The 57,032-nt window shown below is 56.6% G+C and carries 58 protein-coding genes (2 of these 58 only partly in view); 32 read left to right on the top strand and 26 right to left on the bottom strand.

What is annotated here, in order from left to right; all coding sequences use genetic code 11:
• A protein-coding gene (locus METMA_RS0107010) for a gamma-glutamylcyclotransferase family protein (protein ID WP_020158363.1) crosses the window boundary here: on the bottom strand, nt 1-109 show its start. Its footprint begins 422 nt before the window's first position; only the first 109 of its 531 coding nucleotides appear in the window; it begins with the start codon at nt 107-109; its stop codon lies beyond the left edge, outside the window.
• Nucleotides 110-385: 276 nt separating this feature from the next.
• Between METMA_RS0107010 and ribA the strand changes: the two genes are divergently transcribed.
• From ribA to METMA_RS0106965, 8 genes are all read left to right on the top strand, one after another.
• Nucleotides 386-1,003 (top strand): GTP cyclohydrolase II, encoded by a 618-nt coding sequence (gene ribA / locus METMA_RS24160; RefSeq protein ID WP_020158362.1) that lies wholly within the window; start codon nt 386-388, stop codon nt 1,001-1,003.
• A gap of 895 nt (nt 1,004-1,898) precedes the next feature.
• The gene (locus METMA_RS0106995; protein WP_020665889.1) at nt 1,899-2,552 is read left to right on the top strand and encodes a hypothetical protein; all 654 of its coding nucleotides are present in this window, start codon (nt 1,899-1,901) and stop codon (nt 2,550-2,552) included.
• A 64-nt stretch (nt 2,553-2,616) separates the two neighbouring features.
• Nucleotides 2,617-3,837, top strand: coding sequence for a beta strand repeat-containing protein (locus METMA_RS0106990; protein ID WP_020665888.1), 1,221 nt, complete (start codon nt 2,617-2,619; stop codon nt 3,835-3,837).
• Between the two features lie 229 nt (nt 3,838-4,066).
• A complete protein-coding gene (locus tag METMA_RS25715) occupies nt 4,067-4,354 on the top strand; it encodes a hypothetical protein (RefSeq protein ID WP_161786435.1) in 288 nt (95 codons plus the stop codon).
• Nucleotides 4,351-4,716, top strand: coding sequence for a CsgE family curli-type amyloid fiber assembly protein (locus METMA_RS25710; RefSeq protein WP_020158359.1), 366 nt, complete (start codon nt 4,351-4,353; stop codon nt 4,714-4,716). The genes METMA_RS25715 and METMA_RS25710 overlap by 4 nt, the downstream gene beginning before the upstream one ends.
• Nucleotides 4,717-4,718: 2 nt before the next feature.
• Complete coding sequence (locus METMA_RS24145) at nt 4,719-5,174, top strand: curli assembly protein CsgF (protein ID WP_020158358.1); 456 nt, start codon at nt 4,719-4,721, stop codon at nt 5,172-5,174.
• Nucleotides 5,171-6,124, top strand: coding sequence for a CsgG/HfaB family protein (locus tag METMA_RS24140; protein WP_020158357.1), 954 nt, complete (start codon nt 5,171-5,173; stop codon nt 6,122-6,124). Before METMA_RS24145 ends, METMA_RS24140 begins: the two co-directional genes overlap by 4 nt.
• Before the next feature lie 39 nt (nt 6,125-6,163).
• Complete coding sequence (locus METMA_RS0106965) at nt 6,164-6,352, top strand: hypothetical protein (protein ID WP_020158356.1); 189 nt, start codon at nt 6,164-6,166, stop codon at nt 6,350-6,352.
• Nucleotides 6,353-6,429: 77 nt separating this feature from the next.
• On the opposite strand, the gene METMA_RS0106960 is transcribed toward METMA_RS0106965, so the two are convergent.
• Nucleotides 6,430-7,650: a M20 aminoacylase family protein gene (locus tag METMA_RS0106960; RefSeq protein WP_020158355.1), complete on the bottom strand. Its 1,221-nt coding sequence runs from the start codon at nt 7,648-7,650 to the stop codon at nt 6,430-6,432.
• Nucleotides 7,647-8,231, bottom strand: a complete 585-nt coding sequence (locus METMA_RS0106955; protein WP_152565098.1) for a DUF4405 domain-containing protein — start codon at nt 8,229-8,231, stop codon at nt 7,647-7,649. The genes METMA_RS0106960 and METMA_RS0106955 overlap by 4 nt, the downstream gene beginning before the upstream one ends.
• An 80-nt stretch (nt 8,232-8,311) precedes the next feature.
• Here METMA_RS0106955 and METMA_RS0106950 point away from each other — a divergent pair, with 80 nt between their 5' ends.
• From METMA_RS0106950 to METMA_RS0106920, 7 genes are all read left to right on the top strand, one after another.
• The gene (locus tag METMA_RS0106950; RefSeq protein WP_020158353.1) at nt 8,312-9,754 is read left to right on the top strand and encodes an ATP-binding protein; all 1,443 of its coding nucleotides are present in this window, start codon (nt 8,312-8,314) and stop codon (nt 9,752-9,754) included.
• On the top strand, nt 9,751-10,437 hold the full coding sequence (locus METMA_RS0106945; RefSeq protein ID WP_020158352.1) for a response regulator: 687 nt from the start codon (nt 9,751-9,753) through the stop codon (nt 10,435-10,437). Before METMA_RS0106950 ends, METMA_RS0106945 begins: the two co-directional genes overlap by 4 nt.
• Nucleotides 10,438-10,555: 118 nt before the next feature.
• Complete coding sequence (locus METMA_RS0106940) at nt 10,556-10,912, top strand: Spy/CpxP family protein refolding chaperone (protein WP_036251517.1); 357 nt, start codon at nt 10,556-10,558, stop codon at nt 10,910-10,912.
• Nucleotides 10,913-11,112: 200 nt separating this feature from the next.
• Complete coding sequence (locus METMA_RS0106935) at nt 11,113-12,240, top strand: cytochrome-c peroxidase (protein WP_036251520.1); 1,128 nt, start codon at nt 11,113-11,115, stop codon at nt 12,238-12,240.
• Nucleotides 12,241-12,252: 12 nt separating this feature from the next.
• Complete coding sequence (locus tag METMA_RS0106930) at nt 12,253-13,329, top strand: metallophosphoesterase family protein (protein ID WP_020158349.1); 1,077 nt, start codon at nt 12,253-12,255, stop codon at nt 13,327-13,329.
• Between the two features lie 20 nt (nt 13,330-13,349).
• A complete protein-coding gene (locus tag METMA_RS0106925) occupies nt 13,350-13,769 on the top strand; it encodes a c-type cytochrome (RefSeq protein WP_020158348.1) in 420 nt (139 codons plus the stop codon).
• A gap of 150 nt (nt 13,770-13,919) precedes the next feature.
• Nucleotides 13,920-14,282: a SirB2 family protein gene (locus METMA_RS0106920; RefSeq protein WP_020158347.1), complete on the top strand. Its 363-nt coding sequence runs from the start codon at nt 13,920-13,922 to the stop codon at nt 14,280-14,282.
• A gap of 566 nt (nt 14,283-14,848) precedes the next feature.
• On the opposite strand, the gene METMA_RS0106915 is transcribed toward METMA_RS0106920, so the two are convergent.
• From METMA_RS0106915 to METMA_RS0106885, 7 genes are all read right to left on the bottom strand, one after another.
• Complete coding sequence (locus METMA_RS0106915; protein ID WP_027147104.1) at nt 14,849-15,673, bottom strand: nucleoside phosphorylase-I family protein; 825 nt, start codon at nt 15,671-15,673, stop codon at nt 14,849-14,851.
• Nucleotides 15,674-15,743: 70 nt separating this feature from the next.
• Nucleotides 15,744-18,401, bottom strand: a complete 2,658-nt coding sequence (locus METMA_RS0106910; RefSeq protein ID WP_027147103.1) for a UPF0182 family protein — start codon at nt 18,399-18,401, stop codon at nt 15,744-15,746.
• Between the two features lie 126 nt (nt 18,402-18,527).
• Entirely contained in the window at nt 18,528-19,040 is a 513-nt protein-coding gene (locus METMA_RS0106905; RefSeq protein WP_020158344.1) for a PaaI family thioesterase, read from the bottom strand.
• 57 nt (nt 19,041-19,097) lie between these two features.
• On the bottom strand, nt 19,098-21,749 hold the full coding sequence (pepN, locus tag METMA_RS0106900) for an aminopeptidase N (protein ID WP_020158343.1): 2,652 nt from the start codon (nt 21,747-21,749) through the stop codon (nt 19,098-19,100).
• Nucleotides 21,750-21,780: 31 nt separating this feature from the next.
• Complete coding sequence (locus METMA_RS0106895) at nt 21,781-22,155, bottom strand: DUF423 domain-containing protein (RefSeq protein WP_020158342.1); 375 nt, start codon at nt 22,153-22,155, stop codon at nt 21,781-21,783.
• 1 nt (nt 22,156) lies between these two features.
• A complete protein-coding gene (moaB, locus tag METMA_RS0106890) occupies nt 22,157-22,678 on the bottom strand; it encodes a molybdenum cofactor biosynthesis protein B (RefSeq protein ID WP_020158341.1) in 522 nt (173 codons plus the stop codon).
• A 119-nt stretch (nt 22,679-22,797) separates the two neighbouring features.
• The gene (locus METMA_RS0106885) at nt 22,798-24,162 is read right to left on the bottom strand and encodes a DegQ family serine endoprotease (RefSeq protein ID WP_020158340.1); all 1,365 of its coding nucleotides are present in this window, start codon (nt 24,160-24,162) and stop codon (nt 22,798-22,800) included.
• A 247-nt stretch (nt 24,163-24,409) separates the two neighbouring features.
• Here METMA_RS0106885 and METMA_RS0106880 point away from each other — a divergent pair, with 247 nt between their 5' ends.
• Nucleotides 24,410-25,780: a cyclic nucleotide-binding domain-containing protein gene (locus tag METMA_RS0106880; protein WP_036296772.1), complete on the top strand. Its 1,371-nt coding sequence runs from the start codon at nt 24,410-24,412 to the stop codon at nt 25,778-25,780.
• Between the two features lie 95 nt (nt 25,781-25,875).
• Here METMA_RS0106880 and rpmG read toward each other — a convergent pair whose 3' ends face one another.
• Together rpmG and rpmB are read right to left on the bottom strand one after the other, a co-directional pair.
• Complete coding sequence (gene rpmG / locus METMA_RS0106875; RefSeq protein WP_020158338.1) at nt 25,876-26,031, bottom strand: 50S ribosomal protein L33; 156 nt, start codon at nt 26,029-26,031, stop codon at nt 25,876-25,878.
• Nucleotides 26,032-26,042: 11 nt separating this feature from the next.
• Nucleotides 26,043-26,279 carry a 50S ribosomal protein L28 gene (rpmB, locus tag METMA_RS24135; RefSeq protein ID WP_036251535.1) on the bottom strand — a complete coding sequence of 79 codons (237 nt, stop codon included), beginning with the start codon at nt 26,277-26,279 and terminating at the stop codon, nt 26,043-26,045.
• A gap of 144 nt (nt 26,280-26,423) precedes the next feature.
• Between rpmB and gshB the strand changes: the two genes are divergently transcribed.
• The 8 genes from gshB to METMA_RS0106835 are packed head-to-tail and all read left to right on the top strand — an operon-like array spanning nt 26,424 to nt 32,845.
• The gene (gene gshB, locus METMA_RS0106870; RefSeq protein ID WP_020158337.1) at nt 26,424-27,374 is read left to right on the top strand and encodes a glutathione synthase; all 951 of its coding nucleotides are present in this window, start codon (nt 26,424-26,426) and stop codon (nt 27,372-27,374) included.
• Nucleotides 27,371-28,252, top strand: coding sequence for an energy transducer TonB (locus METMA_RS0106865; protein WP_020158336.1), 882 nt, complete (start codon nt 27,371-27,373; stop codon nt 28,250-28,252). Before gshB ends, METMA_RS0106865 begins: the two co-directional genes overlap by 4 nt.
• A 40-nt stretch (nt 28,253-28,292) precedes the next feature.
• Nucleotides 28,293-28,856, top strand: a complete 564-nt coding sequence (locus METMA_RS0106860) for a YqgE/AlgH family protein (RefSeq protein WP_020158335.1) — start codon at nt 28,293-28,295, stop codon at nt 28,854-28,856.
• A 13-nt stretch (nt 28,857-28,869) separates the two neighbouring features.
• Entirely contained in the window at nt 28,870-29,310 is a 441-nt protein-coding gene (gene ruvX, locus METMA_RS0106855) for a Holliday junction resolvase RuvX (protein ID WP_369798218.1), read from the top strand.
• Complete coding sequence (gene pyrR, locus METMA_RS0106850; RefSeq protein WP_020158333.1) at nt 29,307-29,825, top strand: bifunctional pyr operon transcriptional regulator/uracil phosphoribosyltransferase PyrR; 519 nt, start codon at nt 29,307-29,309, stop codon at nt 29,823-29,825. The genes ruvX and pyrR overlap by 4 nt, the downstream gene beginning before the upstream one ends.
• Nucleotides 29,826-29,830: 5 nt before the next feature.
• Nucleotides 29,831-30,796 carry an aspartate carbamoyltransferase catalytic subunit gene (locus METMA_RS0106845; protein WP_020158332.1) on the top strand — a complete coding sequence of 322 codons (966 nt, stop codon included), beginning with the start codon at nt 29,831-29,833 and terminating at the stop codon, nt 30,794-30,796.
• A complete protein-coding gene (locus tag METMA_RS0106840; protein WP_020158331.1) occupies nt 30,793-32,112 on the top strand; it encodes a dihydroorotase in 1,320 nt (439 codons plus the stop codon). The genes METMA_RS0106845 and METMA_RS0106840 overlap by 4 nt, the downstream gene beginning before the upstream one ends.
• A 4-nt stretch (nt 32,113-32,116) precedes the next feature.
• Nucleotides 32,117-32,845, top strand: coding sequence for an LOG family protein (locus METMA_RS0106835; protein WP_020158330.1), 729 nt, complete (start codon nt 32,117-32,119; stop codon nt 32,843-32,845).
• 115 nt (nt 32,846-32,960) lie between these two features.
• On the opposite strand, the gene METMA_RS0106830 is transcribed toward METMA_RS0106835, so the two are convergent.
• From METMA_RS0106830 to hemL, 4 genes are read right to left on the bottom strand one after another with little or no spacing between them, the layout of a single operon-like run.
• Nucleotides 32,961-34,283, bottom strand: coding sequence for a DNA recombination protein RmuC (locus METMA_RS0106830; protein WP_020158329.1), 1,323 nt, complete (start codon nt 34,281-34,283; stop codon nt 32,961-32,963).
• A 3-nt stretch (nt 34,284-34,286) separates the two neighbouring features.
• A complete protein-coding gene (locus METMA_RS0106825) occupies nt 34,287-34,625 on the bottom strand; it encodes a nucleotidyltransferase domain-containing protein (protein ID WP_020158328.1) in 339 nt (112 codons plus the stop codon).
• Nucleotides 34,622-35,020: a nucleotidyltransferase substrate binding protein gene (locus tag METMA_RS0106820; protein ID WP_020158327.1), complete on the bottom strand. Its 399-nt coding sequence runs from the start codon at nt 35,018-35,020 to the stop codon at nt 34,622-34,624. The genes METMA_RS0106825 and METMA_RS0106820 overlap by 4 nt, the downstream gene beginning before the upstream one ends.
• A gap of 19 nt (nt 35,021-35,039) precedes the next feature.
• A complete protein-coding gene (gene hemL, locus METMA_RS0106815; RefSeq protein WP_020158326.1) occupies nt 35,040-36,320 on the bottom strand; it encodes a glutamate-1-semialdehyde 2,1-aminomutase in 1,281 nt (426 codons plus the stop codon).
• A 183-nt stretch (nt 36,321-36,503) separates the two neighbouring features.
• On the opposite strand from hemL, the gene METMA_RS24130 reads away from it, so the two are divergent.
• Both METMA_RS24130 and METMA_RS0106805 read left to right on the top strand, forming a co-directional pair.
• Nucleotides 36,504-37,397, top strand: a complete 894-nt coding sequence (locus METMA_RS24130; RefSeq protein ID WP_020158325.1) for a lytic transglycosylase domain-containing protein — start codon at nt 36,504-36,506, stop codon at nt 37,395-37,397.
• A 151-nt stretch (nt 37,398-37,548) separates the two neighbouring features.
• Nucleotides 37,549-37,962: a CopD family protein gene (locus METMA_RS0106805; RefSeq protein WP_027147101.1), complete on the top strand. Its 414-nt coding sequence runs from the start codon at nt 37,549-37,551 to the stop codon at nt 37,960-37,962.
• A gap of 45 nt (nt 37,963-38,007) precedes the next feature.
• Here METMA_RS0106805 and METMA_RS0106800 read toward each other — a convergent pair whose 3' ends face one another.
• Nucleotides 38,008-38,460, bottom strand: coding sequence for a DUF2231 domain-containing protein (locus METMA_RS0106800; RefSeq protein ID WP_027147100.1), 453 nt, complete (start codon nt 38,458-38,460; stop codon nt 38,008-38,010).
• 63 nt (nt 38,461-38,523) lie between these two features.
• Between METMA_RS0106800 and coxB (METMA_RS0106795) the strand changes: the two genes are divergently transcribed.
• The 6 genes from coxB (METMA_RS0106795) to METMA_RS24125 all read left to right on the top strand — a co-directional run bounded on the left by coxB (METMA_RS0106795) (nt 38,524) and on the right by METMA_RS24125 (nt 44,812).
• Complete coding sequence (coxB, locus tag METMA_RS0106795; RefSeq protein ID WP_027147099.1) at nt 38,524-39,198, top strand: cytochrome c oxidase subunit II; 675 nt, start codon at nt 38,524-38,526, stop codon at nt 39,196-39,198.
• Complete coding sequence (gene ctaD, locus METMA_RS0106790; RefSeq protein ID WP_020158321.1) at nt 39,191-41,707, top strand: cytochrome c oxidase subunit I; 2,517 nt, start codon at nt 39,191-39,193, stop codon at nt 41,705-41,707. The genes coxB (METMA_RS0106795) and ctaD (METMA_RS0106790) overlap by 8 nt, the downstream gene beginning before the upstream one ends.
• A complete protein-coding gene (locus METMA_RS0106785; protein ID WP_020158320.1) occupies nt 41,707-42,057 on the top strand; it encodes a hypothetical protein in 351 nt (116 codons plus the stop codon). Before ctaD (METMA_RS0106790) ends, METMA_RS0106785 begins: the two co-directional genes overlap by 1 nt.
• A gap of 72 nt (nt 42,058-42,129) precedes the next feature.
• Nucleotides 42,130-42,318 carry a hypothetical protein gene (locus METMA_RS0106780; RefSeq protein ID WP_156830463.1) on the top strand — a complete coding sequence of 63 codons (189 nt, stop codon included), beginning with the start codon at nt 42,130-42,132 and terminating at the stop codon, nt 42,316-42,318.
• A 93-nt stretch (nt 42,319-42,411) separates the two neighbouring features.
• Nucleotides 42,412-42,765, top strand: coding sequence for a BON domain-containing protein (locus tag METMA_RS0106775; protein ID WP_020158318.1), 354 nt, complete (start codon nt 42,412-42,414; stop codon nt 42,763-42,765).
• Nucleotides 42,766-42,823: 58 nt separating this feature from the next.
• Nucleotides 42,824-44,812: a glycoside hydrolase family 15 protein gene (locus METMA_RS24125; protein ID WP_020158317.1), complete on the top strand. Its 1,989-nt coding sequence runs from the start codon at nt 42,824-42,826 to the stop codon at nt 44,810-44,812.
• Nucleotides 44,813-44,895: 83 nt separating this feature from the next.
• Here the strand turns inward: METMA_RS24125 and METMA_RS0106765 are convergent, their stop codons facing one another.
• The 9 genes from METMA_RS0106765 to METMA_RS0106725 all read right to left on the bottom strand — a co-directional run.
• Entirely contained in the window at nt 44,896-45,279 is a 384-nt protein-coding gene (locus METMA_RS0106765; protein ID WP_020158316.1) for a hypothetical protein, read from the bottom strand.
• The gene (ctaD, locus tag METMA_RS0106760; RefSeq protein WP_020158315.1) at nt 45,276-47,816 is read right to left on the bottom strand and encodes a cytochrome c oxidase subunit I; all 2,541 of its coding nucleotides are present in this window, start codon (nt 47,814-47,816) and stop codon (nt 45,276-45,278) included. The genes METMA_RS0106765 and ctaD (METMA_RS0106760) overlap by 4 nt, the downstream gene beginning before the upstream one ends.
• Nucleotides 47,816-48,880, bottom strand: coding sequence for a sodium:calcium antiporter (locus tag METMA_RS0106755; RefSeq protein WP_020158314.1), 1,065 nt, complete (start codon nt 48,878-48,880; stop codon nt 47,816-47,818). The genes ctaD (METMA_RS0106760) and METMA_RS0106755 overlap by 1 nt, the downstream gene beginning before the upstream one ends.
• Nucleotides 48,881-48,885: 5 nt before the next feature.
• Complete coding sequence (gene coxB, locus METMA_RS0106750; RefSeq protein WP_020158313.1) at nt 48,886-49,875, bottom strand: cytochrome c oxidase subunit II; 990 nt, start codon at nt 49,873-49,875, stop codon at nt 48,886-48,888.
• Complete coding sequence (locus tag METMA_RS0106745) at nt 49,872-51,017, bottom strand: c-type cytochrome (protein WP_020158312.1); 1,146 nt, start codon at nt 51,015-51,017, stop codon at nt 49,872-49,874. The genes coxB (METMA_RS0106750) and METMA_RS0106745 overlap by 4 nt, the downstream gene beginning before the upstream one ends.
• A complete protein-coding gene (locus METMA_RS0106740) occupies nt 51,014-51,277 on the bottom strand; it encodes a hypothetical protein (RefSeq protein ID WP_020158311.1) in 264 nt (87 codons plus the stop codon). The genes METMA_RS0106745 and METMA_RS0106740 overlap by 4 nt, the downstream gene beginning before the upstream one ends.
• A gap of 210 nt (nt 51,278-51,487) precedes the next feature.
• Nucleotides 51,488-55,234 (bottom strand): FAD-linked oxidase C-terminal domain-containing protein, encoded by a 3,747-nt coding sequence (locus tag METMA_RS24120; protein ID WP_084254093.1) that lies wholly within the window; start codon nt 55,232-55,234, stop codon nt 51,488-51,490.
• An 8-nt stretch (nt 55,235-55,242) separates the two neighbouring features.
• Entirely contained in the window at nt 55,243-57,006 is a 1,764-nt protein-coding gene (locus METMA_RS0106730; protein WP_020158310.1) for a thiamine pyrophosphate-requiring protein, read from the bottom strand.
• On the bottom strand, nt 56,996-57,032 hold the end of the coding sequence (locus METMA_RS0106725) for a hypothetical protein (RefSeq protein ID WP_020158309.1). The gene runs 185 nt beyond the window's last position; the window shows 37 of its 222 coding nt (coding positions 186-222); its start codon lies off the right edge, out of view; its stop codon occupies nt 56,996-56,998. The genes METMA_RS0106730 and METMA_RS0106725 overlap by 11 nt, the downstream gene beginning before the upstream one ends.

Raw genomic sequence — 57,032 nt, 5'->3', positions numbered from 1 at the left:
ATCCGCGCGTTTTTACCGGCATGATATTACGTGCCTCGGGCACGGTTCGGGTTAATGAGTTTTGGTTGATTAAACTGCCGTAAGCGAATATTTTATAAGTCCTGGACATGATGCGGAGCTGATCGGGTAGACGCTATTAAGGGTAGCACAAGCTGTGGCGTAATGAAAAAGGCGCCGGCCTTTTTGCGGCAAGGCAATTTAAGTATTAGATATTTATGATGTTCTAATTTTAAAATAGGGGCGTCAAACCGGTGACATGGCCGAAGCTCATCAGGGAGCCGAGTTCGGCGGATAAAAAACAGGGCGGGACAGTCGGCAAAACTTTTTCGCTCAATAGCAGATGAATTGGGTAAAATACAGCCTATTATTCAGATTAGTCATATACGTGAAATTACAACTAGACAACTTAGTACAAACCCGTATCCCGACCCGTCACGGCGAGTTTATTCTGCATTATTACAGTAATAACATCGATAACAAAGAGCATGTCGCTCTCATTAAAGGCAATGTCGCGGATAAAGAAAATGTGCCGGTGCGCATTCATTCCGAGTGTTTTACTGGCGATGTCCTAGGCTCAAGGCGTTGCGATTGCGGCGAGCAGCTCGATATGGCGCTGCAACTGATTAATGAAGCCGGTTTCGGTATTCTGATTTATCTGCGTCAGGAAGGCCGTGGCATTGGCTTGCTGAAAAAACTGCAGGCCTATAACCTGCAGGATCAGGGGATGGATACCGTGGATGCCAATATCCACCTGGGTCATCTGGCCGATGAACGGGAATACAGCATCGCGGCATTAATGTTGCAGAGCCTGAAAGTAAAATCGATCGAATTGATTACCAATAATCCTAATAAAATTACTGAACTTAAGAAGCTTGGTATCAACGTTGCCGGCCGTATTCCGATTGAAGCCGTCGCGCATGATGACAATTTGGAATATTTAAAAACCAAAGTGAAAAAAATGGCGCACATGCTATCGATGTCGAAAAAGGATGAGCAGAAGTAATAATTGATATTGCGCGGACAATTGATTCAGGCACCTGAGGATTCGGCTAAAAATAACCTCCGGTAACCCTTCAGGTAAAGCCCGTCCCCGTGGGAGCGATGCCCACATCGCGACTTGCCAGGCGATTTTCAATTGCGATGTATACCCAAAGGGCATAAGCATCGCTCCCTTATTGTTACCCGTATTTAAAACAATGCCATGATTCAATGCCGAATCCTGAACGGGCGGCTTTGAAAGGCCGGATTAGGCAAAAACCGGACGGCCAGGGTGAGCAACGCCCATGCCCGGCTCGGTAGACGGCATGACAAACTATCAAAAACCAGCTCGGTTTTAACAATATCGGTTAAGGTCGTGTCACGCCGAATCATATTAATAATGACATTTACTGTATTTATTCGGATGAATCCAAGGAATGGAGGCGAACCTCTATTTCAATGAATATGGAAAATCGACATTCGGATAAACGACCCGAAAACAAATCGCATCATTGACTATTAAAACGGGCTTCCTGATAAAGCCCGTTTTAGCGTCGATGAAATTGAAATCATCCCTTCTTGAGCTTACGTCTGTGCTCAGTTGACACCAAAAACCCCTTCGTACTATTGCAAAGCGATCAATCGAGACTTAACAGCTTTAATCCATAAAAAAATCCGCTGTGCTCTGTTTTGAAATATTCATACTCCATCACAGATTCCCCTATAAGTTTTTGGTTAAATCTCAGCACCGGCAAGAGTAGTGCCTCCAGCCTAAATTCAACAGCGCATACTGTCATTGCGTTTTTTGCCGCCTAATCTGGGCGTTAGTTTTGTACTGTGCTTTGCAGAGCCAAACAAGATGGCGGATGAATCTGGACAGGTATTTCTTGCACAATTCTATGGATATAAAAGGGCATTAAATGATTAAGCGTCTGATACAAAACCGACGAACGGCAATATTAGCGGCTGCTTTTTTAACCTTACCCAACCACGCCTATAGCGATGCCGATGTCGGCAATCTGGCTTCGATAGAACAGGTCGGGCATGCCTATCAAGCCGACATCAGCCAATCCGGCGACGGCAATGTCGCCCGCATTCGGCAGGTAGCCGCAAATGCCGAGCTTAATGCGGTTTCAAGCGACGTCAATGGGGTCGCCGAAATCCTGCAGACAGGGTATCAGCATAATGCTGAAATCAATGACTTCGGTGAACGCAATGCCATAACGATTCAGCAGTGGCAAAGCGGCAATAATGCCCTGGTTAATCTATACGGTCAGGACAATCGGGTTGACATTGGCCAGGATGGCGAAGCCCAGAGCATTGCGGCTTCGATCTCTGGCAGCAGCAATCTGATCAGTGCCTATCAGAGCGGTTTCAATAATCTTGCCATGATCGATATTATCGGAGACAGGAACGAGGTCGTGCAATTACAGCAAGGCCAGTGGAACAGCGCCGGCATTATGATTGATGGCGATGAAAATACCGTGATCCACCAACAGTTGGGCGACGGCATGAGTTTTAATCTGGAGATTAGAGGTAACGGCAACAACATGACCGTTACACAGGGACTGTGAGGGGAAGCGCACTGAAATATGGCGTATTTGGCAAATTTTTTAACAGTACACTTAAGGAATAATTATGAAAAAAACACTATTGACTACGGCAATTACGGTGATTCTTTATGGGGTTGCGGGTGCGTCACTGGCGGGGAACAGCGCGACGACCTCCCAGACCGGTTCCTTTAATGATCTGACGGTGACTCAAACAGGCGACTTAAATACCACCAATGCCAGTCAGTACGGCGGTAACAATATCGGCACCATCACGCAGTCCAATGAAGGAAACAGCGCGACATTAAATCAAGGTAATGCAGGAAACGCCGTCGGCATGGGCAACGATAGTCTGGCGACTATCGACCAAATCGGGGCCTATAATACGGCATCGGTCGAACAAGGCGAATCCGATGAGGCATCGGTGCTGCAAACTGGAAACGACAATCAGGCTTCCATAGACCAAGCCATAGATGTTTTCAGTGAAGGCAATGTTGCAACCATTGACCAGTCCGGTAATAACAATACGGCAATCGTCGAACAAGACGTGCAAAACGTGGCTTCGATCAATCAGTCCGGCAATAATAATACCGCGACAATCGATCAGAATAATAACGGCACGAATGCCTTCGTGGAACAAAACACGGCGAGCATCGATCAGTCAGGCAATGATAATATTGCCAGTGTCATTCAATCAGGCGACAGCAATCTGGCAACCGTTAACCAGCTAGGCGATTCCAGCGTAGCGACGGTTGATCAATCAGGCAACGGCAATGTTGTCTCCATCGAGCAAGGTCATTCCGATCAGGCAACCGTACTGCAGTCCGGAAACAATAATACAGCCACAGTTGATCAACGGATCGACTCGCTCAGCGGTGAAAATAAAGTGGCCAGCATTGATCAATCGGGCGATAACAATACGGCAACCGTCGAGCAGGATCTGCAGAATACCGCATCGATCGATCAGTCCGGCAACAACAATACCGCCATAATCGATCAAAATAATATCGGTGATAATGTCTTTGTGGAACAAAACACAGCGGCCGTAAATCAGTCTGGCGATTATAATTTAGCGACGGTAACCCAATCCGGTAATCTTAACTCAGCAACCGTTGATCAGTCAGGCGACGGCACACTGGCGTTGAACACGGTGACCATTGACCAGACCGCCATCGGTGATGTCGCTTTCGCCATGCAAGCCGGAGGCGAGGGCAATATGATCGAGATCATGCAAAATGCCGGCGGCGATTTTGCCAGCGCCGCGCAAAACGGCTCATTTAACTCAGTGACGATTTTGCAGAATCCTTAATAAATACTTCTACGTCCAACAGGTGACATTTAAGCCAGCGGAAAAGGTTATGGGCCTTTTCCGCTTTTTTGCTAAGTTGTCTTTGGACTGGAAAAGGTTAGACAAGACTCATCATGCGCAATGATCAATGCACTGGAAAGCCAGCTATCGTTTATTTAATGCTGGGTTTTTTTATCCGCCAGTCCATGCCGATACGTGCGCGTCCGTAATAAAAACCCGGGAGATATCCATGATGCGGCCATCCCATCCCAGTAACAAACAGACTATCGTGCAGCATGGCAAACGCAACGAGAAGGTGATTGAACAAACCGGCATCGATAACGAACTGACTGTGATTCAGGTCGGCGAGGATAATCATGCCGGTCTTCAGCAAGCAGGCGAGCAAAATAATACGACAGTGGAACAGTCCGGTGATTGCAATGACAGCTCCGTATCACAGAAAGGCAGCAATAATCAGGCGACGGTCCGGCAAAATGGCGGCAACAATCGTGTTGTGATACGTCAGGGTGAGCGGTGAAATATTACGTCTTCAGTGTCTTATTGTTAATGCTGTCGCCAGCCGTAGCTGTCGAGCCGCAGTTTGAAATCGGCGGCCTGGTTGTCGATCAAACCTTGTCGCGTGTCGGTCATTTATTTTACGAGGAATTGATGAATGGCTGGGAAGTACCCGATTATGCCGGGACCATTACCGTGCGCGAGCGCCCTGATATTTTCGCCGGCAATATCATCTGGATAGAAATCAATGACAATATTGTGTTTCAGGATCGTATCGGCACCCGCACGAGCGGAATTGAAGAAAAGGCCCGGGCGGCGCGGGCTTCATTGGAATTGTATATTCGGCAGCATAAGGATGCGTTGCGTGGATTGGAGATTTACTAATTATGCGAATATGGATTTATCCCTTGTTACTGACTGTGTTTACAACTCCGTTGTCAGCCACCGAACTGGTTCACCGCTTTGTAAACCCCAATTTTGGCGGCAGCCCCCTGAACGGCCCTTTTTTACTGAATCAGGCGGCGGAACAGAACAAACACAAAGATCCCGCTGTCGCCAGCAAGACAGCGGCGGCACAAAAATCCGAGATCGAGCGTTTTAAAGAAAATTTGCAGCGCGCCATTCTCAATCAGGTTTCACGCGCCACGACGGAAAATCTGTTTGATGAGAACGGTAATATCCAATTGGGTTCCGACCTTAATTTTGACCTGGATGGTGATGGCCAAAGCGATTTTGCGGTAATCGTTGATGACCAATTGGTCAACGGCAGCGTCAGCATCAGCATTTCTGACGGTATTTCCGATACCGTATTGACTGTTCCCTATATTACTACCATGCCATGATTCCTGTTTTTCACCGACTGTTGTGCGGCTTACTGGCCGCGACAGCGCTATCTTCATGCTCCAGTATTTTTCAGCCGGTCAGTTCCGGCAAGGCGACTACCGATTATCGCTCGGGCCTTTCGGATATGCTGCGCTCGTTGCCGCCGCCGGAGGAGCCGGTCGTCGTCGCGGTGTATAAATTTCGCGACCAGACCGGCCAGTACAAAAGCAGCGAAAACCTCGTGCAGTATTCCACGGCGGTGACGCAGGGCGCTACTTCCATGTTGATACGCGCCTTGATGGAAGCCGGTAATGGCAAGTGGTTTACCGTGCTGGAAAGGGAAGGCCTGACTGACCTGATGAATGAGCGCAAAATTATCCATCAAACCCGGGAAATGTATACCAATGGCAACAATAAGGCCGAATCGCGCGGCCCGAGCCTGCCGCCGCTGCTGTACGCGCCTATCCTGCTGGAGGGCGGTATTGTCGCCTATGAGACCAACTTATTGACCGGCGGCGTCGGCGCGCATTATTTCGGCCTGGGCGGTTCTACAGAATTCAGGCGCGATACGGTGACCAGCATGCTGAGAGCCGTTTCTGTAAAAAACGGTTCGGTACTGAGCCATGTCGACGCCAGAAAAACCGTGTTCTCCATGCAACTGGATTCCGGCTTGTTTCGCTATGTGGCTTTCAAGCGACTGCTGGAGGTCGAGGCGGGCGTAACCAGCAACGAGCCGCCGCAAATGGCGGTCATGGAAACCATAGAGGCTTGCGTTTATGCGCTGGTAATGGAAGGGCTGATCAACAAATTATGGCGTTTCAAGGACCCGCATCTGGTCAAGCCGCTAATCGAGGACTATTTGAAGCAGCGCGACACGGAAATGCTCGCGGAATTTGACAAGCAAGGCCGTGTCATCAGCATGACGCCTAAAAACATCGAACTGCCTGAGTCCGTTTCACAAGAAAACTAAAATCAGTTAACTGGATGGCGGCAATGCAAGGCATGCTCGTTGAATAACGGTTTGAAGTTTAACGAGGTGACAGCAATAACGCTGTTGTCCAGCATGGAAGTTGAGGCGGAACATGAACGGTTTGCGGTTTCGGACTGGTTAGGCAATGGGGCAGGATTTCTGCTGTTAGCGATTTATCTTTTTATGTTAAAGGAATACCACATGCTGTTTACTGTTTACGCAGAGTGACTTTTTTATGCTGATTGGTATTGTCAACAAGTCGGAGTTTTAAGAATCAACATGTTGGCCAAGCCGTAAATCGGACACTATTGGGGCAATACCGTTTCCACCAGCCTGACCCAATACGCCGCGCCTATCGGCAGGATCGCATCGTTAAAATCATAGTGGGGGTTATGCAGTAAACAACTATTATCGGACGAACCGTTGCCAAGCCACAGATAACAGCCCGGTTTTTCCTGCAGCATAAAGGCAAAGTCTTCAGAGCCCATGCAGGGCGTTGGTTGCCGGTTGATGCTATCGTCGCCGACTACCGCGATGGCGGCGTTTAGCGCCATCCGCGTTTCTTCTTCCGTGTTGAAGGTGACCGGATAGCCCGGATTTTCCGGATTGAATTTAATTTCCGCCGTGACATCGAAACCCTGGCAGACAGCATGGGACAGCTGGCTGATTTTGTCGGCGATGGTTTGTTGCACCGTATTGCTGAAACATCGGAAGGTACCTCGCAACACCACGGATTCCGGCAGTGCATTCCAGGTCTGGCCGGCGTGAACCTGGGTAATGCTGACGACGGCCGGATCGGCCGGATTGACGGTTCTGCTGACGATCGTCTGCAAGGCACTGATCAACTGGGCGGCCGCGACGATGGCGTCATTGCCCAGATGCGGCATCGCGGCATGCGTGGCCTGGCCCGTCAGCACAATCTCGAAACAGTCGAACGACGCCATCATCGGCCCCGGTCTGACGGCAAAATGACCGAGCGGAATATCGGGGAAATTATGCATGCCGAAGACGCGATCGGCCGGAAATTTTTTGAACAGGCCATCGAGAATCATTTGCCTGGCGCCCGCGCGCCCTTCCTCAGCGGGTTGAAAAATAAAATACACAGTGCCGTCAAAATTGCGATGATTGGCCAGGTAGCTGGCCGCGCCCAATAACATGGCGCTGTGCCCGTCATGGCCGCAGGCATGCATTTTTCCTTCATGCCGTGATTTATGGTCAAAATTGTTCTGTTCCTGTATGAACAGCGCATCCATGTCGGCGCGCAGGGCGATTTTACCGGCACCGCTGCCGGCCGATAAGGTGGCGACGATGCCGGTTCTGCCCAGCCCCTGATGCACATCCAGGCCGAAATCGGACAGTTTGTCGGCAATGAACCGGGCCGTTTCGGTTTCCTCGAACGCGGTTTCGGGAAACTGGTGCAGATGCCGGCGCCATTGGCGCATTTCAGCGTGCAGTTGCTGTATATCGGTGGGTATGGTCATAGCAGTGGTTAAATCAGAGTTATCCAGGAATTTAATAACGTTCATTGCTGCTGCGCAGGCGACTCGCGCCTGTACTCGCGGATAATACGCCGGATATCGCCCATTTCAAACCCGTAAGTCCTCTTCAGCACGCCGATGCGCTGGTTTTCACTGGTTGAGTCCGGCAGATTCAATGTCTCAATAACATGCGCGGCCGGCACACCGGTTTCCTGTTCCAGTTCCGCCAGCGTCATGGAACCCCTGATCTGGATGCCCTTGCCTCTGGTCAGGGCGCCTTCAGCCTGTTCAACAGGACTTATGACCGGTGCGAAAGACAGTGCGATCAGCGCCAGCAGGCCAACGATACCGAGACCGGCTCTCAGCCCGGATTGTTCGCTCGGGCGGCCTGTAATCGCATGAATAATCCAGCGCCAGTGCAACAGCAGGTGGACGATCAGTACACTAAAAAAGGCAACCGATATCCAAAAGTGTATCGCGCCCCATTCATGCCGGCTCAGGCCCCAGATGCTGGAAAAACGGCCGCTGCCCGGCGGCAGGATATAGCGCATCAACACGCCGGTCATGGTCAGAAAAAGAAACCCGATAAAGGCGATGATATCGATGACAAAATTTAAAGTGGCTTTCATTGAAATCTCCATGTTGCACAGTTCATAATTCTTGCACATTCGCCGACAATAATACCTTGAATAGCTTATCGGGTATCTTTGTGCATAAATCCATCCGCTTCAAACTCTTTTTAACGTTTCTGCTGACGACCAGTCTTGTCGTCTCGGGCATGTATGTATTCATGCGCTGGTCCCTGGATCGCGGATTTTCCGATTTCATCGAAAAACGCCAGCAGGAGCGTATCAGTGCGCTGATCGAGGGTCTGAGTGAATACTATGCGGACGACCCGGGCTGGCGTGAACTGACCGGTAACAAGCGCAAATGGATGGAACTGCTGGGGCAGGCTTACGAACACCGGTATTACCGGCCCGCGCCCTGGTTCAAGCAGGCGTTGAACGAGCCGCCCGACGTCTGGCCGCCGGCGCTGCCCGAATCGCATAAGAGCTGGCGTTTCAAGCCGCTGGAATTGAGCGTGATGCTGTTGCGAGCCGACAAGTCGATCATCTTCGGACGCAGGGAGGCGCTATCGCAACTGACATTGCATGCCATCCGTTATCAGGGCCAAACTGTCGGCTTCCTGGGCGTGCTGCCCGGCAAGCCGGTCAATCAGCCGCTTGAACTCCAGTTTATGGAGCGCCAGTCCCAGGCATTCGTCTGGATCGCCATTTTCATGGTGCTGCTGTCGGCAGGACTGGCCCTGCTATTGGCGTACACGCTGGTTCGGCCGCTCAAGCGCATTACCGCCGCCGCCAAAGCGCTGGCGGTAGGCAGCTACGACATGCGCCTGCCGGTCGAGTCAGGCGATGAGTTGGGCCAATTGGCGCGGGACTTCAACGAGATGGCCGCGGCGCTGGAACAATCGGAACAGACGCGGCGGCGCTGGGTGGCCGATATCTCGCACGAATTGCGCACGCCATTGGCCGTTCTGCGCGGCGAGCTGGAAGCGCTGCAGGACGGCATACGGCCGCTGACGCGGGACGCGGTCGATTCACTGATGAACGACGTCATGCGGCTGCATCGGTTGACCGACGACCTGTATCAGTTATCGCTGTCCGACCAGGGCGCGTTAAGCTATCGCAAAACCGAGGTCGATCCGGTCGAGGTGCTCAAACAGGATCTTGCCGCGCTGGCGCCTGAATTCGACAGCAAACAACTGCGCGTGCATCTGATCAATAAGCTGACGGCGGCCATCAGCATCCACGCCGACCCCGACCGCCTGTCGCAGCTTTACCGGAACCTGCTGAACAACAGTATCAACTACACCGATCGCGGCGGCCGGCTCGATATTACGGTTAGCCAGCAGGCGAATATGCTGATCATGGTTTTTGCCGACAGTGCGCCGGGTGTGCCGTCGCAGGAACTGCCGCGCCTGCTCGACCGTTTTTACCGTGTGGAAAGCTCACGCAGCCGCCATCATGGCGGTGCGGGGCTGGGGCTGGCGATTTGCAGTAATATCGTGCAGGCGCATAACGGCGCGTTACAGGCGCAGCCCTCTCGGCTGGGGGGCCTTGCCATTCACATTGAACTTCCGATTAAGTCATGAACCGTATCCTGATTGTAGAAGATGAAGAAAAACTGGCCCGGCTGGAGGCCGACTACCTGCAAAATGCCGGCTTTGAAACCGTTTGTCTGGCCGATGGGCTGGCTGTCGTGCCCTGGCTGAAGGACAATACGGCCGACCTGGTTCTGCTGGACTTGATGTTGCCGGGCCGCGATGGTCTGGATTTGTGCCGGGAGATCCGCCAATTCAGCAGCATCCCGATCATCATGGTGACCGCGCGCATCGAGGAGGTCGACCGGCTTCTGGGGCTGGAGCTTGGCGCTGATGATTATATTTGCAAGCCGTTCAGCCCGCGCGAAATGATCGCACGGGTCAAAGCCGTATTGCGGAGGATGCAACCTTTGGCCATGGAGCAGGTCTCTACTATGTTAAAACTGGACCCGCGGAGTTTCCGTGTTTCTGTCGGTAAACTGGAAACCGAATTAACAGCGGTCGAATTCCAACTGCTGCAAACGTTGTACCAACAGCCGGGGCGTATCTTTTCACGCGCCAGGCTCATGGATCTGATGTATCAGGATCAGCGTATCGTCTCCGACCGGACCATAGACAGCCACATTAAAAAGTTGCGCAAAAAACTGGCCGACCTGTTGCCCGGCCAGGAATTGATCCACTCGGTTTACGGTGCCGGTTATCGCTATGAAGCGCCAAGCCACAGCGGCGATTAAATTTCCTTATTCTTTACACAATCGCTGCGAATTATTTGCGCTTTTGGCCAATATAGTAAGAACCAAGAACGGAAACAAACCGTTCTAAATTCACAATCTTACAGAATGAGAGAATACTATGAACAAGAAAATCCTAACAATCGCAATGGCCCTGGCTCTTCCTTTAACCGTGGCCGCCATGCCCGGCGCAGAGAAAGAGGGTTATGAAGGCGGCTATCGCCATGGCAATAAAATGGAGCGTCTGACCAAGGAACTGGATTTAACTGAAGAACAAAAAACCAAAATGGAGACCTTGTTCAAGGAACAGCACGAGAAATATAAAACCATTCATGAAGAAACCCGCACACGCATGAAGGAAATCCTGACGCCAGAGCAGATGACAAAAATGGACGAAATGAAAAAACGTCATCACGAAAAATGGAAACAGAAAAAAGGTGCCCAAAAACAGGAGAAAGGCGCCGAAACACAGGAATAACAGTTTACATGGACAACAGACCCCGTTCCGGTCCAGGGAAGGATCGGGCAACAATGACCGCCTTCGGGCGGTTTTTTGTTTTAAAATTGCTCATCGACAGCAATCTATTTTACTAATCGGCATAATCGGCCTATATTTCCAATCAGTTATTTCATTTGATCGCTACACCGATCCTATCCGTGACATAACAGGAGGCTCTTATGCGATATTTACTATTGCTAGTGTTGACTACGGCAGCATCCCTCATTTATGCCCAGCCCGCCGACGACAATCTGTTAGGATTGCCTCCGGTGCCTATTCCGGCCGACAATCCCCAGACACCGGCCAAAATTCAGTTAGGCGATAAACTGTTCCACGACAAGCGTTTCTCCGTCGACGGCACTGTCAGTTGTGCCAATTGTCACAGTGATGATCTGGCGTTTACCGACGGCTTGCAATTCTCGGTAGGTCATCATGGCCTGACCGGCACGCGCAATGCTCCGACCGTATTGAATGCCGCGTATTATAAGCACCAGTTCTGGGACGGCCGTGAGCCGGATCTGGAAAATCAATCCCTGCAGCCGCCGGTCAATCCGGTGGAGGGCGGCCTGGAAAATCACGATCCCATTCTCGAGATAGTTCGCACCGATCCCGAATATCAATCGGCTTTCAAGGCCGTGTTCGATGTCAGCGGCGATCAGGTTGCCATTACGCATGTCGCCAAGGCGATAGCCAGTTTCGAGCGAACACTCGTGGCCGGTAACTCGCCTTTCGACCGATACCGGTTCAAAGGCGAGACCGACGCCATGACCGAAGCCCAGGTGAGAGGATTCATGCTGTTTATCGGACAAGGCCGCTGCGTATCCTGTCACACCATCGAACAGGATCACGCGCTGTTTACGGACAACCGCTTTCACAATATCGGCATCGGCATCAATCACGTCCAGGAGGACGTGCCGCGTTTGACCAAAGCCTTTCTGGAAGCCAAATACAAAGGCGGCGATGTCGACAAAATGGTGCTCAGCGACAAGAAATCGTCCGAGCTGGGCCGGTTTGCCGTGACTGACGAACTCGATGACATCGGCGCTTTCAAGACGCCGACCTTGCGCAATATCGATCTGACGGCGCCTTATATGCATGACGGCAGCCTCAAAACCCTGAAAGACGTAATAATTCACTACAACAACGGCGGCGTGTCGCAGCCGCGCGAACGGGTCAATGACTTTTTGAGCGGCGGTATACGGCCGCTGAACCTGACCGACGAGCAAATGGACGATCTGGTCGTTTTTATGAAAGCACTGACCAGTTCGAAATTCGCCCAACCCGCTCCGGATCAAGCGGCTAACTGAAGGAGAGCATCCATGAATACGATCAATCGCAGTCGCCGGCAATTTATCAAAAACGCCGGCGCTTTAGCCTTGGGCAGCGCGCTACCTGTCAGTCTGGTCGAACTGGCGTTCGCCGAAAGCAGTCAGAATTTCAGCTTCGCTTATATTTCCGATGCCCATATCCAGCATATCAAGGACAACCGTTTTGTCAGAAACTGGGATCGCGGGCTGATTCGCGCTGTCGCCGAAACCAATCTGTTAGTGCCCAAGCCGGATTTTGTCGTTTTCGGCGGCGATCTGGCCCAACTCGGCAACAAGCCAGAGCTGGATCATGGCGCCGAGATTCTGTCGGGGCTAAAATACAAAATCCATTATGTGATGGGCGAGCATGATTATTACCTGGATCTGGGCGAATACTGGCAGGAACTGTTCGGCCCGCAATACTACAGTTTCGATCATAAAGGCGTGCACTTCATCGCGCTCAACAGCATCCTGACCTATGACGAATGGACGCATAACCGCTGGCCCACCGACGAGCAGCGCATGCTCGAGATGGCCATGCTCGACAATCCGAACGGCTCGCCGTTCATGGTCGGTGCCGAACAACTGCTATGGCTGAAAAAAGATCTGGCCAGGATTGACAGCGCTACACCGATCGTGGTGTTCTCGCATTCGCCGTTGCAGAAAATTTTCAAAAACTGGAATTTCTGGACCGAAGACGCCGAGCAAGTCCAGGCATTGCTGCAGCCGTTCAATAAGGTCTCGGTGATCTACGGCCATGTGCATCAAATCCAGTACAACCAGGTCGGCAATATCAGTTTTAATTCGGTCATGGCAACAGCCTGGCCCTGGCCGTATCCACCCACCTACGCCCATGCCGAGCAGTATTTGCCGAAACTGATCGTGCCGATGAACCGGGCCGATCCGTTTTTCGAACGCGACGGCACCGGCTGGCAATTGATCAATCTGGGTAATGGCAATGTGGACATGGAATACCTGCTTTATAACAACCGCGGCCGCAGCGTACGTTACCACCGTGAACAAAATCGTCCGGAAGATGTTGATTTTCAGCATGAAAGCGCGCGCATACCGCCACAAATTCATTACTAATCCCCGCACAGGAGCAAACTATGTCTCACTATCAGAAAAAAACGAAGGTATTGGGTTTGGCTTTGCTGGTTCTGGCCGTGGCGGGACCAAGACCAACGCAGGCCGATGAATTCACCGAGGCCGACGTACAGCGTTGGCAGCGGCAGTTTATGAGTGTCGCGAATGAAGGTCGCCGGTTATGGACCAGTGCCGAACTGGGCAACAACGGCGTGGCCTGCGTGCAATGCCATCCCAACGCCTCCAATACGCATCCCGAGACTTACCCGAAATTTCAGCAGCAGCTCGGTAAAGTCGTGCCGGTCTGGGAAATGATCAACTGGTGCATCAGAAACCCTCTGGAAGGCCAGCCGCTCGCCGCCGACGATCCGAAGATGACGGCGCTGCAGGCGTATATAACGTATGAGCGGCGCGGCGTCAAACTGGAACCGGGCAAGCATTGAGCCTGTGAAGGCAGCGGCGACCGTTGCCCGGATTTGCCGCCGCCGGAGAACCCGCAATAAAATTCGGCTATTTTGTCCGGACGCCATCGCTTACAATGCCAGGTCGTATCAATTAACCGGAGCAGGCAGCTCCCTATACCTGAGGACATTATGATAAAAATTTTTCACCTGGCCTTTGTGGCAATGTCAATTCTCAGCTTTGTCGGCAGAGTCGTCCTATCAGAAGTCAACCCGGACATGCTGAAGCAGAAAGTCCTTAAAATCGCGCCCCATGTCATCGACACACTGTTGCTGCTCAGCGGTATCGCATTGGTTTTTCAAGGGGCATGGTTGTCGGTGGAACACGGCTGGATTATCGGTAAGATAATAGGACTGCTGGGCTATATCGGCTTAGGTATCATGGCGATGCGCAATCAGGGCGCCGCCCGCTGGCTGGCTTTTGCCGGGGCGTTGGCCTGCTTTGCCTATATCGGCATGGTTGCGGTGACTAAAGATGCGTGGTTCTTTTTTTGACATCCTCACCGCCCTAAAGAGGCGGTGATTCCTGATTTCTCAGGAGTGAGCTTACGTTGCCGTTTCTCACGGGTTCCTTTAATCGTCCGCAACCTGTTAAGGGAGCTTTCACTTTATGCGGCTTCAGTTTCCAAGGCGTTGGGTTGACTGGTTATTGCAACCCTTCCCGAATGACCTTCGGTACTAGCGGGGAAATTTAACATGATTCACTTTAAAAAACACTTCACTGTCAGTAACACAACGCCGCTACATCACCCACCTAAGAGAAGGTGTCTTGCGGCATTTAGATAAATCAGTATAAAAAGCACAAAAAAATGCGGACGATTGCATGGACATGATGGCAGCATTCTGTCCATGCGGTTATCGCACTTAATCCGGCGGGATCATTTCCTGTCCATGCGGTCGTCTGTGGTAAATCGTTTTTAGGAACGCGCATAAAATAACGTCCTCAAGTGCGAGGATGAATTTCTGGTGTAGGCGCGGATTTATTTATGCCCTATGGGTACTTGTGCCTACAATTCCCTGATTTATTTCACGCTCATTATTTAGTTATTTCGCAACATCGGTTATAGGCAAAAGTCTATTTGACTGATCTGCCGATCCAGCCAGTGCAAGACGTCTTTACCTCGCTGCATGCCGGTTGCGTCGAATGCCGGTTCCTTATCATCGGTCAATACCTGCCAGCGCCATAGCAGGGTTTTTAACCGGCCGCGTTCGCTGGCGGTAAAGTGGTATTGTTGAACCAGTTGTTTGAACAGGTGCGGCTCGGACGGCGTGATCAGTTGGGCCAGGGCGGTCATGTCAGCAAGCAGGCCCTCGATCGCCGGGATATGAGCCGCCATTAAGGCGGAAACCTGGTCAGGCGCAATATTTTCCGCCGGCGTCTGTCGATTGTCCGAGATCACTTTCAGACACTGGATCAACTCTGCCGAAGAAAAACGCACCGCCGTTTCATAAAAGGCCGAGGCTTCCATGTCGCAAAGATGGGGATGGTCATAACCAAGTTGAGGCTTTGAGGCGGTTTGCAGACTGCCGGTGGCGCAAGGCGGATGGCAGATCATTGGCGGATAATGAGTTCTGCCGCTGTCGAGATCGATGAGCTTGTCGATTAAGAACAATGATCCCAGGGCGTGATCCTTATGTCCGGCGATACCGATATTAAGCATGATCGGGTGCTCGGTTGCGGCAAACAGGGCTTGCGTGTAGGCGATGCCCGCGGCCATGGCGTTTTTTCCGGGGCCGGTCACGGTCAGGCGGATGGCCTGATTTGAATAGACGGCAAACGGCTGTACGGTGGTATCCTTCTTTAAATTGAAATGGGCGACCAGCGGTTTGGCCTCACAGGGCAGGGCGGTATAGATGAAAATATTGCAGGTGTTGGCTTGATTCATGGGTTGGTATGTTTTCATAACCGGCGGAAGAGGCTTAGCCTCTTCCGCCGGTTAACGATGGTCCGGGCTTTTACTCGGCGGCCGGCGCTTCCGGAGGTCTGGCGGTGCCGGTTCCGCCTACATCCCGGGTTTCTCTATAATAGAGGTTCTTCAGACGGCTAAAGGCCCCCCATAAGGTCGTATCCATGACGGTATGGTTACCGATCGAGACGATAACGCGGGCCAGTTCGGGTATGTGGTTGCGGGTGGACAGCATATATACCGGCTGTACATACAGCACGGTATTACCCATCGGCAGGATAACCATGCGACCCAGGGCAATCCTTGAGCCACGTTGATCCCATAAGGTAAATTGAGCTGCAATTTCGGGGTTTTGGCTAATCAAGGCCTCAATCTGGGCCGGGCCATTGACCTGAACATCCTTCAGAAACCTGTAAACGGTAACGTGGGGGGTATAGTCAAGACCGCATCCGACTGTATCGAGTATGCTGGCAACACCGATCATGCTCAGATTGGTTCTGTTGATAGGCGTCATCGGGTTGATCATGACAAACTCTTCCTTATTATTGCAGTGGCCAAAATCCATGGTCTGATAATACGGCATTACCGGTGCTTCTCGCACATTGGCGAACTGCCAGGTCTCGGCTTGCTCGTAGAATAGTTCGGGCGCGCGCTGGTGATATTTGGCAAAAATTTTCATTTGCGCATAGTACAGATCGCGCGGATAACGCAAATGCTGGCGTAAGTCGGTCGGCATTTCCTCGATATTCTTGAACAGGCTGGGATAAGCGCTGTTGTATGCCCTGATGAGAGCATCCGACGGGTCTGAAATGTAATAACTCACCTCGCCATCAAAGGCATCGACAACGATTTTGACCGAATTGCGGATATAGTTGAAGTCCTGCGTGCCATCGAGAAAATCATCGGCGGCCGGCTTGGAAACGGGATACCGGTTGGATAAGGTATAGGCATCTTGTATCCAGAAAAAACGGTCTTTACCGATCACCAGATAAGGATCCTTGTCCAGATGCAGGAACGGCGTCAGCCTGTTGAGGCGCTCAACGATATTACGGCGCATCAGGATTTTGCTCTGCCTGGTGATATTGGTAGAGAAAAATATTTTCTCGTCCTTGAAATAAAAGGCGAATAACGCTTTTCTGAACAGTGACGGAATCGGGATGCCGCCTTTCCCCCTGTATTCCGTCTCCACGCCCGGATCCGTCAGTGAACCGGAAATACCGACGACATTCAGCCTGTTAGGCGTGATGGCATAAGTGTAGTCTTCCTGCCCATAGTAAATGTCCGGATACTGGATGCTTAATCCGACCGGCGAAAACATATTCAGATCGCGCAAATACCAGACCAGGGGTTTGCCGGCATCTTGTGCGGCCGGTGAAACCACGGCGCCGTAGCCGTGCGTGTAACGCAAATGAATGTTTTCCCAGTTTTGCGCTTCGAGCGGCAACTTTGACGTATTGATCTCGCGTGCCGACAGGTTGACCTGCCGGGTGTGATCAAGAATAAAATAGCGGTCTTCATCGACGCTCAGAAAGCTGTAATAAGGCCTGATGCCCTGCAGTTGGCGGTAGCCGTCTATCAGCAGTTCGCGGTCCCAAACCGGAATATTCTCGAAAAATTTCTGCGTGCTCCAGGTTTCAATGTCGTCAGTCGCGTCCAGTTTAATCGGCAACTCAACCACCTCAATGCGCTTTAAATCATACGCGTCCAGCGTCGCGTCGATATTGTTCTGCATGAACGGTTTTTCAGTCCTGACCGGATTCGGATTGACAATGTATTTTTGTATGGCGGCGGGGATAAACTCAACCTTCGGCAGCAATACCACTATCAGAAACGCAGCGGACGAGATAAAGAACGGGGCTTTGATGCGGTATTTTTCTGAAAAAATAAACAGGCCGGCGGTAATGGCCGTTGCCAGAAATGTGATGATGCCGAGCCAGATAAACGGCAGTTTATAGCGGATTTCCACAAAGCCGGGGCCGTAAAACACAGGCTCGTGCGAATCGGTATAGAGCAGGGAAAACCGTTCCAGCATGAAGCCCCAGACAACGAATAACACCACAAACGTAATCAGAATGCTTAAGTGAATCTTGGCGCCCAGCGGAAATTCCTTGCTTTGATGAGGTACAAAAATATGTTCGAGCCAATACAGCACGCCGACCATAACAAAGATTAAACTGGCGGTTATCAGCAATTCTTTTTGAATCAGCAGGTAGATCGGGTAGGACAGCATGTAAAAGCTGACATCATTGCCGTATACCGGCTCGACCACCCCTGAGGCGCTGCCGAAAAAGTACAGTAACGCGGTCTCCCACTGCTGATAAAACGGTATCGCGATCAGAATAGCCAAAACCAGGGAGATCGGCGTGTATATTTTCACCGACCCGCTCATGAAGACATCGGCAAAGCGCTGGAAGCGGCGGCTTTTGTCTATATTATTAAAGATTTCATCGGGAGGATTCAGGCCCAGATAACGAGAGGCAATCCAGAAATGGAAAAAGAAAATCGCGAAGAAAGCCAGCGTGACAGCGCCGGACAGAAAGAACCTGTAGAGTAGTCTCAGCCAGAAGTAGGCCTCGAAATTCAATTCCCGGAACCACCAGAAATCGACGATCAGATCGAGAAAGATGAAATAAAAGGCGGCATACAGAATGCCGGCGACTACCAGTGTCGATCCTATCAAGACGAGTAAAAGCTTCCAGTTCCGCATAGTGTCCTCTTTATAGATTATGCTTTTAACGATGCTTAATATACAAGCATGGGCCATTGTCCGCGCGATGCCTGTATGAATGGTGCTATTCTAGCACTCAATACAGATTCGTAGCGATTCAGGCGCTTATTTATTGCCTCTTTTCGGCACAGCGTAACCTTTAGGTCTGATGGCGATGCGGGCCTTGATTTCCGTGCATAAAGTCCCGTCGCGCTGATAGAACGCGTAAGTGAATTCAGGGGTGCTGCGGCCCTTGCGCGCCAGCTCCTGCCGGATTTGATCCTCCTGATCGGCGGACAGGCTGAAACGCAGTTCCAGGTCGGTGCGGCCCTCATGCCTGAAGTCCAGATGCAGGGAGCGGGTCCAGACGGCATAGCCGGGAAATACCTTGACGCAGGACATGGCGGCAATCGGATCGGCCAGACAGGCCTGAAAGCCGCCGAACAGGCTGCCGCCGGCGTTGGTGGCGATCCAGCTGTGCGGCAGCAGAATTCTTACCGTGCGCCAGCACGGTGAAATTTCCAGCACTTTCAGGCGCATCAGCCAGAAGGCCGGATACCATTCTATACGTTGCTTATCGGTCAGCCAGCGGCTGTTCCAGATCAGACGGCGCAGGTTCATGATGGAGGGTTTGGGCAAGCACGTATTCAGCGGGAACGCGGGCCGCGCGAGTCCGCATTCCCGGCGTGAGAGCGTTTAAGCCAGGCTTTTGCTCGCTACTTCATAAACATCCCTGGAGATGGCTTCGGTGCCCATGATCCTTTCCAACTGCGCTTTCATGAGCGCCTGACGGCTTTCGTCAAAACGCCGCCATTGGGTCAAGGCGCCCAGCATGCGCGAGGCCACCTGCGGGTTGATCGTGTTCAGTGCGATGATCTGATCGGCCAGGAACTGATAACCCTGGCCGTCCGCGGCATGGAAATGCAGCGGATTGGCCTGGCTGAAGGCGCCGATCAGGGACCTGACGCGGTTCGGGTTTTTCAGATCAAAGGCATCATGGGCCAGCAAGGACTGAACCGTGGCGAAAGTGCCCGGCATGGGGCTGGTGGCCTGCAAGGTAAACCATTTATCGATCACCAGCGCCTCGTCCCGCCATTGCCGGTAAAAATCCGTCAGGCATTGCTCGGTAGCCGGGTGCGGGTTGTTGACGATAGCCGTAAGAGCGGCTATTTGATCGGTCATGTTGCCGGCGGTTTTGAATTGCTGTTCGGCCCAGTTCTGGATGTCGGCGTTTTCCAGTTTGCTCAAATAACCCAGGCAGGTGTTTTTGATGCGCCTGCGGCCTATGGCGCCGGCATCGAACTGGCCTGATTCGTCGCGGTGATTGGCCTGGTACAACGCCTGGAATTGCGGCTGTAACTGCCGCGCCAGCGTCCGTTTGACGAATTCCCGCGCCGTGTGGATGGCTTCCACATCGACTACCGGCATCTGCTCGGCCAGATAGGTTTCCGACGGCAGGTCCAGCAACAGCGAGAAATAGGACAGGTCGTCCCAGGATTGTTCCAGCACTTGCCTGAAAGCCTCGACGATCATCGGGTCAAGATGCAGGTCGCGGCCTTTCCGGGCGTCTTCTATGAGTCCGATGATAATGGTGCCTGCCAACTGTTGCCCGGCTTCCCAGCGGTTAAAGGTGTCGCTGTCGTGGCTCAATAAAAACGCCAGCTCTTCAAGGCTATAGTCCATGTCCAGTTTTACCGGAGCCGAGAACCCCCTGAGCAGGGAGACGACAGGCTGCTGCGCCAGTCCTTCGAAGGTAAACGACTGCTCGGCTTCGGTGACCGATAAAGTCACTTCATCGCTGGCCTGATCGCCGCCTGCCAGCCGGCACGGCGCGACAGAGCCGTCAGGATTGATCAGTCCGATCCTGACGGGAATATGCAGCGGTTCCTTGACGGGCTGGCCCGGCGTCGGCGGGCAGTTCTGGGCGATGGTCAACGTCAGCGTCTGATCGCCTGGCTCATAGTGCTGCCGTACCGTCAATACCGGCGTGCCGGCCTGGGAGTACCAGCGCCGGAACTGGGTCAGGTCGGCGCCGTTGGCGTCTTCCATGGCCTTGACGAAATCATCGCAGGTCACGGCCTGGCCGTCATGGCGCTCAAAATACAGATCGCTGCCTTTTCTGAAGCCTTCGGCGCCCAGCAGGGTGTGTATCATGCGCACGACTTCGGCACCTTTTTCATACACGGTCAGGGTATAGAAATTGTTGATTTCCATATAGGCGTCGGGGCGGATCGGGTGCGCGAGCGGGCCTGCGTCCTCGGCGAACTGGCGCGTGCGCAGCATGTTGACGTCCTCGATGCGCTTGACGGCTTTAGAAGTCCGGTCGCCGGTAAATTCCTGATCGCGGAACACCGTGAAGCCTTCCTTCAGGCTGAGCTGAAACCAGTCGCGGCAGGTGATGCGGTTGCCGGTCCAGTTGTGGAAATATTCATGGCCGATGACGCCCTCGATATGTTCGTAATCGGCGTCCGTGGCCGTGTCCGGGCGCGCCAGCACATATTTGGTGTTGAATACGTTGAGTCCCTTGTTTTCCATCGCGCCCATATTGAAGTGGCTGACCGCGACGATCATGTACAGGTCCAGATCATACTCGCGGCCGTAGACTTCTTCGTCCCAGCGCATCGCGTTTTTCAGTGACTGCAGCGCGTGATCGCATTTATCCAGGTCATGCGCCTCGACAAAAACCTGCAGGCTGATGTCACGGCCCGATTGCGTGGTGAAGCGGCCTTCGACGCAATGCAGCTGGCCTGCGACCAGCGCGAACAAATAGCAGGGCTTGGCGAACGGGTCTTCCCAGGTGACCCAATGGCGGTTTTCGGACAGCTCGCCATGACCGACCTTGTTGCCGTTCGACAGCAGCACCGGATAGCGGCTTTTGTCGGCGATGATGGTGGTCGTAAACCGCGCCATGACGTCGGGCCGGTCGAGGTAGTAAGTGATTTTCCTGAAACCTTCCGCCTCGCATTGCGTGCACAGCATGCCGTTGGAAAGATACAGCCCTTCCAGCGCGGTATTGGCTTGCGGATTAATCTGGTTTTCGATGGTCAGCACAAAGCTTTTATCTTGCGGTACTTCGGTGATGATTAACTCATCGGCGGTCTGCTGGTAGTCGGCCGTCGTCAGGTCATCGCCGTCATTCAGGTTGACGTGCGACAGTTTCAGGTTTTCGCCGACTAAGGTCAGGGACTTGCCGGCGGAGCGGCTGTCCGGGTTGCGGCGCATGGTAAGCCGGGAGATGACCTGGGTGTTTTCGTCGTCGAGCGTGAAATTCAGCTCAACGCTATCGATCAGGTACTCAGGAGCGGTGTAATCTTTTAAATAGACGGTTTGTGGGTTGGTATCACGCATAGTGTTGTTCGGGACTGTTTATGGATTAAATTCAGTAATGGGTTTTGACAGCGAAAATGACGATAAGTAACCATGCGCTCAGGAAAGCAACGCCGCCTATCGGCGTAATCATGCCCAACCATTTCAGATTCAGGATCGTCAGCAGATAGAGACTGCCGGAAAACAGCAGTATGCCGGCGAACATCAGCCAACCGGCCCAGTGTACCAGAGCCGACCCGGATGCTTGCGGTATAAAGGCGATGGCAATCAGTCCCAGCGCGTGCCACATCTGGTAGCTGACCGCGGTCTTGTAGACTTCGAGCATATCAGGGCTCAGGACGGTTTTGAGCGCGTGTGCGCCGAACGCGCCCATGCCGACACCCAGAAATGCGCTGGCAGCGCCAAGGCCTAAAAAAATTGAATGCATATTATTTTTCCATCAGTCTGGGCATGAGTTGCACAAGATTGCACGGGCGGGTGCGGAAATCGAGCTGCTCCTTGATGAGCTCGTCCCAGGCCGTGCGGCAGGCGCCCGACGAGCCGGGCAGGCAAAAAATATAAGTTGCATTGGCAACGCCGGCGACGGCCCGGGACTGGATGGTAGAGGTTTTAATATCCTGATACGACAACATTCTGAAAACCTCGCCGAAACCGTCCAGCACCTTGTCCAGCAAAGGTTCGACCGCTTCCGGCGTGCCATCCCTGCCGGTCACGCCGGTGCCGCCTGTAGTGATGATGACATTAATGTCATCAGCGGCAATCCAGGCAGAAACCGCGGCCCGGATCCGGTAAATATTGTCGGGCACTATTTGCTTTTCGATGACTTGGTGTCCGGCTGCCTGGGCGCGCTCCGCCAAGGCCTTGCCAGAGATATCATCGCTATCGGTACGGGTGTCCGAGACCGTCAGCACGGCAATGTTTAACGGGATAAATTGTTTTTCAGTTGTCATAATTCAATGGGGTGGGCAGCCGGGCAGCCGCTCGGGCAATGTGCGCCTCCGCTTTTAGCCGCATAACAAAAAAAGGGGCGACCTTCCGATCGCCCTCCGGATTTCTGATTCTATATTACTTACTGTAATACAAGAAAGAAAGCTTCCGGCCCGCGCTGGATATTAATCAGCAGCGGGGAGTTCGGGTTAACGACCTGGGCCAGTTCGTCAAGATTATGAATGCGATAACGGTTTGCCGTCACAATCACGTCGCCAGGGCGCAATCCTGCGTGCCATGCTTTTGAAGCGGTGTTGATTTTTTCGATCAGGACACCTTCGACCTGTTCTTTTCGCGTGGCGCTTAATATCGTGCCCTGCAAGGTCGGGTGCAGCTTGTCGCCCGCCAATTGCAGTTTTTTTGGCTTGCCGATCGTCGCCGTCGTTTCCCTTTTCTCATCGCCGCGAAAGTATTGCAGTTCCACTTTATCGCCGATTTGCATCAAACCGATGATGTTGCGGATGTCATGGCTGTTTTTAACGGGGCGGCCGTTGACGGATACGATGATGTCGCCCGGTTCCAGGCCGGCTCTGGCTGCCGGCGAGTTGTTGTCGACCCGGCTGATGACCGCGCCGTTTTTATTTTTCAGATTAAACGCCTTGACCAGTTCGGCGCTCAGATCCTGTGTCGTGACGCCCAGCAGGCCCCGTCTGACCTCTCCGTGTTTGACCAGCGACTCCTTGATGGTCATGATCATATTGGCCGGAATCGCGAAACCGATGCCGACATTACCGCCGGTGGGCGCCAGAATGGCCGTATTCATGCCGACAAACTCGCCCCGCAGGTTAACCAGCGCGCCGCCTGAATTGCCGGGGTTGATGGAGGCGTCGGTCTGGATGAAATCCTCATAGCCTTCTATGCCCAGTCCTGATCGGCCCAGCGCGCTGACAATACCCGACGTGACAGTCTGGCCCAGGCCGAACGGATTACCGATAGCCACGACGAAATCGCCGACTTTGAGCTGGTTGGAATCGGCAATGGGCAGTTCCGTCAGATTATCGGCCGGAATCTGGATGATGGCGACGTCGGCTTCCGGATCGGTGCCGATCAGTTCGGCATTGAGCTGGCGGCCGTCATTCAGCGTCACCATAATCTTGTCGGCTTTGTCGATCACATGGTTGTTGGTGAGTACAAAGCCTTGTTCGCTGTCGATGATAACGCCGGAGCCCAGGCTGTTCTTTTGCTGCTGGCGTGGAGGCTGATTAGGCAGTTGAAAGAAATGGCGGAAAAACGGATCCTGCATCAACGGATTTTCCCTGACCTGAATATTGGTAGTGGTGGAAATATTGACCACGGCCGGCATGCTGCGCTCAAGCATCGGCGCCAATGACGGTAAAGGCTGCCCTTCCGCGTAGGACGGCAACGCGGCATGTGTCATCGAGGGGGCGGTCAGGTAAACCGGTAATAAAGTCATCAATAAAAGCTGTTTTACTAATTTATTATTCATCATGGGGTTCCGCGAGTGATTAATCGTGTCCATAGACAATATGGGTGTGAAAATGTTTAATACAAGGCTGAGTTGTCCATAATAAATGAACTGATGGCGATTCGGCGAAAAACGGGTTATGCATTTGCTGATTTTGAGCGCCGGTTCATTTTTTGCCAGTCACTTAATTGCTAGAATCCAGCCTTTAACAAGGCAATCGATAAAAAATGGACTATTTTTAATATGAATCCCGCTTCAAGATACTTTGATGGCCATAGATATTAATTCCGAGGATGGACAGATTGTTCGCAAGCTGATCCCGTTGGGCACTTTGCCTGGTGCTCAATTCAACGTTTTATGCGAAAACATGAACATCGAGGAAGTTCAGGGCGGGACGCTGTTTAAAAAAGGAGACACGGATACGCGTCTCATTTATCTATTAAGTGGCGAAGTGACGCTTCAGGCGGAAGGACTCATTATCGAAGTCATTGCCGCCGAAAGCGAAGCCGCCCGATTTGCATTGGCACACCAGATACCGAGGAAAATCGATGCCGTCGCGAATGGCGCCGTGCGTTTTTTGCGTCTGGATGCCGGCATGGTTAATAATCCGGCGCCTTTGGTTTACAAAGAGGACAATAGTTATATGGTTAATGAAGAACCTGAAGATGATCCAAATGACTGGATGACCGCATTATTGAGGTCGCCTGTTTTTCAGCGCCTGCCGCCTGCCAATCTGCAGAAAGTTCTGATCACGCTGGAAGAAGTCAGCGTTGATGCGGGCGAACCCATTATCAAACAGGGAGATAAGGGCGATTATTATTATTTGATAAAAAGCGGGCACTGCCTGGTGTCGCGCAAACCCTCGCCGAATGCCAAAGAGATTAAATTGGCGCAACTTGGCAAAGGCGATGCTTTCGGAGAGGATGCGCTGCTTTCCGGCGCGCCGAGAAACGTTACCATCACAGCACTGACGAATATGGTCGTATTGCGTCTGGATAAATATCAATTTTTATCCTTGATCAAAGAGCCGTTGCTGAAGTTTATTACCCATGAGCAGATGCGGAAAGCCTTGAGCCAGGGCGCAACGTTGCTTGATGTTCGTTCGTTGGACGAGCATAGGGCGGGGCATTTGCCTGGCAGTATCAACGCGCCTTTTTTCTCGTTAAGGATGCAGCTTAAAACGTTCAATCGCGAGCAGCCCGTCATTGTGGTTTGCGCCGATGGCAAGGCCAGTGAGGCGGCGGCCTTTTTATTGCTCAGGCATAGATTTGATGCCTTGATCCTGGACGGCGGCATGAACGCGGTTACGGAGCCGAAAGCAAAGAAGGAAGCGGCGGAGCAGAAACGTGAGACCGCTCAATTTATTATTGATGACGGCACTGAGACCTTGACAAGCCATGCGGACGGCGTTCATTTGCAGCACCAGCCGCAACAACAAGCTGTTCAGGCCTCATCAATCTCAGCCAGCGATGATCTGGTCAGGGCTTTGAAGTCCGAGAATGATGCGCTGAGAAAATTGAATCTGCAGCTCAGTGAAAAGTGCCAGAATCTGGAGATTGAGAAGGAAGAGGCGTTAAAACAAAGCCGCATGTTGCGCAGGCAGATGGAAAAGCTGACGCAGGTGCTGAATAAAGCATAGGAGGGGCGGAATATCGCCCGGAAGGCTAGCAAAACCACAGCTTTAATCAGCTGTGGTCAGCCAGGCGACTTAAAAGAAGTTGTCAAACCAACTGTTTACTTGATTTTTGCTTCTTTGTAGATAACGTGCTTGCGAACAACGGGATCAAATTTTTTGATCTCCATTTTTTCAGGCATTGTACGTTTGTTTTTGGTCGTGGTATAGAAGTGACCTGTGCCTTCGGAAGAAACCAGTTTGATTTTATCGCGCATTTTTTAACCCCTTAAGCGTTTTCGCCGCGTTTACGCAAATCAGCCAGAACAGCATCAATGCCTTTTTTATCGATGACACGCATGCCTTTGGCAGAAACTCTAAGACGAACCCAGCGATTCTCGCTTTCCACCCAGAATCTGTGATGTTGCAGGTTCGGGCTGAAGCGTCTTCTGGTTTTGTTGTGGGCGTGCGATACGTTATTTCCGGTAACCGGGCGTTTCCCTGTTACTTGACATACTCTGGACATGATTAACCTCTTAGTGTGCCTAAATTCAAAAGTTAGCCGTGCTTTATACCAAAAATTCTTTTCAAGGTAAATAACAATCGATAAAATGACCGCCCTAAAACCATCCGTTATTTTGTTTTTCAAGTAATTACATCAGGACCTCTCATGCCTATTAAGCTCGGTATGGTCATGGACTCCATCGACCATATCAACATAAAGAAAGACACCAGTTTTGCCATGCTGCTGGAAGCCCAGTCCCGGGGCTGGGAGTTGCATTATATGGAACTTAACGATCTGTTCCTGAGCAATGGCAGGGCGTATGCAAGAACGCGAACGCTGACCGTTCAGCGCGATGAACAGCAGTGGTATCAGTTCCTGGCGGAGCAGGATATTGCCCTGGATACGCTGGATGTCATCCTGATGCGCAAAGACCCGCCATTCGATCAGGAATACATCTATGCCACGTACCTGTTGGAGCGCGCGGAAAATGCGGGCGTTTATGTCGTCAACAAACCTCAGTCGCTACGCGATGCCAATGAGAAGCTGTTCACGGCCTGGTTTCCGCAATGCTGCGCACCGACACTGGTGGCGCGCGAGCCTGCCCGCATCCGGCATTTTCTGCAGGAACAGGGCGAGATTATCTTAAAGCCGCTGGACGGCATGGGCGGGACATCGATTTTTCATTTGCGCCAGAACGATCCCAATCTCAGCGTGATTCTGGAAACCATGACGCAGTACAACAGCCGTTACGTAATGGCGCAGAAATATCTGCCGGAGATTAAAGACGGCGACAAGCGTATTTTACTGGTCAACGGCGAGCCCGTGCCTTATGCGCTGGCGCGCATCCCCGCGCAGGGCGAGACGCGCGGCAATCTGGCGGCCGGCGGCACGGCCGAAGGACGCAAATTGACGGAAAGGGACTTGTGGATCGCCAACCAGGTTGGACCGACCCTGCGCGAAAAAGGCCTTGTTTTTGCCGGCATCGATGTGATCGGTGATATGCTAACCGAGATCAATGTCACCAGCCCGACTTGCGTACAGGAACTGGACCGCCAGTTCGGGCTTAATATTGCCGGCCTGTTAATGGATCATATTGAAGGTGAAATTCAACGATGACGACTGAAGCTATGTTCGATCCCCCTCCCTCTTTATCCAGTAATGACTCATTATTGATAACGTTGTTTTTGGCGGCTGTCGTGCATATCGTCCTGGTCTTAGGCGTCAGCTTCAGCCTGCCTAAACCGGAGAAAGTGCATCGCTCCATTGACATCGTCCTGGTGAATACGCCGGCGAAAAAGGCCCCCAAGGAAGCCAAATTCCTGGCGCAGGAAAATCAGGTCGGTGCCGGTGACGAGACCCGCAAGCCCGAGCCGCCCAAGCAGCAACTGCCCAGTCAAGGCGCAAGCCAGGCCAAGCCGGTTGCGAAAAAGTCAGCGGAGGTCGAAAGCAAGCCCAAGGCAATAGAAAAAGTGGTCGTGCAAAAGACAGCCGAGAAGAAAATAGTTGTGGCCAGCAAGCCCGAGGAGGGCAAACAGAAACCGCAACCGCGTCCGCACTTGTCAGCCGAAACCCTGCAGCGTCAAATTGCCCAGTTGGGCGCGGAAATAAGACGCAAGGAGCAAAGCGCCGACAATTCCCAGATAAAATTTGTTGAACAGCTGAGCGCTCATAAAGCGGTCGGCATGCAATACATGAAGGATTGGGAAAACAAAGTGGAGCGGACCGGCAATCTCAACTACCCGGAAGTGGCGGCCAAGAAAAATTTCTCGGCGACATTAATGATGGATGTCGGCATCAGTGCCGACGGCAGCATCTATAGCATTCGCATCAACCGGTCCTCGGGAAATCCCGCGCTCGATGAGGCCGCGAAAAACATTGTCAAAATGAGTGCGCCTTTTGCACCATTGCCTGCTGAAGTGCTCAAAGAGACCAAGGTGTTAGTGATTCCCAGAGTCTGGAAATTTACCGATGAATCCGGTATGACCTCGCAATAAATATTTGCAGAGCCAACCATAACCCCTGATACTACGGCACATGAACGGAGCGACTTATTTAACCAATCAATTTATTATCGCCATGCCCAATCTGGCGGACCCCAATTTTTTCCATACCGTCACCTATTTGTGTCAGCACAATGAAGAGGGTGCCTTGGGGATAGTCATCAATCGGTCGGCAGAGATGAAGCTGAGCGAGATTTTTAACCAGATGAACATCCGCGTGACCTCCATGGCCGCGGCCGATACGCCTGTTTTTGTCGGCGGCCCGGTGCAGATGGAGCGCGGCTTCGTGATCCATAGCGCCGGCGGCGGCTGGGATTCGAGCTTGGCGATTTCGGATTCCATTTCGTTGACGACGTCGCGAGACATACTTGAAGCCATCGCTGTCGGGGAAGGTCCTGAGCAGTTTCTGGTCGCTTTAGGCTACGCCGGCTGGGGCGAAGGCCAGCTGGAAAACGAAATGAGAAACAATGCCTGGCTGAATACGCCCTGCGGCAATACCGTGTTATTCGATACGCCGGTGGAGCAGCGCTGGAGCGCAGCCGCCAACCAGATCGGCATCAACATCAATTTGCTGACGGCACCGGCCGGACATGGCTAAACAAGATCCGCTGTTGGCGAAAGCGTCGACCGATACCTATCTGGGTTTCGATTTCGGCAATAAAAAGATCGGTGTCGCCGTCGGCCAAACGACCACGGGCACCGCGAGTCCGCTGCAAACCATTCGCTCCATCAACCAGGCGCCCAATTGGGACATCATCGGCAAGCTGATACAGCAATGGCGGCCGGCAGGGCTCGTGGTTGGCGTCTCCCGGCAGGCCGACGGCTCGGACAATCCGGTCACGCCGCGCATGCTAAAGTTTTGCCGGCAGCTGGAAGGACGTTATCAGCTGCCTGTTTATCAACAGGATGAAAGCTTGTCGACATTCGAAGCCAAACAGATGCTGTTCGACGAAGTCGGCGTCAATGCGGCCAAGCTCTGGGAAGTTCAGGACCAACTGGCGGCCCAGCTTATCCTGCAAACCTGGCTCAATGATCATACAAACAAAACATGACTACGCATAACCTGGAAATACCCGTATTACTGAATAAACTGGAAGCCGAGCTGAAAAACGTTATTGTCGAGCGCCGGCTTGAAAATCCCCTGATGATCGGCATCCGTACCGGCGGCGTCTGGGTTGCCGAACAGATGCATCGGCGCCTGGGCCTGAGCGAACCGCTGGGGCTGCTGGACATCTCGTTTTATCGCGATGATTTCTCGCAAATCGGCGTCAATCCTAACGTCAAGCCCAGCCAGCTTCCGCTCAATGTCGAAGGCCGCGATATTATCCTGGTCGACGATGTCTTCTACACCGGACGCACGATTCGCGCCGCACTCAATGAGATCTTCGATTATGGCCGGCCCAATCAGGTGGTCCTGGCGGTGCTGATCGAGCGCGACGGCCGGCAGATCCCGCTCAGCCCCGATTGCGTCGGCGCCGTTATCACGCTCAATGCCGATCAGCGCATTAAATTGACCGGTCCCGACCCTCTGGCCATCCATGTGCAAACGATTGAGGCGGCGGCATAACATCCATGGGCGATAACCTGCAATTAAATTCGGAAGGCAAACTCAAACATTTCCTGACCATTGAAGGACTGGACAAAAACCTGCTGACGGAAATTCTCGATACCGCCGAGTCCTTCGCCGGCATGTCCGAGCAACAGGTCAAAAAAGTCCCGTTGCTGCGCGGCAAGACCATCGTCAACCTGTTCTTTGAAAACAGCACGCGCACGCGCACGACCTTCGAACTGGCGGCCACGCGCCTGTCCGCCGACGTCCTTAGCATGAACATCGCCACCTCGGCGACCTCGAAGGGCGAAAGCCTGCTCGACACCATCCGCAACCTGGAATCGATGTTCGTCGATATGTTCGTCGTGCGCCATAACATCAGCGGCGCGGCCCACTTCATCGCCCAGCACACGGCGCCCCATATCAGCGTCATCAACGCCGGCGACGGCCAGCACGCGCATCCGACCCAGGCCATGCTGGACATGTTCACGATCCGCCAGATCAAACAGGATTTCTCCAATCTGCGCGTGGCGATCATCGGCGATATCCTGCATTCACGGGTCGCGCGCTCGCAGATTCTGGCCCTGAACACCCTGGGCGCGGCCGAAGTCCGCGTCATCGCGCCCAAAACGCTGCTGCCCGCGCATGTCGAGACCCTCGGCGTGACCGTGTCGCACAACCTGAAGGAAGGCCTGAAGGACATCGACGTCATCATCATGCTGCGCCTGCAGAAAGAGCGCATGACTTCGGCGCTGCTGCCCAGCGAGAGCGAGTACTTCAAATGCTTCGGACTGACCGAGGACAAGCTGAAAATCGCCAGGCCGGACGCCATCGTCATGCATCCAGGCCCTATCAACCGCGGCGTCGAAATCGATTCCAAAGTCGCCGACGGCCCGCAGTCCGTCATCCTGAAACAGGTCAGCAACGGCATCGCCGTGCGCATGGCGGTCATGTCCATGGCCATGCAAAGACAGGGAGCCTTATCATGAGCCGCATACAAATCAGCCAGGGACGCATCATCGATCCCGCCAATAAAATCGACCATGTCGGCTCCGTCTATATCGCCGACGGCAAGATCGTTTCCGTGCTCAGCGAGCCGGACGGCTTCAGGCCCGACCGGACCATCGATGCCAGCGACCGGATCATCTGCCCGGGTTTCATCGACCTGAGCACGCGCCTGCGCGAACCGGGACAAAGCCGCAAGGCGACGTTCGCCAGCGAAACGCGGGCCGCGGCCAGCGCCGGTATAACCGCCATGTGCCTGCAGCCCGACACCGTGCCGGTCATCGACACGCCGGCCGTCGCCGAACTGGTCAAGGACATTGCCGAAAAAGCCGGCTATGCGCAGATCTATCCGATCGCGGCGCTGAGCCAGAAACTGGAGGGCACCGAACTGAGCAACATGCTGTCATTGATGCAGGCCGGCTGCATCGCGGTCGGCAACGCCAATCAGCCGGTCAGAAACCTGCTGATTCTGCGCCGCGCCATGGAATACGCAGCCAGTCACGATCTGTTGCTGATGTTCCGGCCCAACGATTACTGGCTGGGCAATAACGGCTGCGCGCACGAAGGCGTGTTCGCGACGCGTTACGGCCTGCCGAGCATTCCGGAAGCGGCCGAAACCATCGCCGTGGCGCAGTGCCTGGAGCTGGCCGAGCTGACCGGCTGCCGCGTGCATTTCGGCCAGCTTAGCGGCAAGCGTTCGGTCATCCGCATTCACCAGGCGAAAAAATACGGTCTCGATGTCAGCGCCGACGTGGCCATGCACCAGCTGCACCTGACCGAAAACGACATCGCGCCGTTCGACAGCGCTTATCATGTCCTGCCGCCTTTGCGCACCGAAGAGGACAAAGAGTATTTGCGGCAAGGCCTGGCCGGCGGCACGATCAACAGCATCTGCTCCGACCACCAGCCGCACGATATCGACGCCAAGCTCGGCGCGTTTCCGGAGACCGAGCCGGGCATGTCGACGCTGGAAACCCTGCTGCCTTTGATGCTGAGTCTGGTCGCGCAGCGAGCCATCACGCTGACCCAGGGCATCGCGGCCCTGACCGAGAAGCCGGCCCAGATTCTGCGCCTGAGAAGCGGCGCGCTGACCCCGGGCTTTTCCGCCGATGTCTGCGTGTTTGATCCGGAGCTGACCTGGCAGGTGAACCAGGACAACTGGCAAAGCCAGGGCGTCAACACGCCGTTCTGGGGCCAGACCCTGAAAGGCCGCGTGACGCATACCCTGCAGGGCGGCCGGATCATTCATGAACTGGAGCAGGGCGCCGGGCATGTGCCGGGCCACGGCTTGAGGGCTTGAGGCCATGGATTGCTGGAAGAACCATTATGACGCCTCGGGCATTATCGAGGACATGAAAGGCGACCAGTCCTGGCGCATCTTCAGAATCATCAGCGAATTCACCGAAGGCTTCGACAGGCTGTCGGGCCTGTGCGACGCCGTGTCGATTTTCGGCTCGGCCCGTCTCGACCGCCATCATGCCTATTATCAAAAAACGGTCGAAATCGCCGAACTGCTGGCCAAGAACGATTTCGCCATTATCAGCGGCGGCGGCCCCGGCATCATGGAGGCGGCCAACAAGGGCGCGCATCTGCAAAAGCGCCACTCCATCGGCCTGAACATCAACCTGCCGATGGAGCAAAAACCGAATCCCTATCAGAACGTCGCGCTGGATTTCCGCTATTTTTTTGTGCGAAAAGTCATGTTCGTGCGCTATTCGATGGGTTACATCTGCATGCCCGGCGGTTTCGGCACGCTCGATGAGCTTTTTGAAGCGCTGACGCTGATGCAGACGCACAAAATATACCCGATGCCGCTGGTGCTGTTCGGCAGCGATTTCTGGGCCGGCCTGATCGACTGGATCAAAACGACGATGATCCAGTACGAGACCATTTCGCCGGAAGACCTGGACCTGATCAAGGTTACCGACGATCCGCAGGAAGTGCTGCAGGTCATGATCGAGCATCGGGCATGGAAAAGCCGGCAGCGCACGCTGTCCACGGAATCCAGGCTGGAGCCTGAAGAAGCGCTTTAACTGCCGTCGGTTCTACCGCCGGACGGGCAGGTCACCCGTTCCCAATGTTCGGCATGACTACAAACTCCGTTCCGCTGCCGCCGCTCAGTGAATCCGGTCTGGCGGCTGAAACGCATTAACGCTCGCCGGTTTCCAGCCCCGCCTGTTCGGTAATGCTTTTGGCAAACGGCTTTTTGACCTTGACGCCCAGATCGACGAAGCTGCCGGCCTGGCGGATCAGATTGCCGTTGCCGCGCGTCAATTTGTTCATGACGCTGTCATAGGTCGTGTTGACGGTGCTCAACTGCCGGCCCAGCTTATCCAGTTCTTCGACGAAGCCGCGGATCTTGTCATAAAGGATGCCGGCCTTGTCGGCGATGGCCCGGGCATTCTCGTTCTGGCGCTCGTAGCGCCAGATATTCTCGATCGTGCGCAAGGTTGCCAGCAGCGTGGTCGGCGTGATGATCACGATCTTGTGCTCAAGGGCGTCGGTGAACAGGCGCTCGTCGGCCTGGACCGCGGCAATGAAGGCCGGCTCGATCGGCATGAACAGCAGGACGAAATCCAGCGACCGCAGGCCTTTCAGGCCGGCGTAGTCTTTCCGGCTCAGGCTTTTGATATGCTCGCGCACGGCTTCCGTGTGCTGTTTCAAGGCCTGCGTCCTTTCCTGCTCGTCCTCGCTGGAGCAGTAGCGCTCATAGGCCAGCAGCGATACCTTGGAGTCAATGATGATGTCCTTGTCCTCGGGCAGGCGGATGATGACATCGGGCTTGAACAGCCGGTTGTCCCCGTCCCGGAACGCGGCCTGGGTCTCATACTCGATGCCCTTGCGCAGCCCCGACTGTTCCAGCACCTTTTCCAGAATCATCTCACCCCAGTTGCCCTGGGCTTTCTTGTCGCCTTTCAGGGCGCGCGTCAGGTTCAATGCTTCCTGGTTCATCTGCGCCGTATCGCGCCGCAGCGAGACGATCTCCTCGCGCAGGGAAATGCGGTCCCTGTTTTCATTGTCGTAAACCGTTTCGATGCGCTGCCTGAATTCGCCCAGTTGCTCGCGTAGCGGCATCACGATGTGATCGAGACTGGCTTTATTGTGTTCGGAAAACTGTCGGCTGCGCTCGTCGAAGATTTTGCCGGCCAGGTTTTCGAACTGGGTTTTCAACCGGGCTTCGGCATCCTGCAACAGCGCCAGTTTCTCGGCCGCATGCCGGGCCTGCTCGTCCATGCGCGCCTGCAACTGGGCATTTTGGGCCTGGGCCTGCATCAGGCGCTGCTGATACTGTTTCAATTCGGCGTCGCAGGCTTGGAGCTGCCTTAATTTTTCCCCGGCGACGGCGAGATCGGTCGACAGCCGTGTAACAAGCGCCTTGCTACGGCTATTGAACAGGTGCATCAGTAATGCGCCGATTAAAGCGCCGATCAAGGCAAATGCCCAGGCGGGTGTGTTAATTAACAGGTCCATCGTTCAGTTGTGGGAAAAACTATCATTCTTCTGAAGATAAGAGAAAAGCGGTGTGCCGATTCTATCGATGTGTTCAATCAGTGCCTGGTTCTCAATAGTTTCATAATGCACGACGTCAAAAAAATACGGCAAAGGCAATTCTTCGTTCAACAGAAAACTCAATCGGTGAATCGTTTCGCTGGAGACAGCCTTGCCTTTGATGGCCAGATCGATGTCGGATCCTTTTTTGTACGTTCCTTTGGCGCGAGAGCCGAAGATCAGCGCTTCATGAATTTCAGGAAACTGCTTGATCGCGCCCAGGATGAGCCGGATATCGGCTTGAGTCAGTCCTGCGTCCATCATTGCATTTCGGCTTTCATATAACGATACAATTGCTGCAAGGCCGGAAAATAAGATGACCTGATTTTGGCGACAACCGCCAGGGCCCTGTTTTCGTCATAAGTATGCGTGGTCAGGTTCCTGTCGACCAAAGCCTCTAGCCATAAATGGCCGTCATCGAGAATATTGGCCTGAAAAGCCTGCTTGATCGCTTCTCTGGGCGACACACAGGTAAAGCCTTGATATTCGAGATAATCCTTCATCAGCTTCCATGCCAGTTCGAAAGCCATTTCGTAGAACTGGATGATACCGCCGCGCTCGACTTCAGAAGGCGTTTTTATAGCCAGAGCCCGCTCCAGCAACAAGAATGCTTTTTCATAATTCTGAAAGCGTTGCCGCCAGCGAATATCATCCGTCATGTTTATTTCCTGAACCGGTTTATAAGCGCCTGAAGATGGCCTCGGCGGTATCGAGCGTCTGGCTCAGGTCGTCGTCCGTATGCGCGATGGATACAAACCCAGCTTCAAACGCCGACGGCGCCAGATAAACGCCTTGCTCCAGCATGGCATGGAAGAAGCGTTTGAACAGGTTCTGGTCGCATTCCGTGGCCTGGGCGAAGCTCGTGACCTGCCCGGCTGCGGTGAAAAACAGCCCGAACATGCCGCCGACCGTATTGGTGGTCAGCGCGATGCCGGCCTGCTGCGCGCGCTGCTGCATGCCCGCCGTCAGTGTTTCGGTTTTGGCCGCCAGCTCCTCGAAGAAGCCGGGGCGCGAGATCAGCTCCAGCGTCTTCAGGCCGGCGGCCATCGCGACCGGGTTGCCGGACAAGGTGCCGGCCTGATAGACGGGGCCCAGCGGCGCCAGGCATTCCATGATCTTGCGCTTGCCGCCGAAGGCGCCGACCGGCATGCCGCCGCCGATGACCTTGCCCAGCGTCGTCAGGTCGGGGGGAATGCCGTACAGACCTTGCGCGCCGTGCAGGCCGACCCGGAAGCCGGTCATGACCTCATCGAAGATCAGCACGCTGCCGTACTGGTCGCAGACCTCGCGCAAAGTTTCCAGGAAGCCCGGCACCGGCGGGATGCAGTTCATGTTGCCGGCGACCGGCTCGACGATGATGCAGGCGATCTGCTCGCCGATGTCGGCAAACAGTGTCTTGACCGCCTCGATGTTGTTATAGGCCAGGGTAATGGTGTTTTCGGCGAAGGCGGCCGGCACGCCCGGCGAGCTCGGCACACCCAGCGTCAATGCGCCGGAGCCGGCCTTGACCAGCAGGGAGTCGGAATGGCCGTGATAGCAGCCTTCGAATTTGACGATCTTGTCGCGGCCGGTATAGCCGCGCGCCAGCCGGATCGCGCTCATGGTCGCTTCGGTGCCGGAGCTGACCATTCTGACCAGATCGATGGACGGCACCAGCTCGGTCACGCGCTGGGCCATAATTGTTTCGATTTCGGTCGGCGCGCCGAAGCTCAGGCCTTTTTCGGCGGCGTCCCTGACCGCCGCGATCACTTCGGGATGGGCATGGCCCAGAATCATGGGACCCCACGAGCCGACGTAATCGATATAACGGTTGCCCTGGCTGTCGTAAATATAAGCGCCACTGGCATGGTCGATGAATACGGGCGTGCCGCCTACGCCGCTGAAAGAGCGGACCGGCGAGTTCACGCCGCCCGGAATGACGCGTTTGGCATCGGAAAATAAAACAGCTGCTTCAGTCATAATTTTTTTGGTTAAGGTTAATTTTCAGTGCCGTACAGGATAGGGGAACTTGGCCTTGATGGGAAGAGGGAGGGCGGTTCACTGGCTAAATGCCTGAGCTTGTCTATGCTTAGGAACGTGAATTTTATAATTCCCGCAACCGGCCCATATCAAGGTAAGGCTATCCCTACAGGTAAAGTACTGATGATCAGATTTAACCGGGCCATGTGCGTCGCGCTATGGCTGGCGACTTGCGCGTGGCCCATACTGCCGGCTGAAGCCGTGGAGCTGGAACTGGAGCCGCCGGTCACGCGGCGCCTGCTGAGCGAAGGCGCCAAACTGGCGAAACACGCTTTCAAGCCGCTGGATTTGTGGCGGGCGGCAGGGCGTTATTGCCAGGCGGCAAGACTGGGCAGTACCGAGGCGCAGTATCAGCTGGGCATGTTGTACGCATTCGGCGAAGGCGTGCCCGAAAACCGCGCGCTGGCCGCCGCGCTGTTTTCCCTGGCCGGCCGGCAGGGCCATTATGAGGCGCAAGCCATGCTCGAAACCGTGCATCTGGTTTCATCCGAATTGCCCGCATGCATGACCGTTGAAGGCCGCCTGCCGGAGAAGCCTCGCGGTTACGGCTTATCGGCCGGTAAGCTCCTGGATCTTGAGAAAACCATCCGGCGCTTGCCGGCCGGCAAAAAATGGATAGTCAAACTGGTCAAAACGATGTCGCCCTGGTATCAGGTCGACGCGCGCCTGGCCTTGTCCATCATCAGCGTCGAATCCAACTTCGAACCGAAGGCGCGCTCGGCAAAAAACGCCATGGGGCTCATGCAGCTGATCCCCGGCACGGCGAACCGGTTCAATGTCAAGGACGCTTTCAACGCCACGCAAAATATCCGCGGCGGCCTGGCCTACCTGCGCTGGCTGCTGGCGCGCTATGAAGGCAATGTGGCGCTGGTCGCCGCCGGTTACAATGCCGGCGAAGGTGCCGTCGACCGCTACCGGGGCGTGCCGCCTTATCCTGAAACGCAGCAATATGTGAAAAAAGTATTGAGGCTTTACCGCCGCACGGAACACCCGTTCGATCCGAAATACGCCGAGTAACCGGCGGGGTACGCCGCGGTTAACGCGATACGTACGCTACCGCACAGACTGAACTATTCATTCCCTATAAGTTTCTGATAAACACCGAGTTAAGCCTGTTCAGCTCCGGAGCTGGCGGAGATGGGCTGCGATAATGGAAAGGGGAGGGGTTGTGCTCTGGCTTTTGCTGTTACATATCTCCGCTGTTTTATGCTGGTGCGGCTCACTGCTCTATTTGCCCGCGCTGATCGCCGGCACGGCTTCCCAGCAGACGGCCATTGGCCTGCAACGCCATCAGGCTGTGACCATCATGGTGTTCAGCCTGTTCGCGACGCCGGCCGCCTTAATCGCCATTGCTTCCGGCACAGCCGTTTTTATCACGGGCCGCATCGTTGAACCGTGGCTCATTCTAAAGCTCACGCTGGTCGTTGTACTGGTCGTGTGCCATGCCGTTGTCGGCTGGATGCTGCTGCGCACGCTGACGGCGCCCTACAAAACCGTGACGCTCCCTTGCGTGCTGCTGGGCGCCGCGGTTGCCCTGCTGATCCCGGCGATTGTCTGGATTGTGTTGACTAAACCCTTTTAGGAGTCGGCGTTGCGATATCTGAAACTGAACCGGCAAAGCAGAGGATCAATGCTTGACATCGACCCCGATGGCATGTCCGTACACCATTTGCCCGCCCAGCAGGCTGGTAACGGTGATCAGCGCTGCCGTCAGCAACGACAGATACAAGCCCCAGGGATTGAAGCCGTTCGCGTCGTTAAAACGCAGCAGCCAGTTGAGCGAAGCCAGCGACAGTGTCATGACGGCCATCAACGCATGGCTCCAGGCGATGATCAGGTTGCGGATGCGCCGCACCAAGACCAGGTCGCCCAGTCCCGCCAGTCCCGCCAGCCAGCCGCCCAGGCTGCCCAGTCCCGCCAGCCACAGGCCGACGCGCGCCCAGAACGGGTCGGCGGTATAGACATAGGCCAGATCGGCGCCGACCAGTCCGAGCAGGAAAGCCACGGGAAAATGAATCAGCATCGGGTGAACCGGGTGTCCGGCGATGGACATGAGACTGCGGATAGGTTCATTCGTCATGACGGCCTCCCTTCGCGGTTGAAAGCGGAATCGTTAACGGTTAGTCTCAGTTTAGCTTTGCCAGTGCCCATTGGCATCATTTTTTTTCTGGGCGGCTGCAGCGGTCCGCAATCCTCGCTGGATCCGGCGGGACCGTCAGCGCTTGCCATAGCCGGGCTCTGGTGGGGCATGTTCGGTTTTTTCACGCTGGTGCTGGTGGCGGTCACGGCATTATGGCTGTATGCGATGTGGCGCAAGCCGAAGTCGTATACCGAAGGGCAGACCCGCCGGATTTATCATCAATGGATTGTCGGCGGCGGCTTGATCCTGCCGATCATCACCATTGCCGTGCTGATCGGCTTCGGCATACCCCTGGGCTACCGCATGTTGCCGTTGCCGATGGAAGAGCCGCCGCTGCGTATCGATGTAACAGGGCATCAGTGGTGGTGGGAAGTGCGCTATCCCGAGTCCGGCGCCGTGGCAAAGAACGAACTGCACCTGCCGGCCGGCGTGCCGGTCGATATCCACGTGACCAGCAGCGATGTGATTCATTCGTTCTGGGTGCCGAGACTGGCCGGCAAAATCGACATGATTCCTGGCCACATCAATATCCTGCGTATTCAAGCCGACGCGCCGGGCCGTTTTCGCGGGCAGTGCGCGGAATTCTGCGGCAAGGGGCATGCCCGTATGGTATTGGCGGTGGAAGCGCATACGCCGGAAGCATTCAAGGCCTGGCTGGAGGCGCATCAGCATGAATGAATCTCACGGAAAAGACCGCGCCGCGCTCCATGACGAGTTCATGGCGGTCTGGGGCAATCCGAGCGGCTGGCGGGCATTGACCATCGTCAACCATACCGCGATCGGCATCCGCTTCATGGTCACGGGCGGGGTGTTCTTCCTGATCGGCGGACTGATGGCGATGCTGATGCGCACGCAACTGGCCTTGCCGGAGCAGACACTGATCGCCCCGAAACTCTACGATCAATTGTTTACCATGCACGGCACGGTCATGATGTTTTTGTTCGCGGTGCCGATATTGGAGGGGATGGCGCTCTATCTGGTGCCGAAAATGCTCGGCGCGCGCGACCTGCTGTTTCCGCGGCTCAGCGCTTTCGGCTACTTTTGTTATCTGTTCGGCAGCCTTATTCTGATGTCCAGCCTGGTGCTGGGCATCGCGCCGGCGGCCGGCTGGTTCATGTACACGCCGTTGAGCAATGCCGTTTACTCGCCGGGGCCGAGCGCCGACTTCTGGCTGCTGGGAGTGACCTTTATCGAGATCTCGGCGGTGTCGGCCGGGGTCGAACTGGTCGTGTCGATCCTGCGCAGCCGCACGTCCGGCATGGGGCTGCTGCACATGCCGCTGTATTGCTGGTACATACTGGTCATGGCGCTGATGATCGTGTTCGGCTTTCCGCCGCTGATCTTGGGCAGTATCCTGCTGGAGCTGGAACGCTCGGCCGGCATGCCGTTCTTCGATGTCGCGCGCGGCGGCGATTCCATTCTCTGGCAGCATCTGTTCTGGCTGTTCGGCCATCCCGAGGTTTACATCATCTTCCTGCCGGCCGCGGGCATCGTGTCGACGCTGCTGCCGGTGTTCGCGCGCCGGTCTATCGTCGCTTACCAGTGGATCGTGCTGGCCGTCATCGCGACCGGCTTCATCAGCTTCGGTCTGTGGGTGCATCACATGTTTGCCATCGGCATTCCGAAACTGGCGCAGGCGTTCTTTTCGATGGCCAGCATGCTGATCGCGATTCCCACCGGCATCCAGATTTTCGCCTGGCTGGCGACGCTATGGACCGGGCGGCCGGTCTATCATGTGCCGATGCTTTGGCTGGTCGGGTTTCTGATTATCTTCGTGGCCGGCGGATTGACCGGCGTCATGCTGGCGCTGGTGCCGTTCAACTGGCAGGTGCACGACACCCATTTCGTGGTGGCGCACATGCATTATGTGTTGTTTGGCGGCATGCTGTTTCCGGTCATCGCGGGCCTGTACTACTGGCTGCCGCATTTTTCCGGACGCATGCCGTCCGACAAGCTTGCGCGCTGGGGGTTCTGGCTGACCTTTATCGGTTTCAATACCACGTTTCTGGTCATGCATCTGACCGGGCTGCTGGGCATGCCGCGGCGCGTTTACACCTATCCGGCGGGCCTGGGCTGGGACCTGCCCAACAGCCTCTCGTCGATAGGCGGCTTCATTACCGCCATGGGCATCGCGATGGTGCTGCTCGATATCGCCTTGCATTTCCGCTTCGGCCGGCCGGCCGGGACGAATCCGTGGCAGGCCGACACGCTGGAGTGGGCCACCGACATACCGCCCGAACCGTACAATTTCATCAGCCTGCCGGCCTATCCGATGCGGCATCCGCTGTGGGATCAGCCGGACCTGCAGGCGACCGTTGCCGAAGGCCGCCATACCCTGCCGGAGATCGAACACGGCCGGCGCGAGACCTGGGGGTCGGACGCGGTGACCGGCAGGGTGCGGGACATCATACATCTGCCCGGCAATTCCTGGCTGCCTTTTTACGCGGCGCTGGCGTTGTCGGTGCTGTGCATCAGTCTGTTGATCAGGACTTATAGCCTGGCGCTGGTTGCGGTTGGGGTCAGCCTGGTGCTGCTGCTGCGCTGGTCCTGGATAAACGGCGCGCATCCTCTGGCGGCGCCCGATGCCGAGGTCATGCCCGGCTACCCGCCCTTGCATTCGCGTACGTTTGACAGCCCCGGTTTGTGGGGCATGGTCGTGACATTGCTGGCCGATGGCGCTCTGTTTTTGTCCCTGCTGTTCGGCTGGCTGTATCTGTGGACCGTGGCGCCGCACTGGCAGGTGCCCGAGACGGCGCCGCTGGCCTGGATGCCGTTGCTGATCAGCGGCGCCCTGTTGACCGTCGCCGTGATCTGTTACATCCGTGTCGTGCAGCGGCTGCGCGAGGGACTGGACAGTCATCTGCGCGGCTGGCTGTGGGGCATATCGGTGCTTGGCTTGCTGCACTGCGGCATGCTGATCTGGGTCTGGGCGGATTCGACGCTGGTCCCCACGCAAACCGCCCATGACGCCGTTATTTCGGTGATGCTGATGAACCAGCTGTTCCACAGCGGGCTTGCCGTGATCATGACCGTGCTGCAGGCCTGGCGCGTGGCTTGCGGTTATGTCGGCAAAGCCGCGCCCTACGAACTGGCGGTCGTGGAGCCCTGGTGGTTTTACACGGTCGTCATCTTCTGGGTCAGTTTCGCAGCCATCGTGCTGTTGCCTATCGCCTGGGGAGGTGCCTGATGATATCGCCTTACAATCCATTTCAGTTGGCTTTGGGGTTGGCTGTCTGGATCATCTGGTTTGCCTTGATGTACGGCGCCTTGTCGTATGCCTGCGAGGTGGCGCCGCCGCCGGCCGAGCATGGTCCTTTCACCTGGATTAATGTCGCGTTGCTGTTCAGTACCCTGGCGGTTACCGGGTTTCTGCTGTACTGGGCCTACGACTGCTGGCGCGCGGCCAGCGCCGGCGACAGGCGAAACGGTTCGTCACACCGGTTCATCGCCAGGCTGGGCATGGGCATCAATCTGATAGGCGCCATCGCGACGCTGAGCCTGGGGCTGATGGCGGTGCTGTTGCCGCCATGCCTGTGAATTGGCGCGGGCACATTTTTCAGATCCGGCAATCAGGACAGGCACGATAATGAATGAAACGAGATGCGCCTTATGTTCGACATCGAACTGACGGTGGCTGGTTTGGAGGCTAATGTTGTTATACAGCTGGATGATGCCCAATCTTTAAGCCAGAGCCTGTCTTCTGCCGTAATACCTGATCCTTCCGGGTCCGGTTGGTTTTTACGTCTGGAGGATGCTGTCAGCCAAGCCAGAGTGGCGCACGCTTGCCCGGCGAGATAATACCGTTTCGCCTCATAAGCATGTGCTTTTCGATATCCGGGTATCCATCATGCTAGACCGTTGTCATTTAATCATTACATCAGGAGGTTCGTTATGAAATCATTCAAACATTGCCCTGCTTTTTTCCTGGCGCTGGTATTGACCTCAACAGTCGGTTACGGAACCGCGATAGCCGGGGAAAGGCTGGATATCGCGGCCGGAGGCGGCGAATATACCGCCGGCGAATATGTTGACGACGCCATGATCACCACCAAGGTCAAGGCGGCCATAGTCAATGATGCCAGACTGAGTGCCTTTGACATCAATGTCGAAACCAATCAGGGCGTCGTGCAATTAAACGGCTTCGTGGACTCTCAGGCGGATATCAATGAAGCGGCCGAGGTTGCCCAACGCGTCGAAGGCGTCAAGTCCGTGGAAAATAACCTGCAACTTAAAAGTGCGCAGTAAAAACAGGCCCGAAGGCGAATAAGGTGATGCCGTTGCGGCTGAAGGCGGGGACGGCAGTATGACGGAAGAACAAGACCGTCGTTCCCCTTACGCGCCGATCCGCGATTACGCGCTGATCGGCGACTGCCATGGCTCGGCCCTGGTGGCGCGCGACGGCAGCATCGACTGGTGCTCGCTGGTCAGGTTTGACGCCGATCCGGTTTTTTGCCGGATACTGGATGCAGGCAAGGGCGGATATTTTCAAATCAGCGCCGACGAACCGGCCGAAAGCACACGGGCTTATATCCATGATACGGCTATTTTGCAGACCTGCTTTACAGCCGCATCCGGGTCGGTGCGGGTCACGGACTTCATGCCCGTGGGCCGCCGGCCCGATGCCGGCGAGCACGATTATGTTTCGCTCAGGGCGCCATACTGGCTCGTCCGCCTGCTGGACTGTGTGGACGGCGCGGTTGACGTCCGGATCCGCTATCGACCTTCGGTGGAGTTCGCCAGAGCGCCGGCCCGGCTGGTAAAAACCGGCAGCGGCATCAGCGTGCCGGAAGGGCCGGCCCTGTTTGCCCCGGATGTGGCGTTTTCCCTGAAAGGCGACGTGGCGGAAGCCGGGTTTCCGGTTCAGCAAGGGGAGCGATACTGCTTTGTGGTCATGGCCGAACCGGACGAAGACGGGCCTTTCATGACGAAAACCCTGGTTGATGACGTCTTCCGGACCACCCAGGCGTTCTGGCGGGAGTGGGCGCTGGACTGCCATTACCGTGGCCCTTATCAGGAGGCCGTGCTCAGAAGCGCGCTGACCCTGAAACTGTTGACCTATGCGCCCACCGGCGCCATCGTGGCCGCGCCGACCTGTTCGCTGCCCGAAGCGATCGGCGGCGAGCGCAACTGGGACTATCGTTACTGCTGGCTCCGTGACGCGACCTTCACGCTTTATGCCTTGACCGTGCTCGGTTACAGTGGCGAGGCGCGGCGCTTCTCGGACTTTCTCTACGAGGAATGCAAGGGCGCCGGCGCCGGCAACGTCATCCAGATCATGTACGGCATCAACGGCGAGACGACGCTGACCGAAACGCTGTTCGACCATCTGGAAGGCTACCGCAAGAGCCGGCCCGTGCGCAACGGCAACGCGGCCTACGATCAGGAGCAGCTCGATGCCTACGGCGAGGTGATCGCATGGGCCTATCTGTACCAGTCGCTGGGCGGGCAGTTTGGCCGGCGGGAACGGGAAACGCTGGTGCTTTTGGCGGATTACATCAAGGATCATTGGCAGGAAGGCGGCCAGAGCATTTGGGAGATACGCGGACCTCCGCGGCATTATGTCTACGGCAAAATCATGTGCTGGGTGGCGCTGGACAATGCCGAACGCCTGTTTGGGGTTCGCGAGGGCTGGACTTCGGCACGCGAGCAGATCCTGGAAGCCATCGAAGCGCATGGCCTTGAGCCCGGCAAGCGCTACCTTCGGCAAGCGTTTGGCCATCCGGCGACCGATGCCTCGTTGCTGCTGGCGCCGCTGGTCGGCTTCCCGCTCGGCGAGAACGTGCTGCAAGCGACGATCGAGCAGATCCGGCAGGAACTGGGGCAGGGTGATTTCCTGCACCGCTATAAGCGGCATGACTATCTGGCCGGCCAGGAAGGGGCTTTTTTAATCTGCAGTTTCTGGCTGGTCGACGCGCTTCTGGTCGCGGATCGGTACCCGGAAGCGAAGGCGCTGTATGAGCGTCTGTTGAATAAAGCCAATGATGTCGGGCTGTTCTCGGAAGAGATTGATCCTGATACCGGCGAGTTCCTGGGCAATTTTCCCCAAGCCTTCACCCATCTGGCGCTGATCAATAATGCCGCCCATCTGGCGCTGTTCAGTAAAGAAGGCGCGTCCGCAATGCAAGGGACGCGCGCGGACCGCATCCATCGGGTTATCGAAATCATGACAGGTTTTCAGGCGCACTGGGCCATGCTGAAAGAGACTGGCCGGAAAGGCGCGTTCCGGCCGACTTCGGCATCGAAGCTGGAGTTAGGGCATCGGGATCGCCGCCCGGACGATTCAGGGGCGTAATCGAGCAAGTCGCCATTGTCGCGGCTTGAGGTTGCCGGATTTTAGCGAGGCGGCCATGGCCTCGGCGCCGATAAGCCCTCCGGTCATGCGAGCGACGCGCAGGCCGGCAGCAGCAGTGCCGCGCTGCCGGCCCATAACACGCCAAAAAAGGACAACAGCGCCAGCAAGCGCATGATACCTGTCAGAAACGCTTGCGCCCGTTTCGTTACCGCTCCGCGCCTTACCGTATGCCGCGCAATACCGGGCTTGGCGATTAACAGCAGTAACACCGGCAACGCCACGGCGGTTGCCGCGAAAACCGCCAGATACACCCAAAAAGCGGCGCGGCTGCCGGCGAGAGTGGCGCAGACGACATGCTGAGTCCCGTAGACCACGGCAAAATGCAGCGCCCAAACCAGCGGGCCGGCCATGGCGATCAGCAGGGCGCCAAGCGGTTTTCCGGCAAAAGGCGGTTTCGGTGCCGTCATAACGCAATCATTCTCGGGAAGCCATGAATCACCAGCAGACCGATCAGCGCCTGCGCCGCGATGTAGTAAGCCAGCAGGCTGGTGTTTTCCAGCGTGGCGGAACGCACGCGGTCGAGCTTGCCGGTAAAGTGCCGCGCGATCACAAACAGCGCCATAATCAGCATGGCAAAAACCAGCTGCCCGGTTAGAATGCCGGCCATGTATACCAGGGCCCCGTAGCTCGATGCCGCGGGCCTCAGGCCGTCCTGCCAGTGGCACCCGATCTCCAGGCCCACGGCCGCCACGCTCGACAGGGCGCCCGCCAGGATCAGCAGCGGCGTCCACGGATGCCGACTGCCGGGTTCGGCCAAGGTTCTTTTCGCGATGGCAAAACATGCCGCGCCGGCAATGAATAACAGGGCGCTTAGCACCGGCCACCGCAAGCCTGGCAGACGCTGTGCTTCGGACGGCCATTGCTCGGGAGATACCGTCCAGATATACAGATAGGAAAACAGATAGGCGAAATAAAGCGAGCCGGCGACCAGCATCAGGATCACCATGGCCCACCACCCATGCCCGATCGGGCCGGTGACATAGATGGGAAGCTCAAGCCCCGCGCCGATAGATACCGGTCCTTTGCCGGGGCCTTTGTCAAGCTCCCATACCCAGACCAGGAAGCAAACGACGGCCAGCGCGCCGCAAACCAGCGCCGGGGCAACCGCTTTGATGGTCAGCAGCAGAAAAAAGGCGGCGGTGAAGGCGGCGGCAAGGAAATGCCCCCAGCCCGGGCCCGGCATTTGGATGATGTATTGCGGCCGGGCGTCAACGGTCGATGTAATGATGGTCTCGCGCCCGCCGGTCGGGGCATTGGGCAGATAATGCCGCCCCGCCTCGACCTGTTCGGACAGGTCGGGTTGCATCCACAGAGGCTCGCGACTGGTCACGTGCGGAATGGAGCGCGTGGAATACACATCCGAAGGCAGCCACTCCAGGGTCCCGGCTTGCCAGGGATTGGTCTCGCCGCCTTCCCCGACCCGGAAATTGCGCAGCAGGTCGATGATGAAAACCAACACGCCCGCCCCGATCAGGTAAGCGCCCAGCGTGGAGATCATATTATAGGTCCCCCAGCCCGACGCTTCCGAATACGTCCAGATGCGGCGGGGCATGCCCAGCAGACCGGAAACATGCATGGGCAGGAAAGCGACATTGAAGCCGATAAAGATCAGCCAGAAGGCCCATTTTCCCAGCCGCTCGGACAGCATGCGCGTGCTGAGCATCGGCGCCCAGTAATAGAAGGTCGCGAACAGCGGGAACACCATGCCGCCGATCAGCACATAATGCAGATGCGCGACGATGAAATAGGTGTCGTGCGCCTGCCAGTCGAACGGCACCATGGCCACCATGACGCCGGTCAGCCCGCCGACGGTGAAAATAAACAGCATGCCCAGCACGAACAGCGCCGGTGTGGTCGACTGGAACCGGCTCTTGGCCGAAGCGATGGTGGCGATCCAGGAAAAAACCTGAATGCCGGACGGCACGGCTACGGCCATGCTCGCCGCCGAAAAAAAGGCCAGGCTGAGCGCGGGGATGCCGGTGGCGAACATGTGATGCACCCATAAGCCGAAACTGAAAAAACCGGTGGCGATCAGGGCCACGACGATCAGCTTGTAACCGATGATCGGCGTGCGCGCCATGGCCGGCACGATCATCGACACCAGTCCGGCCGCGGGCAGGAAAATAATGTAGACCTCGGGATGGCCGAAAAACCAGAACAGATGCTGCCAAAGCAGAGGATCGCCGCCCCGCGAGGCGGTAAAAAACGGCCAGCCGAAAGACCGTTCGATTTCCAAAAACATGGTTGCCAGAATGACGGCCGGGAACGCCACGACGATCATGCCGGCGAAAACCAGCATGGCCCAGCCGAAAATTGGCAGCTTATCGAGCGACATGCCGGGCGGACGCGTCTTCAGCGTGCCGACGATAATCTCAATGGCGCCCGCGATGGCGGAGATTTCAATAAACCCTATCCCTAACAGCCAGAAATCGGCATTGTCGCCGGGCGAATAGGCCGTCAGGGTCAAAGGCGGGTACATGAACCAGCCGCCCTTAGGCGCCAGATCGTAAAAAACCGTCGAGAAAAACACCGAGCCGCCGATGATATAGGCCCAAACGGCGAAAGCGCTCAGGCGCGGGAACGGCAGGTCCCGCGCGGCCAGCATTTGCGGCAGCAGCAGCACGCCCAGCGCTTCCATGGCCGGGACCGCAAACAGGAACATCATGGTCGTGCCGTGCACGGTAAAAACCTGGTTGTACAGATCCTGGCTGAGCAGATCGTTCTCGGGCACGGCCAGCTGCGTGCGCATGGCCAGCGCGAGCAGGCCGGCGAGCACGAAAAAAGCAAAAGCGGCGCCCAGATACAGCAGCCCCACGACCGTATTGTTGACGGCCGTAAGCCAGCGCCACCCGGTTGGCGTTTTCCAGATACGCAGCAATTCATCCTTTTCGCCGTCCGGGCGCGGCAGGCTGTTAGGTAACGTCGCTTTGTCCTCGTTCGCCACTATCCCCCCCTCATGGTATAAAGCAGAACCATGCCGCCGGCATACACGGCAAGCACCGCCGCCGAGTCGGTTCCCATGCGCCAGATCGTGCGGTCGGCGCGTTCGATGAGCCCCATCAGAAACAAGCCCGTGGCAGTCAGTCCCAGCAAGGCGCCAACCGCGGAAAAACGGCCGACGCGGGATAACACCGGCTGTCCGGCCGCGAGGGCGTCGACGCCAAACAGCAGCGTCACATTGAAAATGTTGGTGCCCAGGATGTCGGAGATGGCCATCGTATAAAGGCCGCGGCGCACGCTGGCAAACACGGTGCTGGCCTCCGGCAGCGATGTCGCGATAGCCACGAAGGCCACGCCGACAAAGGATGCGCCCAGGCCGGTCTGCCGCGCGATCACATCGCCGACGGTTGCGACGACATAGCCCGCGAACAGGATTGTCAGCGCGCCGATGGCCGCTTTAACGATGAGCCGGGCCAGACTGTCGTTTTTGAGAGGGCGCGCTTTGTCATCTTCATCATGGCTGCCCTCTTGGCCGCGCACGTGATTTTTGGCATCGCCGACTACCCAGGGGCGGCGTTTATCGACTTCGCTGATTTTAACAAAACTGTAGATGGAGGCCGCGAACAAGCCCCATGACCAGGCGCCGGCGCCCAGAAACGGCACGTCGCCGACCAGCACGGCGACGGCTACAAAGGCCAGCAGGCAAATGTTCAGCGCCCCCTCCAGCATCACCACCGGATTGGGCACTACCGAGGTCAGCGCCCGCCTGCCGAACAAGATGTCGGCGATGGCCAGTAACGCCACCTGCATGGCGATACTGCCGAGCAAATTATTGACCGCCAGCGCGGCATTGTTGCTGCGCGCGGCGGTAAAGCTGGTGGCGATCTCCGGCAGCGAAGTCACGCCGGCGAGCAGCAACAGGCCGATCAGCGCCTGGCTGAGGGCATAGCGCTTGGCCAGCTCATCGGCGTAGGCGGCGATCTTGGTGCCGGCGATCCAGACCGCGCAGGCGGCCGCCACAAAGATCGACATGTTAATGGTCAGGCTGAGTTCATTAAAATCGACCATGGGGGTTATTCCAAGCTTTTAAGGTAAGCCGACAAAGCCTGAAGCTCGCTTTCGGTAAAGAAGTCGTAGGGCAGCATCAGATTCTCCGGCTTAAGCTGCTGGTGCCGGCTGATCCAGCGGCCAAAACTTTCCGGGGTGTTCGGCAGTATGCCGGCGCCGAGCGACAATCTGCCGCCGACGTGCGTCAGGTCCGGTCCCTCTTTGCCGTCGGCCCGGGTGCCGCGTACGGTATGGCAGCCGCCGCAGCCGCTGGTTAAAAACAGCCGTTCGCCCGCGTGTCCGCGCGCCGGTTCCGCATCCGCCTTTTCCCTGGCGAGCCACGCGTCATAGTCGTCGGGGGGCATGGCCACGGCATAAAAAGCCATCAGCGCATGGGCGCCGCCACAGTATTCCGCGCATTGGCCGCGCACGATGCCGGGCTTATCGGCGGAGAAATGCAGGCGATTGATGCGGCCGGGGATCATATCGACCTTGCCGGCATAGGCCGGCAGCCAGAAACTGTGAATCACGTCTGCCGTCGATAGCTCGATTTCGACAGGGCGTCCCGTGGGAATCCGTATCTCATTGGCGGCTTCCGTCGTATGGCCATCGTCGTGCCGATAAATAACCCGCCACCACCAGCGTTCGCCCACCACCGAGATACGCAGGGCATTTTCCGCCTGCACCAGGTTTTCCCCGACGCGCAATATTGAAAAGCCGTAAATCAGCAGGGCGCTCAAGGTCACGACCGGGAACACGATGCCGCCCAGCACCACGGTTTTGACCCGGGTCAGCTGGCGCCGCCAGTCGGCGGGACCGGCGATGGCGACAAACAGCAGCAGACAGATGAAAACCGTTATCAGCGCGGCGGCGATGAACATGATCCAGGTCAGCAGCGTAATGCGCGACGAAACCGGCCCGAGCCCCGCAAATGCCGATTGCTCGCCGGCGCAGCCCGCCAGGGTCAGCAGCGTTAGGGCCACAAACGGCAGCAGGCGAGGGCGGGCCGTTTTCATGGCGCCGAAGCCTCTTCCTGAACGCGATCAGCCTGTGGCGGCCGACCCGCGAAGAACGATGCGGCGGCCTCGACCTGCTGGTCCGTCAGCCGCTTTGCGACAACCGACATCATGGCGCCGTGCGGGGTTTTATGACGGCCGCCTCGCCGCCAGACCTGCAATTGCCGCCGGATATACTGTTCCGACTGGCCGGCCAGGCGCGGATAGTCCGATCGCCCGTTCGCGCCGTGGCATGAGAGGCAGGCCGGAACCTTGCGTGCACGATCGCCCTGTTCCGCGAGCTGGCGGCCCTGCTCGCGCAGCCGCGGGGAGGAAGGCCGTGGAGGCTGGCGGGGGGAAGGCGGCAGAGAGGCATAATAGGCGGCCAAACGATCGATTTGCTCGTCATCGAGGTCATCCGCGACAGGCTCCATAAAGCCGCTCTGCCGGGAATCGTCGCGATATTCATGCAGCGCCCTTCTCAGATAAGCCTCATTCTGGCCGCCAATATGCGGCACATAAGGACTGGGCGGCGCCGCTCCGGCCGTATCGTGGCAGCGGCTGCAGGCGGTCAGGTCAAGCCGGGGCCGCCCCTGACTGACGAGCGTGCCGGCGGAATAGCCTTGCGTTTCGCTATGGCCGCCTGCATAGCGTCGGTATTCGGTCTCGGACATGGACGGCAGGGCTTCCAGAAAAGCCACGACCGCCCAGACTTCATCATCGCGGCCCGCGCCGCTCCAGGCCGGCATGCCGGTGAATTGAATGCCGTGGCGCGCGATCCAGAACAACTGCTCGCGCGTCCAGTGATGCGCGTGTTTTTGCAGATCGGGAGGCGAAGGCAGCATATGCCCGAAAACCGGGTTGACCGGTTGGCCCGGCGCCCCGTGACAAGTGGCGCAAGTGCCTTGAAAGTGCGCGGCGCCAAGCGGCACCAGGTCGGCGGAATCCTGTTTCGGCGGCTTGACGGATCGGCTGTTGAATTTAACCGAACGCTCCTTGCCCAGCTGCAGAAACCGTTCCATCCAGGCAGGATGGCCGGCGCTGGCCGCTATGTTGTAAATCCCCGAATAAGCGATCATCAGCGCCAGCAGGGTGAGCCCGGCAAAAAGCCCCAGCGTCCAGAGCAGCAGGGCACGCCAATGCCTGGTTGCCCACCCCGTCATGAGCCGCTTTCCAAAACTGGCACAATGGCGGCCGCCGTCGTCATTAGCCCGATAGGGATCATCATGCGGATCGAGGACGAGCCTGCGATTTCAACAGGGTAAAGCGTCAAAGAAGTCGGTAACGATAAGACCGCCAGTTCTGCAAACGTAAATAACTTTATGGGCTTAGCCTGCATTCGAGTCGCCTCCCTCTCAAAATTTTTCCGCCACAAGCGGATGCTGATAATTCCAGGGCCGCCGTTTACCAGTCCCGGAATCATTTATAAACAGCCTGGGCAGAGCTGTCAGGGCAATCGCGTTATTTTTCCTTCTGACAACGGCAATGAGCTAAAGTGCGTCAGATTGACCAGCAACTCGATAACGGTTATAGCCAAAGAGAGGGTTAGCCCGGATATTTCATAAACACCACAGCGTTCACGAACGACCCCAGGGATGGCGGCGCTCGTGTCCTTAGTGGTGAAATATTCAGGTTAACCGTTTCGGGTCTCCCCATTTTGCATCGCCATGAGTATGACTTCCGCCATATGCAGGCCGCGTCGCTCGGTCAGCTGTCCGATCTGCTCGCGGCAGCTGTAGCCGTCGGCCACGATCAGCGTGTCAGGCGGGGCGTTGCGTACCGCCGGCAATAAAACCAGCTCGCCGATCTGTGCCGACAGTTCGGCTTTGTCTGTTTCGAATCCGAACGAGCCGGCCATGCCGCAGCAGCCCGAGTCGAGATCCTGCCAGTCCAGCCCGAGCCTGTCGAGCAGGGCTTGCTCGTGCTCCAGGCCGGCCAGGGCCTTCTGGTGGCAATGTCCGTGCAGCAGGGCTTTCCGCGCCAGCTTCGGAAACGGGAAATCCGGCGCCTCTTTCATCAGGAATTCGCTAAAGAAACAGGTTTGCCGGCTCAACCGTTGCGCCATTTCATCCTCGGGGAAGAGATTGACCAGTTCGTCACGGAAGACCGCGACGCAGGCAGGTTCCAGGCCGACAACAGGCATGCCGCTATCGATGGCCGGGCGCAGATCGGCAAGAATCCGCCGCAACTGGCGCCTGGCCTGATCGAGCATGCCGAAGTCATACAACGGCCGGCCGCAGCAAATCTGCCGTTCGGGTACTTGCACCTGAAACCCCGCCGCTTCCAGCACCATGACGGCCGCTTTGGCGGTTGCCGGGTGAAAATGATTGTTGAACGTGTCCGGCCAGAGCATGACGCCCGGCTTGCCGGTGTTGCCGGGTGCACGATGCTTGAACCAGTGCCGGAAGGTTTCCGGCGCAAAGCGCGGCAGGCGGCGTTGCGAGGACACGCCGGCCACGGTTTTGATGAGCGCGCCGATGCCGGGCGCCTGCGCCAGCCAGTTGACCGGCCCCGGCGCATGGGCCGCCAGCGCCGCCCAGCGGTCGATCCAGCCGAACGCGTAAGCCTGGCGCGGACGGCGCTTGTGCTGGTAATAATGGGCCATGAACTCGGATTTGTAGGTCGCCATGTCGACCTTGACCGGGCAATCGCCCTTGCAGCCTTTGCAGGCCAGGCACAGATCGAGCGATTCTTTCATGGCCTCGCTCTGCCAGCGATCGGTAATGACCTCTCCGCGCAGGGTCTCGAACAGCAGCCGGGCCCGGCCGCGCGTGCAGTGTTTTTCCTCACGCGTCACGCGGTAACTGGGGCACATGGTTTGACCATGCTGCTGGCGGCAGTTGCCGACGCCGACGCAACGCAGAACGACCTGGCTGAACTGGCTATTGTCCTTCGGATAGCGGAAGTGCGTCAGCGGCTGGACCGGCTGGAAACCGGCCAGGCGCAGGTTTTCAGTCGGCGGATAGGCGTCGACGACCTTGCCCGGGTTCATTTTCCCGTCCGGGTCCCAGATCGATTTGAAGTCACGGAATGCCTGCACCAATTCCTCGCCGAACATTTTCGGCAGAAATTCCGCTCTGGCCTGCCCGTCGCCGTGCTCGCCGGACAGCGAGCCGCCATAGCTGACGACCAGGTCGGCCGCTTCGTGCAAAAAGGCATGAAAGGTCTGGATGCCGGCCTCCGTTTCCAGATCGAAATCGATGCGGGTATGGATGCAGCCCTGGCCGAAATGGCCATACAGGTCGCAGCCGTAGCCGTATTGGTCCAGCAGCCGGCGTAAATCGCGCAGATAGGCGCCGACTTTGTCGGGCGGTACGGCGGCGTCCTCCCAGCCCGGCCAGGTGTTTTTCTTGTCCGGGACATGGGCGGTCGCGCCCAGCCCCGACTCGCGCACTTTCCAGACTTTTTTCTGGGTCTTGGCATCGCTGAACAATTTCATTGCTGGCGGATTGTCCGACTGCCTTAACGCGTCCATGCAGGCTTTCGCCGCCGCATCGGCCTCGTGTTGATCATGGCCGCCGAATTCGGCGAGCAGCCAACCGCCGCCTTTGGGCAACAGTTCGACTTTTTCGGGGTGCAGGCTGATAGCGTCCATATCCATTACCAGGCGGTCGTCCAGGCCTTCAAGGCCGATAGGCTGGTGCGCCAGTACCTCGGGCACGTGGTCGCCGGCGCTGAATACATCGGGATAGCCGAGCGCCAGCAGCGAGCGGACCGGCGGACTGTCAACCAGCCGCACCAGGGCGGCCAGGACCACGGCGCAGGTGCCTTCCGAGCCGACCAGGGCGCGGGCCACATTAAAGCCGTTTTCCGGCAGCAGCTCGTCCAGGTTATAGCCGGAGACGCGGCGCGGGATTTTCGGGTAGCGGCTGCGGATTCGATCGGCCTCTTTGTCGGTCAGCGCTTTCAGCCGCTTATAGATGTCGGCGCGCCGCCCGCCCTCGGCGACGATGCGCTCGAATTCGTCCGCATCGGTGCGGCCGACGGTCAGGCGCGTGCCGTCGTAGAGCAGTACATCGAGCTCGATGATGTTGTCGACGGTCTTGCCGCCCATCAATGCATGAATGCCGCAGGAGTTGTTGCCGATCATGCCGCCCAGCGTGTTGTGCGTGTGCGTGGCCGGGTCAGGCGCAAAGGTTAAATGATGCTGTTCGGCGGTCTCGCGCAGATCGTCGAGCACGCAGCCGGGCTCGACCCGTGCGGTCTTGGCGTCGGGGTTGAGTTCAAGGATACGATTGAGGTATTTGGACAGGTCCATGACCACGGCGACATTGCAGCACTGGCCCGCCAGGCTGGTGCCGCCGCCGCGCGAGACCACGGGCGCGCCGTGCCGGCGGCAGGCGGCGATCGTGGCGACGACATCGTCGATCGATTTCGGCACGACCACGCCGTCGAACAGCAGCGTCTCGATGCGCGCATGGTCGTAGAAATACTCCAGATGCCGTACCGGCGCGGCCGCGCAGCAGACGTGCGCATGCATGGCCGGCGCGCAGTGGCTGGACAGCGGCACATTGAAGGCCCGGCACAGGGCGGCGGCCTGCAGGAAGCCGGTTATCCCCGCGCAACGCGTCGCGTCGGCTTGCAGCATGCGCCGGAAGTACACGCTGTCGTAGCCGTATTCGCCGGCGCTGATGTCCATGCCCGGCGGTGCCCGGTCGCGGATCAAGCGCAGGCCTTCAAGATCATCGCTGGAGACAGGCTCCTCGAACCAGGACACCCCCGTTTCGGCAAAGGTCCGCGCCATGGCCAGGGCCTGCTTGCGCGAATAAGCGCCGTTGGCATCGACAAACAACTCATGGGCCGGCCCGATCGCGGCACGCGCGGCCGCGACGCGCGCCGGATCCTGTTCCGGTTCGCGGCCGACTTTCATCTTGACGCGGGTGATGCCCCGGTCCGTCCAGCCGGCCAGCTGTTCCTGCAACTTGGCAGTCGGGCAGGAGGTAAAGCCGCCGCTGCCGTAGACCGGCACCGCCGCGCGCGCCTGTCCAAGCAGGGAAACCAAGGGCAGTTCGAGAAGCCGCGCCTTCAAGTCCCACAGCGCGTTATCGACGGCGGCAATGGCCATCGAGCAAATGCCCGGCCGCCCCTGATTGCGGATGACGGCTACCATGGCTTCCCAGCAGCAGGCCACCGCCAGCGCGTCGCAACCGACCACCACCGCCGCCAGCCGGTCGTTAATGAGCCTGGCCGCCGCGGCATCCGCATAGCTGAAGCCGATGCCGGTCTTGCCGCTCGCACGGGCTTCGGCCAGTATCAGCGTCGTTGCCGTCCATTCAAGCGTGCCGTCGGATTCCGGCGCGGCGGTCGGAATCCGAAAGGCTGAGCCTTGCAGACTGGCGATAGGTGCGTCGTTGTAGCCGGCATGGTTGGGTCGGGACATTGTCCAGGCTAAAAGATTTGTTTCATGGAAGCCTTGATAATGTCGACGGAATCCGGATCGCCCTGCAGGATCGCCGAGGCATAGGCTTTGGCCTGCTTGAAGGTGATATGCGGCGGCAAAGGCGGCACGTCGGGGTCGGCATAGGCTTCCAGCACCACCGGGCGGTCGGCGCCGATCGCCCGGTTCCAGGCATCAGCGATCTGTTCCGGCTGGTCGACGCGGATGCCCATGAGACCGACCAGTTCGGCGAAGCGCGCATAGGGGAAATCGGGCAGATCCTGCGAGGCATCGAATTTCGGGTCGCCGGCCATGGCGCGCTGTTCCCAGGTAACCTGGTTCAGGTCGCGATTGTTCAGCACCATGACGATCAGGCGCGGGTCGCTCCAGCGCCGCCAATACTTGCCGATCGTGAGCATTTCGTTCATGCCCAGCATCTGCATGGCGCCGTCGCCGATCAGCGCGATAACCAGGCGCTCCGGATGAGCGAATTTGGCCGCCATCGCGTAAGGCACGCCGCCGCCCATGGTGGCCAGCCCGCCGGACAGCGAGGCCATCATGCCGCGCCGGATTTTCAGATTGCGCGCGTACCAGTTGGTGACGGAACCGGAGTCGCAGGTGATTATGCAATCATCGGGCAGGCGCGGCGACAGTTCCTGAACGACGCGTTGCGGATTGATCGGGTTGGCCGATTCCATGGCCCGGTCTTCCAGGGTTTCCCACCACTCGGCGACATTCTTTTCGATGCGCTGGCGCCAGCTGCGCTCCTCTTTTTTATGCAGCAGCGGTATCAGCAATCTGAGCGTTTCAGCGCTGTCGCCGACCAGATTCACTTCCATCGGGTAGCGGATGCTGAGCATGCGGCCATTGATGTCGATCTGCACGCCGCGTGCCAGGCCTTCCTCGGGCAGGAATTCGGAATAGGGAAAACTCGAGCCGACCATCAGCAGCGTGTCGCAGTCGGTCATCATCTCGTAGCTGGGCCGGGTGCCCAGCAAGCCGATGGAGCCGGTTACATAGGAGATGTCGTCGGGCACGGCGGCTTTGCCCAGTAGCGCCTTGGCAATGCCGGCCCCGAGCAGGTCGGCCACTTCGAGAATTTCATCCGTGGCATGCAGCGCCCCGGCGCCGACCAGCATCGCGACTTTGTCTCCGGCATTGAGGATATCGGCGGCGCGCTGTAATTCTTCGGCATGAGGCACGGTGCGCGGGGCTTCGTAGCCGATCCCGGAATGGATGGTGCCATGCTTGCGGGGCGGCTTTTCGGCCTCCATTTCCTGCACATCGTTAGGGATGATGATGCAGCACACATTATGCTCGGACTGGGCAATACGCATGGCCCGGTCGACAATATGACGCATTTGCGCGGGCGTTGAAACCATATGCACGTATTCATGCGCGACGTCCTTGAACAGCGAGATCAGGTCGACCTCCTGCTGGTAATTGCCGCCCAGGGCGGCGCGCTTTTGCTGGCCCACGATCGCGACCACGGGCTGATGGTCGAGCTTGGCGTCGTACAGGCCGTTCAGCAGATGAATAGCGCCGGGCCCCGAAGTGGCGACGCAGACGCCGACTTCGCCGGTGAATTTGGCATGCGCGCAGGCCATGAAGGCAGCCGTCTCCTCGTGCCGCACCTGGACAAAATCAATCATGTCGGAGGCCCTGTTCAGAGCGCCGAACACGCCGTTGATGCCATCGCCCGGATAGCCGAAAATGCGTTTGACGCCCCATTCGGACAGGCGGTGCAGGAGAAAATCGCTGACATTATCTTTCATGATGATGTGCCCCCGTCTTGCCTTTG

Origin of the sequence: Methylobacter marinus A45, from assembly GCF_000383855.1 — a bacterium.
In the GTDB taxonomy this organism is placed as follows: Bacteria; Pseudomonadota; Gammaproteobacteria; order Methylococcales; family Methylomonadaceae; genus Methylobacter; species Methylobacter marinus.
Note: the sequence above shows the minus strand (reverse complement) of the source record. Positions and strands in the feature narration are given on the sequence as shown.

Coding starts and splice junctions, on each gene's coding strand:
- METMA_RS0106845 (WP_020158332.1), top strand. CDS start 29,831: ATGGGCGATAACCTGCAATTAAATTCGGAAGGCAAACTCAAACATTTC.
- METMA_RS0106915 (WP_027147104.1), bottom strand. CDS start 15,673: ATGAATCAAGCCAACACCTGCAATATTTTCATCTATACCGCCCTGCCC.
- METMA_RS0106835 (WP_020158330.1), top strand. CDS start 32,117: ATGGATTGCTGGAAGAACCATTATGACGCCTCGGGCATTATCGAGGAC.
- METMA_RS0106825 (WP_020158328.1), bottom strand. CDS start 34,625: ATGATGGACGCAGGACTGACTCAAGCCGATATCCGGCTCATCCTGGGC.
- METMA_RS24125 (WP_020158317.1), top strand. CDS start 42,824: ATGACGGAAGAACAAGACCGTCGTTCCCCTTACGCGCCGATCCGCGAT.
- gshB (WP_020158337.1), top strand. CDS start 26,424: ATGCCTATTAAGCTCGGTATGGTCATGGACTCCATCGACCATATCAAC.
- METMA_RS24120 (WP_084254093.1), bottom strand. CDS start 55,234: ATGTCCCGACCCAACCATGCCGGCTACAACGACGCACCTATCGCCAGT.
- METMA_RS0106885 (WP_020158340.1), bottom strand. CDS start 24,162: ATGAATAATAAATTAGTAAAACAGCTTTTATTGATGACTTTATTACCG.
- moaB (WP_020158341.1), bottom strand. CDS start 22,678: ATGACAACTGAAAAACAATTTATCCCGTTAAACATTGCCGTGCTGACG.
- METMA_RS0106780 (WP_156830463.1), top strand. CDS start 42,130: ATGTTCGACATCGAACTGACGGTGGCTGGTTTGGAGGCTAATGTTGTT.
- METMA_RS0106945 (WP_020158352.1), top strand. CDS start 9,751: ATGAACCGTATCCTGATTGTAGAAGATGAAGAAAAACTGGCCCGGCTG.
- METMA_RS24140 (WP_020158357.1), top strand. CDS start 5,171: ATGATTCCTGTTTTTCACCGACTGTTGTGCGGCTTACTGGCCGCGACA.
- METMA_RS0106755 (WP_020158314.1), bottom strand. CDS start 48,880: ATGGTCGATTTTAATGAACTCAGCCTGACCATTAACATGTCGATCTTT.
- METMA_RS24130 (WP_020158325.1), top strand. CDS start 36,504: ATGATCAGATTTAACCGGGCCATGTGCGTCGCGCTATGGCTGGCGACT.
- METMA_RS0106740 (WP_020158311.1), bottom strand. CDS start 51,277: ATGATTCCGGGACTGGTAAACGGCGGCCCTGGAATTATCAGCATCCGC.
- METMA_RS25715 (WP_161786435.1), top strand. CDS start 4,067: ATGATGCGGCCATCCCATCCCAGTAACAAACAGACTATCGTGCAGCAT.
- METMA_RS0106865 (WP_020158336.1), top strand. CDS start 27,371: ATGACGACTGAAGCTATGTTCGATCCCCCTCCCTCTTTATCCAGTAAT.
- METMA_RS0106960 (WP_020158355.1), bottom strand. CDS start 7,650: ATGAACGTTATTAAATTCCTGGATAACTCTGATTTAACCACTGCTATG.
- pepN (WP_020158343.1), bottom strand. CDS start 21,749: ATGCGTGATACCAACCCACAAACCGTCTATTTAAAAGATTACACCGCT.
- METMA_RS0106880 (WP_036296772.1), top strand. CDS start 24,410: ATGGCCATAGATATTAATTCCGAGGATGGACAGATTGTTCGCAAGCTG.
- hemL (WP_020158326.1), bottom strand. CDS start 36,320: ATGACTGAAGCAGCTGTTTTATTTTCCGATGCCAAACGCGTCATTCCG.
- coxB (WP_020158313.1), bottom strand. CDS start 49,875: ATGAAAACGGCCCGCCCTCGCCTGCTGCCGTTTGTGGCCCTAACGCTG.
- METMA_RS0106910 (WP_027147103.1), bottom strand. CDS start 18,401: ATGCGGAACTGGAAGCTTTTACTCGTCTTGATAGGATCGACACTGGTA.
- METMA_RS0106745 (WP_020158312.1), bottom strand. CDS start 51,017: ATGACGGGGTGGGCAACCAGGCATTGGCGTGCCCTGCTGCTCTGGACG.
- rpmB (WP_036251535.1), bottom strand. CDS start 26,279: ATGTCCAGAGTATGTCAAGTAACAGGGAAACGCCCGGTTACCGGAAAT.
- ctaD (WP_020158321.1), top strand. CDS start 39,191: ATGAATGAATCTCACGGAAAAGACCGCGCCGCGCTCCATGACGAGTTC.
- rpmG (WP_020158338.1), bottom strand. CDS start 26,031: ATGCGCGATAAAATCAAACTGGTTTCTTCCGAAGGCACAGGTCACTTC.
- METMA_RS0106830 (WP_020158329.1), bottom strand. CDS start 34,283: ATGGACCTGTTAATTAACACACCCGCCTGGGCATTTGCCTTGATCGGC.
- METMA_RS0106775 (WP_020158318.1), top strand. CDS start 42,412: ATGAAATCATTCAAACATTGCCCTGCTTTTTTCCTGGCGCTGGTATTG.
- METMA_RS0106730 (WP_020158310.1), bottom strand. CDS start 57,006: ATGAAAGATAATGTCAGCGATTTTCTCCTGCACCGCCTGTCCGAATGG.
- METMA_RS0106840 (WP_020158331.1), top strand. CDS start 30,793: ATGAGCCGCATACAAATCAGCCAGGGACGCATCATCGATCCCGCCAAT.
- METMA_RS0106895 (WP_020158342.1), bottom strand. CDS start 22,155: ATGCATTCAATTTTTTTAGGCCTTGGCGCTGCCAGCGCATTTCTGGGT.
- METMA_RS0106935 (WP_036251520.1), top strand. CDS start 11,113: ATGCGATATTTACTATTGCTAGTGTTGACTACGGCAGCATCCCTCATT.
- METMA_RS0106800 (WP_027147100.1), bottom strand. CDS start 38,460: ATGACGAATGAACCTATCCGCAGTCTCATGTCCATCGCCGGACACCCG.
- METMA_RS0106995 (WP_020665889.1), top strand. CDS start 1,899: ATGATTAAGCGTCTGATACAAAACCGACGAACGGCAATATTAGCGGCT.
- METMA_RS0106930 (WP_020158349.1), top strand. CDS start 12,253: ATGAATACGATCAATCGCAGTCGCCGGCAATTTATCAAAAACGCCGGC.
- pyrR (WP_020158333.1), top strand. CDS start 29,307: ATGACTACGCATAACCTGGAAATACCCGTATTACTGAATAAACTGGAA.
- METMA_RS0106785 (WP_020158320.1), top strand. CDS start 41,707: ATGATATCGCCTTACAATCCATTTCAGTTGGCTTTGGGGTTGGCTGTC.
- METMA_RS0106860 (WP_020158335.1), top strand. CDS start 28,293: ATGAACGGAGCGACTTATTTAACCAATCAATTTATTATCGCCATGCCC.
- METMA_RS0106920 (WP_020158347.1), top strand. CDS start 13,920: ATGATAAAAATTTTTCACCTGGCCTTTGTGGCAATGTCAATTCTCAGC.
- METMA_RS24145 (WP_020158358.1), top strand. CDS start 4,719: ATGCGAATATGGATTTATCCCTTGTTACTGACTGTGTTTACAACTCCG.
- METMA_RS0106765 (WP_020158316.1), bottom strand. CDS start 45,279: ATGACGGCACCGAAACCGCCTTTTGCCGGAAAACCGCTTGGCGCCCTG.
- METMA_RS0106955 (WP_152565098.1), bottom strand. CDS start 8,231: ATGAAAGCCACTTTAAATTTTGTCATCGATATCATCGCCTTTATCGGG.
- METMA_RS0106925 (WP_020158348.1), top strand. CDS start 13,350: ATGTCTCACTATCAGAAAAAAACGAAGGTATTGGGTTTGGCTTTGCTG.
- METMA_RS0106940 (WP_036251517.1), top strand. CDS start 10,556: ATGAACAAGAAAATCCTAACAATCGCAATGGCCCTGGCTCTTCCTTTA.
- METMA_RS0106820 (WP_020158327.1), bottom strand. CDS start 35,020: ATGACGGATGATATTCGCTGGCGGCAACGCTTTCAGAATTATGAAAAA.
- METMA_RS0106990 (WP_020665888.1), top strand. CDS start 2,617: ATGAAAAAAACACTATTGACTACGGCAATTACGGTGATTCTTTATGGG.